Genomic DNA, 57,671 nt, shown 5'->3' on the forward strand with positions numbered 1-57,671 from the left:
GTCTCAGTCCCAGTGTGACCGGTCGCCCTCTCAGGCCGGTTACCCGTCGAAGCCTTGGTAGGCCATCACCCCACCAACAAGCTGATAGGCCGCGAGCCCATCCCCAACCGAAAAACTTTCCACCACCCCACATGCGCGAGGTGGTCGTATCCGGTATTAGACCCGGTTTCCCAGGCTTATCCCGAAGTCGGGGGCAGGTTACTCACGTGTTACTCACCCGTTCGCCGCTCGAGTACCCCCGAAGGGGCCTTTCCGCTCGACTTGCATGTGTTAAGCACGCCGCCAGCGTTCGTCCTGAGCCAGGATCAAACTCTCCATCAAGGCACAACGACCACACGAGGGGCGAACCCCGCGCAGCCAAACCTTAAGGAAACAATCCCAGCAAACACGACCCCACATAAGAGGGCCGTGCATTGCCTCAAAGAAATCCCCGCCACCCCACAACAGGGGTGGCTACGGGGACGACCAAACCAGGAAAACCCGGCCTGGCCGTATAAAGGCACTGGCTTTTAACACGCTGTTGAGTTCTCAAGAAACGGACACCCACCGCGCCGACCACCCGCTCCCGCGGGCCCCGGCTCCGGGGCAACCCTTCTAACTTACCTGACCCGTCCCCGTTGTCAAGAAGATCCAGGAAGATCTTTTCGACGGACGAGGGACCTGCCAGAACCCCAACCTCACGACACCACCACAAGCCAAAGAAGACCCGTGAAGATCGTTTTGTAGGGGGCACCCTGCGGGCCGACCACCTCGCGGCGTCCTGCATCCCGTCCGGGCTTGCCATTCAAGAGTAACCCGGCCCGGAGCAAGCTGCGAACCGTTTTTCCTCTGTCGGCTTCCCCCGGGGCCGTCCGCCTTCCGGCGTCCCGCATCCCCTTGGGGCAGGAAGAACATTAGGCAGCCCCGCACGCCCCGTCAAATCGAGCTCGCCCAACTCTCGTCCAAACAAGGAAAAGTCCTGGTCATCGAGCGTTCACGGGATCGGCGTCAGGCGCGCGTCAGTGTCGCGTCAGCGGACGGCGGCCGATGTCCGCGCCGTGTCAGCGGCCTCGCCCAAGGTGGTGGACGACACAGCGAAGACCCGCGAGAGGCGGACTGATGGACGATGTGATTCGCGCCGAAGGGCTGCGCAAGCGGTTCGGGGACACCAAGGCCCTGGACGGCGTGGACATCTCGGCGCGCCGGGGGACGGTCCTCGGGGTGCTTGGCCCGAACGGGGCGGGCAAGACGACGGCCGTCCGCGTGCTTGCGACCTTGCTCAAGCCGGACGCCGGACGGGCCGAGGTCTGCGGCTACGACGTCGTCAAGGACGCCGTCCGGGTGCGCGCGATGATCGGGCTGACCGGCCAGTACGCCTCGGTGGACGAGGAGCTGACCGGTTTCGAGAACCTCGTGATGATCGCCCGGCTGCTGGACTTCCCGCGCCGGGAGGCGAAGGCCAGGGCGCGCCAGCTGCTGGACAGGTTCCGGCTCACCGACGCGGGGTCCCGCGCCGTCAAGACGTACTCGGGCGGGATGCGGCGGCGGCTCGACCTGGCGGCCAGCCTGATCAACCATCCCGAGGTCATCTTCCTGGACGAGCCCACGACGGGGCTGGACCCGCGGGCCCGCAACGAGGTCTGGGACACGGTCCGCGGCGTCGTCGCGGAGGGCGCGACCGTCCTGCTGACCACGCAGTACCTGGAGGAGGCCGACGCGCTCGCCGACCGGATCGCGGTGTTCGACCACGGGCGGGTTATCGCGGAGGGCACGTCCGACGACCTGAAGGGGCGGATCGGCCGGCAGACGCTGGTAGTGCGCGCCTCCGAGCCGTTCCGGACGGCTCAGCTCACCTCGATCGTCGCCGAGCTGAGCGGCGAGCGTCCCGACGTGCAGCAGCCGACCGGGCTGGTCAGCGTCCCGGTGCACGATCCCGGCGTGCTGTCGGCGCTGGTCAGGCGGCTGGACGAGGCGTCCATCACGGCGGCCGAGCTGGCCCTGCGGATGCCGAGCCTGGACGAGGTGTTCCTCACGCTCACAGGCCATCTCGCCGAAGACGAAGGCGAAGAAGGAACAGAAGCCGAGAAGTCCGATCTCATCACCGAGGGGAGCGTGGCATGACCGCCATCGCCGTCGAAACGCGCCGGCCCGCCGGCGAGCCGCCCGCGCGCATCAGCCCGCAGCGGACACTGCGCCACGGCCTCACGCTGGCTTGGCGCAACATCTCCCAGTTGAAGCACTCCCCGGAGAAACTGCTCGACACGACTCTCATGCCGATCGTGTTCCTGCTGCTCTTCCTTTACGTTTTCGGCGGGGCGGTCGCGGGCGACACGCACTCGTATTTGCAGCAGTTGTTGCCGGGTTTGATCGCGCAAATGGCGATGTTCGCGACGATGGGTCTGGGGACGGCGCTGAACGAGGACATCCACAAAGGCGTGTTCGACCGGTTCCGGAGCCTGCCGATCGCCCGTTCCGCGCCGCTGATCGGTTCGGTGCTGGGCGACACGGCCCGGTTCGTCACCGTGATGACGGTCCTCGTGGTGTTCGGGTCGATCCTCGGGTTCAGGTTCCACACCGATCCGCTGTCGGTGCTGGCCGCGTTCGCGCTCGCGTACGTGTTCTACCTGGCGGTCTGCTGGATCTCCGTCCTGGTGGGCCTGGTCGCGCCGACGCCGGACACCGTCCAGGGGCTGGCGTTCATCTGGGTGATGCCGCTGACGTTCGGGAGCAGCATCCTGGTGCCGGACACGTCCACGATGCCGGGGTGGCTCGAGGCGTGGACGAAGGTCAACCCGGTCACGCACCTCGCTGAGTCGATGCGGGCGCTGATGGTCGGCGGCCCGGTCGGGAACCACGTCTGGTACACGCTCGCGTGGGCGGCCGGAATCGTCGCGGTCACGTTCCCGCTGGCCATGCGGATGTACTCGCGGAGGGCCTGACGTCCGCCCTGGGAAACGCGAGGACAGGCGAGGAAGGCGAGGCATGAACCCGAACGGGGGCGCCTCGCCTTCTCGTGTTCCGGCCCTAAGGACGGCCGGGTCAGACGGGTTCGGGCGCGGTCGACCGGACGAGGTCGACGCCCGCGGCGAACACGTCGTCGCGGGTGACCTGGCGGCCGCGCTCGTAGGCGACGGCGAACGCGTCCGGTCCGAGGACGGACGTGACGTAGGCGTGCGTCCGCTCCGCGTCGTAGGACGTCACGTCGCGGAAGCCGTGCAAGGTGTGGGCGGTGCCGAGCAGTTCGGCGGCGCGGACGCAGGCGCCGCGCGCGGCGGCGCACGCCGCGAGGCCCTCGACCATGGTGGCCAGGGCCGGGTTGCCCATCAGCGCGTCGTTCCGGAGGTCGGTGAAGGCCTTCGTGTGCCAGTCGAGGGCGGCGTCGAGGTCGCCGTCCTCCTCGGCGAGGGAGCCGAGGCGGCTGAGGGTGCGGCGGACGGCCTGCGCGAAGTCGGGACGGTGCCCGCGCGGCTCGGTCCAGCGGCGGGCGCGGGCGGCGTGCGCGCGGGCGGCGGCGCGGTCGCCGCCCTTCAGGTCCATCTCGCAGAGCTGGAGGGACGCCCCGGCGGCGTCGGCCAGCTCGCCGATCCGCTCCGTCTGCGCCATGGCCCGCTCCACGTCGTCGCGGGCCTGCGCGAGGTCGCCCAGCTCGGCCCGCGCCCGGCCGAGCTGGGCGAGGATCGACGCGCCCTGCTCGGGGCTGACGCCCATGGTCGCGTAGCCGTACGCCTCCTCGCCGAGCGCGACGGCCTCGGCGAGCTCGCCGCGCGCCATGGCGACCTGCATCATTCCGCTGAGGACGAGGATCATCCCGAAGCGGTCGCCGAGGTCGCGGAACCGGGCGTAGCCGTCGGCGGCCTCCGCGGCGGCCTCGTCGATGTGCCCGGTGTTGATGGCCATGTGCGCGAGCAGCGTGTGGGACACGGCGCGGACCCAGGGGTCGGGGTGGTCCTCGATCCGCCGCAGCCGCCGCGTGATCTCGCCCAGGTCCCCGCTGAGCAGCGCGGACGCCGACTCCATCAGGGCGAGGACGGGGTGCAGCGGCCGCTCGGGCAGGGCGTCGGCGACGGTGTCGAAGACCGCGTGGAGCGACTCGCGGGTCGGGCCGACGTCCTTGGTCATCTCCTTGATGACCTTGGCCGAGATGACGCAGAGGGCGTGCTGCTCCTCCAGCCCGGGCGGCGGGTCGTCGCCGACCATGTCGCGGACCGCGACCGCCCAGTGCCCGGCCTCGACCTCCATGTCGCGCAGCACCCAGAACCAGACGAGCGCCGCGACGAGGCGGAGCCCGGTGTCGCGGTCGCCGGTGTCGATGACGTGCCGGAACGCGACGGTGACGTTGCCGCGCTCGGCGGCGAGCCGCTCGGTCCAGCGGAGCTGGTCGCGGCGGCGCAGCTCCGGCTCGGCGCGTTCGGCGAGCGCGACCAGGTGCGCGGCGTGCGCGGACCGGACGCGCAGCGCCTCCCCGGCCTCCTCGAGCCGCTCCCCCGCGTACACGCGGACGGTCTCCAGCAGCCGGTAGCGGACCTCGGCGTCGCCGTCCGCCATGACGAGCGACTTCTCCACCAGGGCGGCGATCACGTCGATGACGTCCTGCGGCTCGGGCGCGTCGGGGGCGGGGAGGCCGCACACGTCGACGGCGGCGTCCGGGGTCGCGCCGCCCGCGAACACCGACAGGCGGCGCAGGACGGTGCGCTCCACGTCGTCGAGGAGGTCCCAGCTCCAGTCGACGACGGCGCGGAGCGTGCGGTGCCGGGGCAGCGCGGTGCGGCTGCCGCCGGTGAGCAGCCGGAACCGGTCGCCGAGCCGCGCGGCGACCTGGCCGGGGGTGAGCGAGCGCAGCCGGGCGGCGGCGAGCTCGATGGCGAGCGGGATGCCGTCCAGCGCGCGGCAGATCTCGACGACGTCGGCGACGGTCTCGGCGTCCACGGCGAAGCCGGGCCGGACGGCCGCCGCCCGGTCGCCGAACAGCCGGACGGACGCGAACCCGAGCGCCTCGGCGGGGTCGGCGACGTCCGCGTCCGGCAGCGGCAGGGACGGCACCGGGCACAGCGACTCGCCCGTGATGCCGAGCGGCTCCCGGCTGGTGGCGAGCATCCGCACGCCGGGGGCCTGCGCGAGGACGTGGTCGGCGAGCCGCGCCGTCGCGTCGAGGACGTGCTCGCAGTTGTCGAGGACGACGACCATCCGCTTGGCGGCGAGGAAGTCGGTGAGCCGTTCGAGGGGCCTCGGCACGACCCGCGTCTCGACGGGCCGGACGGTCTCCGGGACGGCGAGCGCGGCGAGCACGGCCTGCACGACGTCGGCCGGGGTGCTCACCGGGGCCAGCGGGACGAACCACACGCCGTCCGGCATCTCCTCGACGAGCGCGGCGGCGCTCTCCCCGGCGAGGCGCGTCTTGCCCGCGCCGCCGGGGCCGGTGAGGGTGACGAGCCGCGTCTCGCGGAGCAGCTTGCCGACGCGGCGGGACTCCTCCTCGCGTCCGACGAAGCTGGTGAGCTGGGCGGGGAGGTTCGTGCGGGCGGGGCGCGGGACGTCCGGCGGGACCTCCGGGGCCGGCGCGGCGGGCTGCTCGGCGGCGCTGCGGACGACGGGGTCGCGGCGGAGGATGGCCAGGTGCACGGCCGACAGCCCGGGCGACGGGTCGACGCCGAGCCGGTCGGCGAGGGCGCGGCGGGTCTCCTCGAACACCTCCAGGGCGTCGGCCTGCCGTCCGGCCGCGTAGAGGGCGCGCATGAGCTGGCCGCGCAGGCGTTCGCGGAGCGGGTTCGCGGCGGCGAGCGGTTCGAGGTCGGCGACCGGCGGGACGGGCAGCCCGGCGGCGAGTTCGGCGTCCACCCGGTCCTCGACGGCGGCGAGCCGCAGCTCCTCCAGCCGGGCGATCGGCGCGGCGGCGAACGCGGCGTCGGCGGCGTCGGCGAGGGCGGGGCCGCGCCAGAGCCGGAGCGCGGCGCGCAGCAGGTGGGCGCGGCGGGCGGGGTCGTCCTCGGCGCGGGCGGCGACGACGTCCCGCTCGAACGCGACGGCGTCGACCTCCGCCGGGTCGATGCCGAGCCGGTACCCGGCGGGGCCGTGCTCGACGAGGTCGCGCCCGGCGACGCCGCGCAGCCGGGAGACGAGCGCCTGGAGCGCGTTGCCGCCGCCGCTCGGCGGCGCGCCGTCCCAGAGATCGTCGAGCAGCCGGCCGACCGACACCGGCCGGCCCGCCTCCACCGCCAGCCGGACCAGCAGGACGCGCAGCCGGGGGCCGCTGACCTCGACGGGCCGGGCGGTTTCGTCCCGCACGTCGAGCGGGCCCAGGATGCCGATGCGCACGAGTCCCCCTTCCGGGTGTCATTGTCGCCGATGCGCCGGCCGCACGCGCGCACGGAGGGCGGCGCGCGGCCGGTAACCGGAGCGGCGAGGAACGCCCCAGAAGCCCCAATCTTGACGTTTGCACCAGAAAAAGCGGGTACGGCCATTCTATGGATCTGTCATTCCTCAAGACGCTGTACGAGCGTCCGGGCCCCTTCGCGTCGGTCTACGCCGACCTCACCCGGACGACGGAGGACGCGTCCAAGGCCGCCGAGCTGCGGTGGCGGGCGCTGCGCGCGGATCTGGAGGACCGCGCCGCCCCGGCGGCCACGCTGCGCGCGATCGAGCAGACCATCGACGAGGAGATGCTGGCGCGCCGCTCGGAGGGCCTGGTGGTCTTCGCGGCGGACGGCGAGGTGGTGCACAGCGCCCGCCTGCCCGGCCCGCCCGCGGCGTCCCGCGCGACGGTGGGGCCGCTCCCGGACGTCCTGCCCTACCTGGCCGAGCGCGGCGAGCGCTTCCCGCACCTGCTCGCCGTGGTGGACCGCCGCGGCGGCGAGATCGACTGCGTCGGCCCGGACGGGCGGCGCCACCGCTACGAGGTCCGCGGCGACGAGGACTACCCCATCCGCAAGACGAAGGCGGGCGACTGGAACCAGTCCCGGTTCCAGCGCTCGTCGGAGAACGTCTGGAAGGCCAACGCCAAGAAGGTCGCGCAGGAGATCGACCGCGCCGCCGACCGCTGCCGCGCCGAGGCCGTGCTGATCGCCGGTGACGTGCGGGCGCGGACGGCCGTCCTGGAGGAGGTGTCGGAGAGCGTCCTCGAACACACCGTGGAGACCGACAAGAACACGACCGTCGACGACCCCGCGCTGGGCGCCGAGCTGCGCCGCCTGCTGCGGCTCAAGACCACCGAGCGGATCATGGCCGTCGCCGAGCGCTTCGACCGCGAGCTGGCGAACGGGCAGCGCGCCGTCGAGGGACTGCCCGCCACCACGGAGGCCGTCCGGCAGGGGCGCGTGGAGACGCTCCTGCTCGACGGCGACCCGGACTCGGCCGACCGGCTGTGGATCGGCCCCGACCCGAGCCAGGTCGCCACGTCGCGGGAGGAGCTGCGCGACGAGTTCGGCGTGCCCTCGCCCGAGCCGGTGAGGGCCGACGCGGCGCTGGTCAGGGCCGCGGCCGCGACCGACGGCGAGCTGGTCCTGCTGCCGTCGGACGGGCCCGGCCCCGGCCTGCACGTCGGAGCCGTCCTCCGCTACACCGCCTGACCGGGCCGCACGGGACCGGGCCGGGCGGTCACTCGCACTTCGGGGTGGCGCGCACCCCGAAGTGCAGGTAGCGCTCGCCGGTCGGCAGCGCGTAGAACGCGACGGGCTGCCAGGTCCGCTCGGCGGGCTCGCGGACGGCGAACAGGTTCCCGCCCGCGTCGACCGGGTGCAGGTCGTACTCGGTGACCGGCTCCGCGACGATCTCGGCGAGCGGGCCGGTCGCCGTCATGCGCAGGACGGCCCGCCCGGCCCGCTCGAACACCTCCAGGTCGGCGCCCGTCCGGCTGTAGCGGCCGGTGTGGCGGCGGATGTCGACCGGCGGGGACGGCGCCGCGGGCTCCACCGGGTGCGGCATCGCGACCCCGGCCAGTTCGGCGAAGACCTCGCGGAACAGGTCCTCGTACAGGTCGACGTGCTGCCCGCCGTTCGTGAGCAGCACGACCGCGAGGCCCTCGTCCGGGAGGACGCGCAGGTACGCCGACTGGCCGATCGTGTTGCCGTCGTGGCCGACCAGGCGGCGGCCGTCCCAGCCCATCCGCGCCCAGCCGAGCCCCCACGAGTCGCCGGGGCCGTACCGGTCCGGCAGGACGGCGTGCTCGGCGGCCATCTCGGCGACGCTCCGCTCGCTCAGCAGCCGTGCGCCGTCCGGGGCGAGCCCGCCGGTGAGGTGCAGGCGGGCGAAGGCGAGCGCGTCCGCCGCGGACGCGGTGATCAGCCCCGCCGGGCCGAGCGAGCGGGGCAGCGCCCACGTCCCGGCGCGCACCGGGGCGGCGTCGCCGTCCGCGACGTGCCCGGCGGCGGCGCGGTGCAGCAGCGCCTCCTCCGGCAGCGTCACGGTGTGCTCCAGGCCGAGGGGCTCGATCAGCCGCTCGCGGAGCGCCCGGTCCCAGGTGCGGCCGGTGAGCTTCTCGACCACCCGCCCGGCGAGGGTGAACCCGGAGTTGCAGTACGACCAGGTCGCGCCCAGCGGATGGTTCCGCGCCACCTCGGCCAGCTCCGCCGTGTACTTCTCGACGCAGTCGTCGCCGCGCCCGGTGTCGGTGAACACGTCGCCGTCGATGCCGCTCGTGTGGTTGAGCAGGTGCCGCATCGTGACGCGCTTCGTGCCCTCCAGGTCGCTGAGCCGCAGCTCGGGCAGGACGTCGACGACCGGGGCGTCCAGGTCGAGCAGGCCCTCGTCGACGAGCTGCATGACGAGCGTCGCCGTCCACACCTTCGTCATCGACCCGATCTGGAACAGCGAGTCGGGCGTGACGGTCACGCCGGTCGCCGTGTTGAGGACGCCGTGCGCCGCCTCCACCAGCTCGTCCTCGCGTCCGGGGACGACCCGCAGGATGCCGAGGACCGCGCCGGGCACGCGGTGCCGTTCCGCCAGCTCCGCAAGCCTGCGCCGCCAGTGCGCCGCGTCGATGGAGGCGCGGCCCGCGCCGCCCGCGTAGCGCTCGACCCAGTCCACGATGCGCCGGTTGAAGTCGGCGCGCTGCGAGGGCGGCCCGTCCAGGAAGAAGAAATGCGAGGCGTCCGGATAGTAGACGAGCCGGGACGGGACGCCCCGCGCCCGCAGCGCGGCGAGCCACTGCTCGGCCTGCCCGTCCGGGCAGCGCAGGTCGGCGGTGCCGTGCAGGAGCAGCGTCGGCGTCCGGACGTCCTCGACCCGGCTGTACGGGGACATCTCCGTGTACCGGTCGGGGCTGGCCCAGGGCGTCCCGCCCAGCTCGTACTCGGCCAGGTGGTGCCCGCAGTCGGACGTCCCGGTGAGGCTCACCAGGTCGGCCACGACGCCGCCCGCCACCGCCGCCGCGAACCGGTCGGTCCTGCTCGTCAGGTAGCAGGTCATGTAGCCGCCGTAGCTGTAGCCGGAGACGGCGAGCCGGGACGGGTCCGCGACGCCCTCCGCGACCAGGGCGTCCAGCGGTTCGAGGAAGTCCGCGGTGTCGGCGACGCCCCAGCCGCCGAGCGCGGCGGTGAAGAACCCCTCGCCGTAGCCGTCGCTGCCCCGCGGGTTCAGCAACAGGACGGTCCAGCCGCGCGCGACCAACTCCTGGTGGTACATGTGCGCGTGGTCGGCGGCGGCGTTCCACGCGTTGTGCGGACCGCCGTGGATGTCGAGCAGCAGCGGACCGGGCATGTCCGCGTCGGGGTCGCGCATCACCCAGCCCTGCACGACGGCGCCGTCCGAGATGGGGAACATCCGCTCCTCGCGCCGGTACGACTCGGCCTCGGCGAACGGCGCGCCGTGCGCGGTGCGGACGGTGTCGACCCCCGTCGCGAGGTCCACGGTGACGACCTCGCCGAACGACTCCTCGGTGGTCAGGACGAGCGCCGCCGTCCCGTTCCGCGCGTCCACGCCCGAGACGACCCACCCAGGGCCGCCGACCACTCGCCTCGGCGTGCCGTCGCCACCCGTGGACGTCACGTACAGATGCGTGCACCCCTGGTCGCGGGCGCAGAACAGCACCTTCTCGCCGCCCTCGACGAGGCGCGGCACCGACCCCGGGTACCCGGGCATGCCCGGCATGACGTTGCGGTCGAGCATGCCGGACAGGTCGGTCGCCGGTCCGCCGTCGAGCGGCACGCGCAGCAGCCGGTTGTGCCCCAGCACCGTGCCGTACGTGCCGATGACCAGCAGCGCGTCGCCGCCGGACGTCCACACCACCGGGCCCACCGCCGCCTCGGCCGGGCCCACCCGCCGCGGGACGGCCTTCCGGTCGGACACGTCCAGCACGTACGCGGCGATGTGCGCGGTCAGGTCGGTGTCGGGCAGGGTGGCGCCGAAGGCGAGGCGCGTCCCGTCCGGCGACCAGGCGGGGTCCCCGGCGTGCCAGTCCCCCGACGTCACCCGCCTGGCCTGCCGCGTCTCCAGTTCCAGGACGAAGACATGCGCCCGGACCCGCCCGAGAAGACCGGCGCCGTCCGCCCGGTGGTCGATCCGGTCGGTGACGATCGGCCTGCGGGCCCGAGCCGCGCCGTCCTCACCAGGGGACGCGTCAAGGTCGACGGGAGCGGTGAACGCGAGCGCCGTGCCGTCGGGTTTCCAGCACGGCGGCCCGGCGCCGAGCGGCAGATCGGTGACCTTCTCGGGTTCGCCGCCGTCGGCCGGAAGGAGCCACACCTGCGGGGGCCCGTCCTCGCTGCGCAGAAAGGCGACCTGGGACCCGTCCGGCGACCAGGCGGGCGACACGTCGGCGGCGCCGCGGGTGAGCCGCCGGGGCTGGCCCCCGGCGGTGTCCACGGTCCACAGCCTGCGGACGCAGCGGTCCGCGGCGGTGTCGTCCGTGCGCAGCACGTACACCAGCCGCGTGCCGTCGGGGGACAGCGCGGGCTGCTCGGGCAGCGCCAGGTCGGTCAGGTCGTCGATGCGCAGGCGTCGGGTCACCGGAGCCCCTCTGGTCGGGTCGGGCTTTCTCTGATGCCAACGATCCGGTCAGGAAGCGGGTTCGGGTGACGGCACCGACATGAATGGGCGAAACATGACAAAGGAGTGGCGACCGGCGCTTTCGCGCCGAACTCGCCACTCCCGGACTCCGTGTGGAGCTATGGGGATTCGAACCCCAGACCTCCTCCATGCCATGGAGGCGCGCTACCAACTGCGCCATAGCCCCTCGGTCGGGAAAAGCTTAGTGCAAGTCGGGAGCGCTCTGGACGCGGGCCGCGGCGGGACGCCCCGCCGCGGGCCGCGTCCGACGTCAGCCCTGCTTCGCGCTGTAGGTGTACCAGCGGTCGTTGACCGTGGGCACATGCACCGTGACGTTCCTCGGCCACTCGACCGGGACGCCGAGAACCTCGTTCTCCCGGACGGTCCGGCCGTTGCTCGCGGTGTGCTCGCTGGTGATCTGGCCGGTGGTGCCGCCCTTCGCGGGACGCGCGGGCCGCGCCTCCTTCTCCGCCCGCGACGTGCAGATGACCCGGCCGAGGTCGGGACGTTTCGGAAGCAGTCCGAGGGACGTGATCACCTGCAGCGCCTTCGCGCAGTCGCTCGTGCTCGGGGTCTGCGGCGCGGCGCTCCCCCCGGGCGCGCTCGCGGCGGTGTCCGGCGCGGGCGGCGGCGCGGCCAGCGCGACCGCGGGCACGGCCGGGACGGCGGCGGCGGCCAGCACGAGCAGCAGCGTCCGTCCGGTGGTCCGGCTTCTCATGGGGCAGTCCTCATCTCGATCACGCATCGCCACCCCGTGGCGTTCCCGCATGATCAACACGATGAAGCGCGCCCGGACGAAAGCCGACCGCCGTCATGGCGAACCTTTTGCGGTCAGACCCAGCCGAGGCGCTCGCGGACCTCGTCGGGCGCGTAGCCGCGCTGCCCGCCGTCCCCGATCCACACGATCCCGTCGGCCTCGGCCACCGGCCCGACCGCGTGCTCCTGCGGAAGCCGCGGCTGGATCGCGAGCCGAACCCGCGTCCCCGGCTCGTACTTGCGCAACTCGTCGATGAGGTCGGCCACCGTGACCTCCCGCGTCGCCCCCCTGCGATGTCTTCCCATACCAGGCATGAAACCACCCCCCGCAACCATCCGCTCCACCCCCAAGGCCGGACCCCCGAACACCCACCCACCAGCCCAGCCCCAAGGCCCGCAGGGAACCGGCGCCCCAAACCACCAGGACAGCACAAAACCCGACGCCCCAGCCACAAGGCCGCACGGAACCCGACGCCCCAGCCACAAGGGGGGCGTGGGGGGCGGAGCCCCCCACATCGGGGGTCCGGGGGTTGCCCCCGGGCAAACACGACGAAGGAGTGGCGGGAAAGAGGCAAAGCCTCGACCACACCACTCCCAACTCCGAGTGGAGCTATGGGGATTCGAACCCCAGACCTCCTCCATGCCATGGAGGCGCGCTACCAACTGCGCCATAGCCCCGCCGCCGCGTGGACGTTCATCCCGCGGCGCCCCGCCAGTGTATAGGACGGAGTGAGCACGGCTCGAATCGTTTGCGGTTCAGGTTCCGGCGTCGGGGCGGTCGTCGCTGAGCACGGGTTCGGGGAGGGTCCCGGCGTTGTGCTCGGCGAGGCGCCAGCCGCCGTCGCGCATCTCGGTGATCACGGACCAGCAGCAGTTGGACAGCCCGCCGAGCCGCTCCCACGTCTCCTCGGGCAGGCCGAGGAGGTGGGACATGCCGAGGCGGAGCGCGGCGCCGTGGGACGCGACGACGAGCTGCCCGTCCGGTTCCAGGCCGTCGAGGGCGCGTTCGAGGGCCGCGCCGACGCGCTTGGCGACCTGGGCGCTGGTCTCGCCGCCGGGCGGATCCCAGGCGGCGTGCTCGGCCGGGTACCGCTCGCGGATCTCGCGGTTGGTGAGGCCCTCCCAGGCGCCGCCGCCGCGTTCGACGAGGTCCTTGTCGTACCGGACGGGGAGCCCGGTGATGTCGGCGAGGGCCTGGGCGGTGTCGGCGGCGCGCCGCAGCGGGGACGCGAGCAGCGCGGTCGGGCGGAGCCCGGCGAGCAGCCGCGCCGCCCGCCGGGCCTGCTGGACGCCGGTCTCGTCGAGCGGGATGTCGGCCTGGCCCTGGAAGCGGCGTTCGACGTTCCACGCGGTCTGCCCGTGCCGCCACAGCACCAGCCGCCGCTTCCCCGGTTCCCGCTGGGGGGCCGCTCCCCCGGTCGGCTGGGGTTCGCTCACTCGGGGCTCCCGACGGCGCGGGCGCGCTGGGCCTGGTGGGCGGTGACCCGTTCGGGGAGTTCGATGAGGGGGCAGTCTTTCCAGAGCCGTTCGAGGGCGTAGAACATGCGGTCCTCCTCGTGCTGGATGTGCACGATGATGTCCGCGTAGTCCAGCAGCACCCAGCGGCCTTCGCGCTCGCCCTCGCGGCGGACGGGCTTGGCCCCGGCGTCCTCCCGGAGGCGCCGTTCGACCTCGTCCACGATGGCGCGGACCTGGCGGTCGCTGGGGGCGGAGCAGAGCACGAACGCGTCGGTGATGACGAGCTGCTCGCTCACGTCGTAGGCAAGAATGTCGTCGGCCAGCTTGTCGCCCGCCGCCTCGGCGGCGATCCGGACGAGCTGCGCCGCCCTCTCGGATGCGGTCACGATGCGCTCGCGATCCTCCCTGTAGGGGTCGTATCCGCTAACACCATCTCACGGGTGGCGGCCTGCGGTCCCCTTTGTTGATGTTCGACCGCCGTGCCCGGGCGGCCGCTTCCGCCTCCAGCGTATGTCCCGGGCCGGACGGCCTGCTCAGGCCGCTGTTTCCCGGTAGAGGTCGCGCTTGTTGATGTACTGGACGATCCCGTCCGGCACGAGGTACCAGATCGGCTCCCCGGCGTGGACGCGCTCGCGGCACTCGGTGGACGAGATCGACAGCGCCGGCACCTCCATCAGCGACACCCGCCCGTTCGGCAGGCCGGGGTCGGCGAGCCGGTGCCCGGGGCGCGTGACCCCGACGAAGTGCGCCAGCTCGAACAGTTCGTCGGTGTCGTGCCAGGTCAGCATCTTCTCCAGGGCGTCGGCGCCGGTGATGAAGAACAGGTCGGCGGCGGGCCCCTGGATCTGCCGCATGTCACGGAGCGTGTCGACCGTGTATGTGGGCCCGGGACGGTCGATGTCGACGCGGCTGACCGAGAACCGGGGGTTGGACGCGGTGGCGATGACGGCCATGAGGTAGCGGTCCTCGGCGGCGGCGACCTTGCGTCCCTCCTTGTGGGACGACAGGCCGGTGGGCACGAACACGACCTCGTCCAGCGAGAAGAAGTGCGCGACCTCGCTCGCGGCAACGAGGTGCCCGTGGTGGATCGGGTCGAACGTGCCGCCCATGATCCCCAGCCGCCGCTTTTGCGTCATGGCGACGAGAATAGTCAGCCCGGCCGGGGCCCGGCACGTCCGGGGCGGCGGCTCAGGAGAGGCCGGGCAGCGGCGGGCCGCCGTCCTCCCACGACACGACGCGGACGGCCTTGCCGACCTCGGTCCTCGGCACGGTGCCCGCGGGCAGCACGACCACCTCGGCGGTCAGCCCGAGCGACTCGTGGAGCCGGTGCGCCAGCTCGGCGCGCGGGTCGCCGGACAGCGCCTCGCACGCCACCAGCAGCCGGGCGGCGGGGGTCCGCCGGTCCACGACGAGCTGGTAGTGCGGCCGGACGAGCCCCGACCCGAGCAGCACCCGCTCGACCTCGCTCGGGTACACGTTGACGCCCTTGACGACGAGCATGTCGTCGGCGCGTCCGAGCACCTTGCTCATCCGGACGAGCGTCCGCCCGCAGTCGCACTCGCCCCGGTTCAGGGACGCGATGTCGCCGGTCCGGTAGCGCAGCAGCGGCAGCGCCTGCTTCGTCGGGGTCGTGAACACGAGTTCGCCGGGCGTGCCGTCCTCGACCGGGACCCCGCTGGACGGGTCGACGGCCTCGACGATGAAGTGGTCCTCGTTGACGTGCAGGCCGTCCTGCTCCAGGCACTCGGTGGCGACGCCGGGCCCGATGACCTCGGACAGGCCGTAGATGTCCATGGCCTTGACCGGCAGGACGTCCTCGATCGCGGCGCGCAACTCCTCCGACCATGGCTCGGCGCCGAACAGACCGGCCTTCAGCGCGGGCAGCTCGACACCGGCCTCGGCGACGGCCTCGCCGAGCCGCAGCGCGTACGCGGGCGTGCAGGTCAGGACATCCGCGCGCAGGTCGGCGAGCATTCGCACCTGCCGGTCGGTCATCCCGCCCGACATCGGCACGACGGTCGCGCCGAGCGCCACCGCGCCCTGGTGGATCCCGATCCCGCCGGTGAACAGCCCGTACCCGTACGCGTTGTGGACGACGCTCCCCGGCGACGCCCCCGCGCACGACAGCGACCGCGCGCACATCGCCGCCCACAGGTCGAGGTCGGCCCTGGTGTAGGCGACGAGCGTGGGGCGTCCGCGCGTCCCGCTCGACCCGTGCACGGCCGCGACCTGGTCGCGCGGGACGGCGAGCATCCCGAACGGGTAGTTGTCCCAGAGGTCCTGCTTGGTGGTGAACGGCAGCCCGCGCAGCCCGGCGAGCGTCACGTCCGAGCCGCCGCCGACGCCGGCCTCCTTGAGCCGCCGCCCCTGGACGCCGTCCGCGGCGAGCAGCCGGTCGACCAGCCCCCACAGCCGGTGCCGCTGCAGCGCGGCGCGCTCGTCCGGCGACATGGCCTCGGCTTTGGGGTCGAACATGAGGCGCCTCCCAGACGGCGACCGGAGCCGGACGAGGCTCCCACGCCGGGGAACCCTGCGGCAAGGTGGTTCGTCGGAACTACCATGCCAGACTTGACATCTCTACCTGTTGAAAGGAGATTCCTGCTTCGGCACCGATCGCCCGCACGGAAAGAAGTCTTCCGCTGAGGTCTGACATCGGCTCCACAGGCGTTTCACCTCTCCGCCAGCCCGACGGCGAGGATATTGCGCGCTGCGTTGACGTCCCGGTCGTGGACTGCGCCGCAGAGGCAGGTCCAGACCCGCAGCCCGAGCGGCATGCTCTCGCTGAGAGCACCGCATTCGGAGCAACGCCTCGACGATGGGAACCAGCGGTCGATCACCATCAGTTCCCGTCTATACCAGGCGCACTTGTATTCCAGCATCGATCGCATCTCACGCCAGGCCGCGTCCGTAATCGCTCGCGCGAGCCGATGATTGCGCACCATGCCGCTGACGTTGAGATCCTCGATCACGACCGTTTGGTTCTCACGGACGAGATCGGTGGTGAGCTTGTGCAGGAAGTCGCGTCCGACCGCGCGCCCCACCCGCGGCGGGGCGGGGACCGCGACCTAGCATCTCATGCTGAGAAACCAGCGGTCAGCCGCATCGCGTGTCACCGTCACGACGGACGGCACCGCGTCCTCGGGCAACGGACGCGACCACACGATATGCAGGGGCTCCTTCAACTTGGCCAGGGTCAGTCGGCCATCGAGAAACCTGAACGCCGACCGTGTGAATTCCGCGGACGCACGCGCCCCCTTCCGCGTCTTGAATCGGGGATGTCCGGCTCTCTTCGCAAGGAAGTTGTCGAACGCGCCCTGCAGGTGACGCAGCGTCTGTTGCAGGGGAACACACGACACCTCGTTCAGGAACGCAAGTTCCTCCTCGCGCTTCCAGCGGGTCAGCGCCGCCGAGGAGTCTTTGTAAGTCATCCGGCGGCCGTTCCGATGTGCTTCGACTCGTTTTTCCAAGGCGAGGTTGTAAACGAAACGGACACAGCCGAAGGTACGACTCAAGTACTCCGCCTGTTCCGCAGTCGGGTAGAAGCGGTACTTGAACGATCGGAACACACGCTGCGTCACGGCGACAACACTGTTCGAACAGGCGATCGGGGGGTGGGTATTTGTGGATCGTCGCCCGCCAGGGCCGTCATGGCCGGTCCCGCTCGTCTCCTGAGGTACCAGTGCGGGACTGCGCACACCGAAGAAGGAGAGTCATGACGGAGAACACACCGGATCGAGTACGTGCGCGGTTCCCGGGGATCAGTTCCCGGGCCTATGAACACCCGGCGGACCGTTCGGCGCTTGTGGCGCTGCGCTCGCTGTCCGGGTTCGACGTCGTCCTGCGCAAGCTGTCGGGGCTGGTCAACGAGCGGTCGCTGCGGCTGATGTTCCTCGGCGGGACGGTGCGCGTCGGCGAGGACCAGTTCCGCAACCTGTACGACATGGTGCGCGACGCCTCCTACGTCCTCGACATGCCGGAGGTGCCGGAGCTGTACGTCCGGCAGGATCCGACGCCCAACGCGATGGCGCTCGGCTCCGACCACCCGTTCATCGTGGTGAACACCGGTCTGATCGACCTGCTCGACGAGGAGGAGCTGCGCTTCGTCATCGGCCACGAGGTCGGGCACATCCTGTCCGGGCACGCGGTGTACCAGACGATGATGCAGATCCTGCTGCAGCTCGGGTCGCGGCTCGCGTGGCTGCCGCTCGGCAACATCGGCATCGCGGCGATCATCATCGGGCTGCGGGAGTGGTTCCGGAAGGCGGAGCTGTCGTCCGACCGGGCGGGGCTGCTCGTCGGGCAGGACCTCGACGCCGCCAAGCGGGTGAACATGAAGCTCGCGGGCGGGACGCGGCTCGGCGAGATGAGCAGCGAGGCGTTCCTGCAGCAGGCCCGCGAGTACGACGCGGCGGGCGACGTCCGGGACGGGCTGCTGAAGTTCCTGAACCTGCTCGGGCAGTCGCACCCGTACGCGGTGATCCGGTTCGCCGAGATCGACCGGTGGGGGAAGAGCGCCGACTACGAGCGGATCCTCGCGGGCGACTACCCGCGCCGCGACGGCGACGGCGACGCGTCCGTCTCGGAGGAGATCAAGAACGCGGCGCGCTCCTACCGGGAGTCGTGGGAGCGGACGGCCGACCCGTTCGTGGGCAAGGTCCGCGACATGGCGGACGCGGCGGCGGGCGCGGCCGGCGGGCTGTTCGACCGGTTCACCCGCCGCGACAACGGGCCGACCGACAGCAACTAGGGAGCAGGGGAACCAGGGAGCAGGGGCCAGGGCCGCCGCGCGTCGCGGCGGCCCTTTCGCGTGCCCTTCGCCGACCCTTCACTTAGAAGGGGGCCGGGACGAGGAGTTCGACGTTGCGGTCGGCGGCCTCGCCGCGGCGGTGCTCGTCGCGCTCCTGCCAGTCGTTGCCCGCCAGCTCGCGCGACAGCGACGCCAGCCGGACCGGGTCGGTGAGGCGCCCGCCGTAGGACGCGGGCCCCGCCGAGTCGATCACCGTCGCGAAGATCGACAGGGTGCCGTCGCCGTTGTCGGCCAGCTCGACGATGCGGCTCTGCTGCGGGAAGTCGATGTGCGCGGCCGTGTTCACCTCCCAGAACCCTCCCCCGCCCGGTCGCGTGTGCGGGATGACGTGGTTCCGGTGCGTGTGGCCGTTCACCCACAGGACGACGTTCGGGAAGCGGAGCAGGAGCGCCAGCACCTCGTCGCCGAGGACGCGGTCGCCGCCGAGCCCGTTCTTCAGCGACCCGATCGGGTGGTGGCTGAACAGGACGACCAGCCGGTCCTTCGCCGCGTGCTTCACGGCGGACCCGTCGGCGGCGCGGTAGCGGCTGCTCGCGGCCTTGAGCTGGGACTCCAGCCAGGCGAACTGCTTCCGGTCGAGCGAGCCGTCCGAGTAGCCGTTCGGGTTGACGGTGTCGAGGACGAGCCCGCGCACGACGCCGCGGTCGAAGGCGTAGTAGGCCGTCCCGTCCCGGAGGTTGGCGAGGGTGTAGCCGTGCCCGGAGAGGGCGGCGGTGGTCTTGAAGTGCTCGGCGACGACCTCGCGGCGGCCGAGCATCCGCCGGTTCAGGTCGGGCGTCACGGGACGGAACAGCCCGCCCGCGCCGCCCTGCTCCCGGCTGAGCCGGATCAGCTCGGCGGCGTCGGCCTCGGCCAGCATCCGGGCGAGGCGCTGGGCCTGGGCGTCGTCCGCCGGGGCGCCGATCTTGACGCCGCCGGTCGCGAGCCCGGAGGCGAGCGGGCTGACGGGCAGGTTGCCCTGGACGAGCCCGTCGTGGTTGCCGAAGACCGCCAGCCAGGGCGAGTCGAGCCCGGTCGCCTGGAACGGGCGGCGGGCCGCGTCGATCAGGCCCTTGACGCGCGGGAATCCGTACCTGGTGATGGGGAGGTCGGCGTCCGCGCCGGGCGGCGGGCCCTCCGGATGCCAGAACGCGCGGTCGTAGGACGTCCAGTCCATGACGCCCTCGTACCGGTTCGGGTCGCCGGAGTCGGGGTTGACGCGGCCGCCGTCCAGCAGGTCGATGATCCAGCGGACCTCGTTGTACTGGACGTTGTCCGCCGCGTCGCCCGTGTTGATGGTGAACGCGAGCGGCAGCCCGGTCGCCGGGCCGCGGCCGACGGCGTTGACCGCCCGGACCATCGCCTCGGCGACCTGCGTGGTGAGGAGTTCCTGCGGCCGGTAGGCGCCTTCGACCGGCAGGACGTCGAGGACGTCCTTGAACCGGTCGACGAACTCGACGCGGGCCGGGGACTGCGCGTCCACGATGTGCACGTCGGTGAGCTGGCCGAAGGCGAGGAGGCCGCGGCGGGCGGCGGCCCGCCGGGCGGACGCGGCGCCGCCGAGGTCGCGGCGGAGCAGGTGCGGCTCGCCGGGCCCCGCGGTCACGAGGCGGTACCCGCCCGCGCCGGGGGCGCCGAGCAGGTACGTCCGGTCGAGGGTGGTGCCGGCGGCGGGTCCGCGCAGCGCCGGGGCGCCGGCGCGGGCGGGCCGCGACGGGAACGCGACGAGTCCTGCGGAGGCGAGCCCGGCGCCGAGGGCGGCGCCCTTCAGGACGCGGCGGCGGGTGTACTCACGGGTCACAATCGTGAATCACACCATGACCGTCAACGTGACATCAATGGCAAGAAAGGAGCAAGTCTGGCGCGTCCCGCCTTAGCGGACGCTACCCGCGGAGGTGGCCGTCCCCGGTGACCACGTACTTCGTGGACGTCAGCTCCGGCAGCCCCATCGGCCCGCGGGCGTGCAGCTTCTGCGTCGAGATGCCGATCTCCGCGCCGAAGCCGAACTCCTCGCCGTCGGTGAAGCGCGTCGAGGCGTTCACCATCACGGCCGCCGAGTCGACCAGCGCGACGAACCGGCGCGCGGCGGGCTGCGACGCCGTGACGATCGCCTCGGTGTGGCCCGAGCCGTACTCGCGGATGTGCGCGACGGCGTCGTCCAGGGAGTCGACGACGCGGGCGGCGATGTCGAGGGACAGGTACTCGGCGTGCCAGTCGTCCTCGGTCGCGGCGACGACGTCATCGCCGTATGACCGGATGCGGTCATCGCCGTGGACCGTGACGCCCGCGTTCCGCAGCGCCTCGAGCGCGCGCGGGACGAACGCGTCCGCGACGTCCGCGTGCACGAGAACCGTCTCGGCCGCGTTGCACACGGACGGACGCTGCGTCTTCGCGTTCAGCAGGATGTCGACGGCCATGCCGACGTCGGCGGCGGCGTCCACGTACACGGCGCAGTTCCCGACGCCCGTCTCGATCACCGGGACGGTCGACTCCTCAACCACCGAGTTGATCAGCGACGCGCCGCCGCGCGGGATCAGCACGTCCACCAGGCCGCGCGCCCGCATCAGGTGCTTCACCGACTCGCGGGACGTACCGGGGACGAGCTGCACCGCGTCCGCTGGGACGTCCGACCCGGCGAGCGCCTCCTGCATCACCCCGACGAGCGCCGTGTTCGACTCGTGCGCCGACGACGAGCCGCGCAGCAGCGCCGCGTTGCCGCTCTTCAGGCACAGCGCGGCGGCGTCCACGGTCACGTTCGGGCGGCCCTCGTAGACGATGCCGACGACGCCGAGCGGGACCCGCACCTGCCGCAGGTCGAGCCCGTTCGGCAGGACGTTCCCGCGCACCGACTCGCCGACCGGGTCGGGCAGCGCGGCGACCTTCCGGACGGCGTCCGCGACCGCCGCGATCCGCGCCTCCGACAGGCTCAGCCGGTCGATCATGGACTCGGACGTGCCGCCCTCCCGGGCCCGCTCGACGTCCGCCCCGTTCGCCTTGACGAGCTCCGGCGCGGCGGCGACCAGGGCGTCCGCGATCCGGTGCAGCGCCGCGTCCTTCGCCGCGCGGGGCAGCGGCGCCAGCCCGGCCGCGGCCGCCTTGGCGCGCCGCGCCACCCGCAGGAACTCCTCGGCCTCGCTGTCGCTCATCGCGTGTCCCCTCCCGTAAGGACGACCAGGTGGTCGCGGTGGATTATCTCGCGCTCGTACTCGGCGCCCAGCTCCCGGGCCAGCCAGCGCGTCGAACGCCCCATCAGCTCGGGCAGCTCGGACGCGTCGTAGTTCACCAGCCCGCGCGCGACGACGCGCCCGGCGGTGTCGCACAGGTCGACCGGGTCGCCCGCGGCGAAGTCGCCGTCCACGCCCGTCACCCCGGCCGGGAGCAGCGACTTGCGGCGGCGCACGACCGCGTCGACGGCGCCCGGGTCGAGCGTGACGCGCCCCTGTCCGGTGGTGGCGTGGGCGAGCCACAGGTTCCGGGACGACATCCGCCGCCCCTCCGCCGGGTGGAACAGCGTGCCGACGCCCTCGCCCGCCAGCGCGCGGGCCGCGGACGCCGCGTTCGTCAGCACGACCGGGATGCCCGCGATCCGAGCCGCCTCCACCTTGGTGATCATGCCGCCCGTGCCGACCCGGCCGGACCCGCCGAGCTCGACGCCCTTCAGGTCGTCCGGGCCGCGGACGTCGGCCACGCGCCTCGAGTCCGGGCGCCTCGGGTCGCCGGTGTAGAGGGCGTCCACGTCGGACAGCAGGACCAGCGCGTCCGCGCGGGTCAGGTGCGCGACCAGCGCTGCGAGCCGGTCGTTGTCGCCGAACCGGATCTCGTCCGTGGCGACGGTGTCGTTCTCGTTCACGATCGGCAGGACGCCGAGGGCGAGGAGCTGGCCGAGGGTGCGCTGCGCGTTGCGGTGGTGCGAGCGGCGCATCATGTCGTCGGCGGTGAGCAGCACCTGCCCGACCGTCAGCCCGTACCGGGCGAACGACGACGTGTACCGGGCGAACAGCAGGCCCTGGCCGACGCTCGCCGCCGCCTGCTGCGTCGCCAGCTCGCGCGGCCGCCTCGTCAGGCCGAGCGGCCCGAGACCGGCGGCGATCGCGCCGGACGACACGAACACGATCTCCGTGCCGTCGGTGCGGCGGGCGGCGAGCACGTCCACCAGCGCGTCGATGCGGTTCACGTCGATGGTCCCGTCCGGAGTGGTCAGCGAGGACGACCCCGCCTTCACCACGAGCCGCCGAGCCTTGGCGACCGCCTCGCGCTCAGTCATCCTGCAGTCTCCTCCGCGAGAGGGCTAGCGGTATCCGTCGAGGCGGCGGTCGGTGCCGCGGGGGCCGGGGGCGACGTCGCCCGCCGGGACCTCCGGCTCCCAGTCGAAGACGACCGAGTCGTCCGGGGTGCCGATCAGGACCGTCGCGCCCGCGCTCGCGCCCGCCTCGCCGAGCGCGTCCTCCACGCCGAGCCGGGCCAGCCGGTCGGCGAGGTAGCCGACGGCCTCCTCGTTGGCGAAGTCGGTCTGCCACAGCCACCGGACCGGCTTCGCGCCCGTGATCAGGTACGTGTTGTCGCCCAGGTCGCGGACCTCGAAGTCGGCGCCGTTGCCGACCGGCTCCGGGCGGATGACCAGCCGCGTCGGCTCCGCCGGGGGCAGCGACGCGCGGTACTCGCCCACCATCGCCGCCATCGCGAACGACAGCTCGCGGAGGCCCTCGTGCGTCGCCGCCGACACCTCGAACACCCGCAGACCGCGCGCCTCGAACTCCGGTCGCACCATCTCCGCGAGGTCGCGCCCGTCGGGGACGTCCACCTTGTTCAGCACGACGATACGCGGGCGGTCCGACAGCGGACGGTCGCCGAGCACTCGGTCGTAGGCCTGGAGCTCCCGCTCGATGACGTCGAAGTCGCTGACCGGGTCACGTCCCGGCTCCATCGTCGCGCAGTCGAGGACGTGCGCCAGGGTGGACGACCGCTCGATGTGCCGGAGGAAGTCGAGGCCGAGGCCGCGTCCCTCGCTCGCGCCCTCGATGAGGCCGGGCACGTCCGCGACCGTGAACGTCGTGTCGCCCGCGCCGACCACCCCGAGGTTCGGGATCAGCGTCGTGAACGGGTAGTCGGCGATCTTCGGCTTGGCCGCGGACAGCGCCGCGATCAGCGACGACTTGCCCGCGCTCGGGAACCCGACGAGCGCGACGTCCGCGACGCTCTTCAACTCCAGGACGACGTCGCGCTCCTCGCCCGGCTCGCCGAGCAGCGCGAACCCGGGCGCCTTCCGCTTCGCGGTCGCGAGCGCCGCGTTGCCGAGCCCGCCGTGCCCGCCGCGCGCGACCACGAACCGGGTGCCCTCCCCGACCAGGTCGGCGAGGACGCGGTCGCCCTCCTTGACGACCGTGCCGTCCGGGACGGCGAGGACGACGTCGGCGCCGTCCGCGCCCGTCCGGTGGCCGCCCTGGCCCGGCCTCCCGTTGCCCGCCTTGCGGTGCGGGCGGCGGTGGTATTCGAGCAGGCTCGCCGCGCCCGAGTCGACGACGAGGACGACGTCGCCGCCGCGCCCGCCGTTCGCGCCGTCCGGGCCGCCGAGCGGCTTGAACTTCTCCCGGTGGATGGACGCGCAGCCGTTGCCGCCTTTCCCGGCGGCGGCGTGCAGGACCACCCGGTCGACGAACTGCGCGCCCGATCCCGCTCCAGCGGCCACGGTGACACTCCTCGGTGAGAACAGCGAAAGGGCGGACCGATCGAACGGTCCGCCCTTTCGAAAGTCAGAAACCCAGGCGGACTATTCCGCCGGGGGGACGACGCTGACCGCGTTGCGACCGCGGTAGCGGCGGAACTGGACCGCGCCCGCGACCAGCGCGAACAGCGTGTCGTCGCCGCCGCGGCCGACGCCGGGACCGGGGTGGAAGTGGGTGCCGCGCTGCCGGACGATGATCTCGCCCGCGTTCACGACCTGGCCGCCGAACCGCTTCACGCCGAGGCGCTGGGCGTTGGAGTCTCGACCGTTACGGCTGGACGACGCGCCCTTCTTGTGTGCCATGAGATCGCTCCCTTACTTCCCGGCCTTGATACCGGTGATCTTGACCTCGGTGTACGGCTGGCGGTGACCCATGCGCCGCTTGTACCCGGTCTTGTTCCGGTAGTGCATGATGTTGATCTTCGGCCCCTTGACCGCGCCGAGGATCTCGCCGGTCACCTCGTAGCGCGCGAGGTCGGCCGAGCCGCTGATCACGTCGTCGCCGTCCACGACCAGCACGGCCGGGAACGTGACGGTGGAGCCGACATCGCCGGCCAGCTTGTCGACGGTCAGCACGTCATCGACGGCGACCTTCTCCTGCCTGCCGCCTGCGCGGACAATCGCGTACACCGCGGAAACCCTTCGTCTTCGCGCGCTTCCGGACTGAACCGGTCCCGCACGTGGCTGTACCAGCCCCCGGCCGGGGGCCTACCCCCGGCACCGGGCCGAGGGCGGCACACCAGAGGGGGCCCTCTGATGCTCTCTGCTTGACCCCGCCGGACCGGCCGGGGACGCACCGTACGCCCCAACGGGGTTCGCGATGCGGATTTCGGAGCGACGCGCCTGCGGCCCGTCGTCGCCGGACACGTCAAGACGTGCCCAACCCGAAGAATGATACCTGACTCGGGAGGCCGCGAATCCGCCGACCGGCCGTGGAGCCAGGGATCGCGGCCCGCCGGCGATCCTGGCTCCGGGCGGACGGCGGGTGCCGTTCCGCCCGGTTCCGGATCTCGCGGGTCAGTCGGAGGACGTGTCGGCGGTGACGTCCGACTCGGCGGAGGCCGGTGCGGCGGCGCGGCTCCGGCGGACGCGGCGGCGGCGACCCGGCGCCTCCTCCTCGTCGGACTCGGCCGCGGCCTCGGCGGGCGCGGTGCCGTTCAGCTCGGTGCCGTTCGACTCGGTGCCGTTCGACTCGGTGCCGTTCGACTCGGCGGCCGTCAGGTCGGCGTGCACCGGCCCGGCCTCGGAAGCCGTGTCGGCGGACGTGTCGGCGGGCGGCTCGGCGCCGTTCGCGGGCGGCTCTGGCTCCGGCGCCGCGTCCGCCGCCTCCGCGGCGGGCTCGGCGACCGGCTCGGCGGCGGGCTCGGGCCGGACGTCCGGGGCGGGCTCGGGCTCGGCGGAGTCGAGCGCGCCGGGCGCGGTGTCCGCCGTCTCGTCCGCGGCCTGCGCCGCCTCGACCGCCGCCTGCGCGGGCGGCTCGTCGGCGTCGATCTCCGGCGGCGGGCCCGCCGGGCGCTTCGCCGGACGCGACCGGCGCGGCCGCGTCACCACGGGCTCGACCGGCTCCGGCTCGACCACCTCGACGACCTCGACCGGTTCCGGCTCGGGCGTCCGGGCCGACTCGTGCTCGGCGAGCTTCTCCTCGACCGCGCGCTCGACCTCGCCCTTGCGGCGCCGGCGGCGGCCGCTCTCCTTGCCCGCCGCCTTCTCCGCCTTGGGCTCGACCGGGGTCAGGTGGACGTGGATGCCGCGCCCGTTGCAGGACTCGCAGGTCTCCGAGAACGCCTCGACCAGGCCCTGGCCGACCCGCTTGCGGGTCATCTGCACGAGGCCGAGCGAGGTCACCTCGGCGACCTGGTGCTTCGTCCGGTCCCTGGACAGGCACTCCACCAGGCGGCGGAGCACCAGGTCGCGGTTGCTCTCCAGCACCATGTCGATGAAGTCGATCACGACGATGCCGCCGATGTCGCGGAGCCGGAGCTGCCGGACGATCTCCTCGGCCGCCTCCAGGTTGTTCCGGGTGACGGTCTCCTCCAGGTTTCCGCCCTGCCCGGTGAACTTGCCGGTGTTGACGTCGATGACCGTCATCGCCTCGGTGCGGTCGATCACCAGGGAGCCGCCGGACGGCAGCCACACCTTACGGTCGAGCGCCTTCGCGATCTGCTCGTCGATGCGGAACGCGGACAGGGCGTCCTGGCGGCCCGTCCAGCGCTCGACGCGGTCGGCGAGGTGCGGGGCGACGTACTGGACGTAGTCGGAGACCGTGTCCCACGCCTCGTCACCGGAGACGACGAGCTTGGAGAAGTCCTCGTTGAAGATGTCGCGGACGACCCGGATCGTCAGGTCGGGCTCGCCGTACAGCAGCGACGGCGCGGAGGCCGTCTTCACCTTCTTCTGGATGTTGTCCCACTGCGCGGCGAGCCGCGACACGTCGCGGGACAGCTCCTCCTCCGTCGCGCCCTCGGCCGCCGTCCGGACGATCACGCCCGCGTTCTCCGGCATGACCTTCTTCAGGATCGACTTGAGGCGGCTGCGCTCCTTGTCGGGGAGCTTGCGGCTGATGCCGGTCATCGAGCCGTCCGGGACGTACACGAGGTAGCGGCCGGGCAGCGAGACCTGGCTGGTGAGGCGGGCGCCCTTGTGGCCGAGCGGGTCCTTCGTGACCTGGACGAGCACCGACTGGCCGGACTTCAGCGCCGACTCGATCCGGCGCGGCTGGCCCTCCAGGCCGGAGGCGTCCCAGTTGACCTCGCCCGCGTACAGGACGGCGTTGCGCCCCTTGCCGATGTCGACGAACGCCGCCTCCATCGACGGCAGCACGTTCTGGACCTTGCCCAGGTAGACGTTGCCGACGTACGACTGGTGCGTCGCGCGGTTCACGTAGTGCTCGACGAGGACGTCGTCCTCCAGGACGGCGATCTGCGTGCGCTCGCCCTCCTGCCGCACCACCATGACCCGCTCGACCGACTCGCGGCGCGCGAGGAACTCGGCCTCGGTGATCACCGGCGGGCGGCGGCGGCCCTGCTCGCGGCCCTCCCGGCGGCGCTGCTTCTTCGCCTCCAGGCGGGTCGAGCCGCGCACCGACTGGACCTCGTCCTCGGCGGCGGCGCGGGCCTCCCGCGCGGTGCGGACGTGCACGACGGTGTTCGGCGGATCGTCGGTGCCGCCCGTGCCGTCGCCGTCGACCCCGGAGCGGCGCCTGCGGCGGCGCCGGCGGCGGCTCGTCCCGGATCCGCCCTCGTCGTCATCGCCGTCGGCGTCGTGCTCGGCCTCTTCGGCCTTCGACTCCTTGGCCTTGGCGGGCTTGTCCTTCTTCGCGTCCTTCTTGGCGGCCTCCTTCTTGGCCGCCTCCTTCTTGGCCCTGGTCGTCTTGGCGGGCTCGTCCTTGGGCTGCTCGTCCTTCGGCTCCTCGGCGGGGGCCTCGTCCTCGCCGCCCTCCTTGCCGCCCCGGCCCCGGCCGCGTCCGCCGCGGCGGCGGCGCCGGCGGGACGGGCGGTCGTCGGAGTCGTCCTCGTCGGACGGCCCGTGGTCGTCCTCGTCGTCGCCGGTGTCGCGGTCGGCGGACTCGTCCCGCTCGTCGCGCGCGGGCCGCTCGTCCTTCGCCGGGCGGGCGGCGGGCTCGGCGGTCGGCTGCGGCGGCTGGAAGACGACCATCGGCGGCTGGAACGTGACGCCCGGGATCCCGACGCCGCTCGCGGGCTCGGTCTCCGACACCTGGCCGGTGGACGGCTCCGCGCCCGCGACCGGGACGGCGGGCACCTCCGGAACCGGCGGGACGGCGGGCGTGGACGGCGCCGCGGACGCGGCCGCGGTCGTCGAGCGCCGCCGGGTGCGGGTGCGCCGCGTGGACGTCTCCCCCGCGCCCTCCGCCGGCTCGGCGGCCGCGGCCTTGGGCTCGCTCTCGGGCTCGTTCTTCGGCTCGTTCTCGGGTTCGGTATCGGCGTCGGGGGAGGTCTCGGCGCCGGTCATCGGGACGGCCTCGGCCGTCTCGGCCGCCTTCCCGCTCCGCGTGCGGACGCGGCTGCGCGTCCGGGTGGTCCGCTTCGGCGGCTCGTCGGCCGCCTCGCCGTCGCCGGGGGCGGGCGCCTCGGACTCCGCCGCCGGGGGCTCGGCGCGGCTCTCCTCGACGTCCGGCGGCGGGCCGGCGGGACGGCTCGCGCGCCGGGGCCGACCGGCCCCGGCGTCGCCCGCCGTGTCGCCCGCGGCGTCGTCCGCCCCGGGCGTGTTGTCCGCCGCGCTCTGGGGCTGGGCGCTCGCGGCGCTCTCCGTGGCGTCCGCGCCGCCGGTGTTCTCGTTCTCCGTGCCGTCGGCCGTGGCCGAATCCGCTTCGTTCTCAAGCATCCGGGCAATCTCCCGTCAGGCTCCCGGGCGCGTCCGCCCGTCCCGCCGAGGGGCGGAACGAGACGGTGCGCCGCGCGGGAGCACTCCGTCAGTCAGTCATCGGTGCCGTCGTCACCGGACCGTGGTCCGGCCACGACGACGAAGTCGTCGGGGGTGCGCCCGCCCGTACCCTGCGGGACCGGTTCCGTGTCGCCACGGCTTCGGTCCCACGGTCAGGCGCTGACGGCATCCGCGCTCGCGGCGTCCCCGGGCTGCGGCCGCTCCTGGCCGCCGGCCGTCGTGGCGTCGTCGCCGGACGGCAGGCCGATCTCCCGGTCGGGATCCAGAGGATCCGCGAGGCCACCGGTGTCCGCGTCGAGGGGCCCCTGCGCCAGCCTGGTCACCAGCGGGGGTGACGGCGGCGCGAGGTCGGCGACCTGGCGCAGTCCGGTGAGGATGTCGTCGGGTCGTACGGCCGGGTTGGAATGCCGAACAACCATTCGAAGTATCGCACAAGGGGCATCCGCCGCCTCCGCGGCGCGCCGGTCCAGCTCGAACGCGGACACGGCGGCGCGCACGTCGAAACGGCGCCGTCCCTTCTTGGTGAGGCGCTCGACCTCGATGTTCTCGGCGGCCGTGAAGGCGGCCACGGCGGCGGCCGCGTCGTCGTGCGACACGCCGTCCAGCCGGATCCGCCACTCGGACGCCTCGAGCCGATCGGCGAACGCGCCCGGCTTGTGCCGTGCGTCGCCGTCGCGTCCCGCCCTTACCGGCACGACGTCCACGACGTCGATCCCGGGAGGCAGGGCCGCGTCGAGATCGGCTCGAACCCGCGCAGGGTCGCGGGTCTCGGTGAGTCCGATCTCCAGGTACTCGGCCTCACTGGCCACCCCTGTCGCCGCCGCACCCGCGTACGAGATCTTCGGGTGGGGGGTGAATCCGGCGCTGAACGCCACAGGGATCCCGGCGCGCCGGACGGCGCGTTCCACGGCCCGGGATATGTCGCGGTGGCTCGTGAACCGCAGCCTGCCCCGCTTGGTGTAGCGGACGCGCAGACGCTGGATCACGGGGGCCGGCGCCGGACCCTCCGGCATGGGTGGCAGGGTTCTGGTCCTTCCTACTCGCGTCGAGTCGAAAAACAAGGTCTCCCTATAGAGTACGGGTCAGCCGGCGTCGTTCCGCCGCGGCCCGTCCTCTGAGCGGCCGAAGGCCCGCAGGCCAAGGGGTTCCGGAGGCCCGTTCCGGCCATCGAATCCCCGGCACGGGGCCCCGGAGACCTTCGAAGCGCTCGCTTACACAACGTTGAGCGGGAGCAGTTTCCTCCCGGTGGGGCCTATCTGGATCTCCGTGCCCATGGTCGGGCAGACGCCGCAGTCGTAGCAGGGCGTCCAGCGGCAGTCCTCGACCTCGGTCTCGTCGACGGCGTCCCGCCAGTCCTGCCAGAGCCACTCGCGGTCGAGCCCGGCGTCGAGGTGGTCCCACGGCAGGACCTCCACCTCGTCGCGCTCCCGGACGGTGTACCAGTCGAGGTCGACGGGCTCGTCCGCGAAGACCTTGTCGGCGCAGGCCGTCCAGCGCTCGTAGGAGAAGTGCTCGCTCCAGCCGTCGAAGCGGCCGCCGTCCTCCCACACGGCGCGGATGACCTTGCCGACCCGGCGGTCGCCGCGCGACAGCAGGCCCTCGACGATCGACGGCTGCCCGTCGTGGTAGCGCAGCCCGATGGCGCGGCCGTACTCCCGGTCGCCGCGCAGGGCGTCCTTCAGGGCCTGGAGGCGGCGGTCGACGGTCTCGTGGTCGCACTGCGCGGCCCACTGGAACGGGGTGTGCGGCTTCGGCACGAACCCGCCGACGGACACCGTGCAGCGGATGTCGCGGCGCCCGGTGGCCTCCCGGCCCGCCTTGATCACGCGCTTGGCCATGTCGGCGATGGCGAGGACGTCCGCGTCCTCCTCGGTGGGCAGGCCGCACATGAAGTACAGCTTGACCTGCCGCCAGCCGTTCTCGTACGCGGTGGTGACGGTGCGGATCAGGTCGTCCTCGGTGACCATCTTGTTGATCACCTTGCGCATCCGCTCGGAGCCGCCCTCCGGCGCGAACGTCAGGCCGGAGCGGCGCCCGCCGCGGGAGAACTCGTTCGCGAGCGTGATGTTGAAGGCGTCCACGCGGGTGGACGGCAGCGACAGCGACGTGTTGGTGCCCTCGTACCGGTCGGCGAGGCCCTTCGCGACGTCCGCGATCTCGCTGTGGTCGGCGCTGGACAGGCTGAGCAGCCCGACCTCCTGGAACCCGGACTCCTTGAGCCCCTGGTCGACCATCTCGCCGATCGTGGTGATCGACCGCTCCCGCACCGGACGGGTGATCATCCCGGCCTGGCAGAACCGGCAGCCGCGGGTGCAGCCGCGGAAGATCTCCACGCTGAACCGCTCGTGGACGGTCTCGGCCAGCGGGACCAGCGGCTTCTTCGGGTACGGCCACTGGTCGAGGTCCATGACGGTGTGCTTCTCGATCCGCCACGGGACGCCCGGACGGTTCGGCGCGACCCGCTGGATGCGGCCGTCCGGCAGGTACGTCACGTCGTAGAAGCGGGGCACGTACACGCCGCCGGACGCGGCGAGGCGCAGCAGCAGCTCGTCGCGGCCGCCGGGCGCGCCCTCGTCCTTCCACTCGCGGATCACCTCGGTGATGGCGAGCGCGATCTCCTCGCCGTCGCCGAGGACGGCGGCGTCGATGAAGTCGGCGATCGGCTCCGGGTTGAACGCGGCGTGCCCGCCCGCGATCACGATCGGGTGGTCGTCGGCGCGGTCGGCGGCCTCCAGCGGGATCCCGGCGAGGTCGAGGGCCGTGAGCATGTTCGTGTAGCCGAGCTCGGTGGAGAACGACACGCCGAACACGTCGAACGCGGCGACCGGGCGGTGCGCGTCGACGGTGAACTGCGGGATGCCGTGCTCGCGCATGACGGCCTCCATGTCGGGCCACACCGAGTAGGTGCGCTCCGCGAGCACGCCGTCGCGCTCGTTCAGGATCTCGTAGAGGATCTGGACGCCCTGGTTCGGCAGCCCGACCTCGTAGGCGTCCGGGTACATGAGGGCCCACCGGACGACGGTGTCGTCCCAGTCCTTGAGCTGGGAGTTCAGCTCGCCGCCAACGTACTGAATCGGCTTCTGCACGCCCGGGAGCAGCGGCTCCAGACGCGGGAAGAGCGACTCGACCGGCATGACGGAACCCTCCGTGCAGGGGACGTGGGATGAACGGTCAGTCTACCGGCGCCCGGCCCCGCCTCCGCTCAGTCGAACGGACGCCGCCGCACATGGACCGCCTGGAGCAGCCCGAACGCGATCATGTTGGCGAAGGTCGCGGAGCCGCCGTAGGACACGAACGGCAGCGGCAGCCCGGTGATCGGCATGATCCCGATGGTCATCCCGACGTTCTCGAACGTCTGGAACCCGAGCCAGCACACCACGCCGGTGGCGACCAGCGTCCCGAACAGGTCGGCGGCCTGCGTCGCGATCCGCAGCCCCCGCCACAGCACGACGCCGAGCAGGGCGATGATCACGGCGGCGCCGACGAAGCCGAGTTCCTCCCCCGCGACCGTGAACACGAAGTCGGTCTGCTGCTCGGGGACGAAGTGCCCGCCCGTCTGCTGGCCGTGGAACAGGCCCTTGCCGAGCGCGCCGCCGGAGCCGATCGCGATGCGGGCCTGCTGGGCGTTGTAGCCCGCGCCGCGCGGGTCGGCGTCCGGGTCGAGGAACGCGGTGAACCGGTCGATCTGGTAGTCCTTCAGCAGGCCGAAGAACCAGACGGCGAAGGCCGCGGCGGCGCCGCCGCCGACCAGGCCGACGAGCCAGCGCTTCTGCGCGCCGGAGATCGCCAGCATGCCGAGCACGACCGCGATGAACACGAGCGTGGTGCCGAGGTCCGGCTGGAGCATGATCAGCACGCCGGGCACCCCGGCCAGCACGAGCGCGAGCAGCACGTCGCGGCGGCCCGGGCCGATCTCCCCGTCCCGCGGCTCGCCGAGGATCATGGCGAGCAGCACGACGAGGCCGACCTTCGCGAACTCCGACGGCTGCACCTGGAAGCCGCCGCCGATCACGATCCAGGAGTGCGAGCCGTTGATCGTCTGGCCGAGCGGCGTCAGGACGGCGAGCAGCCCCACGCACGCCGCCCCGTACAGGATCGGGACGTACGCGCGCAGCAGCCGGTAGTCGAGGACGGTCACGACCCCGCCGAGCAGGAACCCGATGACGAGGTTCAGGATGTGCCGCTTGAGGAAGCCCTCGGGATCCTTGCCCTGGTCGGTGAGGAGCTGGTACGTCGCCGACCTGACCAGCAGGGCGCCGATCACCGACAGCGTGAGGACGACGAGGAACAGCGCCCAGTCGAGCCGCCGCAGCCCGGCGACGCGGCTGCGCCAGCCGCGCCGGACGGCGTAGCCCTCGACCGTCCCGACGCCGGAGCCGGTGATCATTCGGCGGCTCCCTCACCGGTGATCTTCGGCAGTTCGGCGGGAAGGCGGCCGTCCTTGAGGATGGGCTTCTTGTGGCCGTTCAACCCGTACATGGCCTCCCAGATCTCCCGGACGGCCGGCGCCGCCGTGGACGCGCCCGTCCCGCCCTGCGAGACCATCGCGACCACCGCGAAGCGCGGCTTCTTCAGCGGTCCGAACGAGGCGAACCAGGAGGTGTCGTCCTTGCCGTAGACCTCCGCGGTGCCGGTCTTGCCGCCGACGTCCACGGTCTTGAAGTCGAACCCGCCGAACGTCCCGGCCGCGGTGCCGTCCTTGGTGACGTCGCCGAGCGAGTCGCGGATGTACTTGAGCACCTTGGCGTCGACCGGGAGCCGCCCGGCGGGCGGCGCGCCGAGGCGGCGCTCGACCGTGCCGTCCGGGCGCATCACGGCGACGCCGAGCCGCGGCGTCACCATCCGGCCGCCGTTGGCGACCGCCGAGTACGCGCGGACGAGCTGCAGCGGCGTCACCAGCACGTCGCCCTGCCCGACGGAGAAGTTGGCCGCGTCACCGGGCCGCCACACGAACCCCTCGGTGCAGTTCTCCGTCGCGACGGCCTTGAGGTAGGCGGCGCGCGCCGGGTCGGTCTTCGCGAGCTGCGGGTAGCCCTGCTTGGCGCCCTTGCAGTTCGCCTCCTTGGTGTCCTCCCAGAAGCTCTTCTTCCAGCTCCGGTCGGGGATGCGGCCCATGCTCTCGCTCGGCAGGTCGATCCCGGTGCGGGACCCGAAGCCGAAGTTGCGGGCCATCTTCACCATCGGGTCGGACGGGTTCTTGCGCGGCTTCATCCCGCCGTCGCGCTGCCACTCCTGGTAGGCGAACCGGTAGAAGATCGTGTCGCAGGACTTGACCAGCGCGGTGTGCAGGTTCATCGGGCCGTAGCCCTGGCCCTCGAAGTTGCGGAACGCGCGGTTGCCGACGTTGTAGGAGCCCGGGCAGTCGTAGGTGCCGTGCAGGCTGTTCCCGTCCTTCACGGCGGCGGACACCGAGGAGATCTTGAACGTGGAGCCGGGCGCGAACTGCCCCTGGGTGACCCGGGAGATCAGCGGCTCGCCCTTCTTCTTGCCGAGCAGCGCGTCGTACTCGTCCTGGGAGATGCCGCCCGTCCAGATGCTCGGGTCGTAGGTGGGGTAGCTGGCCATCGCGACCATGTTGCCGGTCTGCACGTCCATGACGACGGCGGCGCCCGCGTCGGCCGGGTGGCCCGCCTTGCGCGCGCCCTCGATGGCGTGCTGGAGGGCCTTCTCCGCGGCGCCCTGCACGCCCGCGTCGATGCTGGTGACGATGTGGGAGCCCGCGACGGGCGGCTGCTCCGCCGCCGTGCCGGTGACACGTCCCTGGCTGTCGACGAGCACCTTGCGGAACCCGGGCTCGCCGCGCAGCGCCGTGTCGTACTGCGCTTCGAGGCCGGCGCGTCCGACCAGGTCGACGCCGCTGTACCCGGTGACCTTGAGGCCGGTGCGCTTGTCGAGCTCCTCCTGCGTGACGGGCTGCAGGTAGCCGAGCACCTGCGCGGCGCTCGCGCCCTCCGGGTTCGGGTAGTCGCGGACGGCCTGGACCTGCGCGGTGACGCCGGGGAAGTCCTCCTGGCGCTCCATGATCTGCAACGCGCGCTTCGGGTCGACGTGGTCCTCGACGGGGATCGGCTGGTACGGCGAGCCGGGCCAGCACGGGCGCTTGATGCCCGGGCCGCACAGCCGGATCCGCTTGGTGATCTCGTCCTGGCTCACGCCGAGGACGCCCGCGAGCCGCTTGACGATCGACTTGCCGCCGTCCTTCCGCCGGGACAGGGTCGTCCGGTCGACGGACACGACGAGCGCGCTCGTGTTGCGGACGAGGGGCCGGCCCCGGTCGTCCAGGATCATGCCGCGGACGGCGGGCACGACGATGTCGCGGGTGCGGTTCTGCGCGGCGATCCCCTGGTAGTGCTCCCCTTCGAGGACCTGCAGCGACCACAGCCGCCCGACGAGGACGAGCAGCAGCGCACCGACCAGCACGTACAGGACGACGAGTCGGAAATGGGTACGCGGGTTCACAGCGTCCCGCCCCGCCCCGACATCGCGCGGTAGCGGGCGGCGGGCACCGCGAGGCCGTCCCCGCGGGTTCGCTCGCCGCGTTCGTACCGGCGGGTGGCGCGCAGCACCGCCCACACGACGAACGGGCTCGCGATGACGTCGTACAGCACCTGCGGCGGGACCATCCGCGACACCGACGCCCACTCGGCGCGCGGGTCGCCGAGGATCATGCCGGTCACCGCGTAGAGGACGGTGCCCGCGAGGGCCCCGGCGGCGACGGCGAAGAACGGCACGACGGACTGCCGGTCCATCTCGGCGGTCGCGACCCCGCACAGGTAGCCGATCAGGCAGTAGACGAGGGCGTACCGGCCGATGGTGTGGTCGGCGGGCGGGACGATGTCGGCGGCGAGCCCGGCGAAGAACCCGGCGACCATCCCCGTCATCGACCCGGCGACGAGCGCCAGCGCGACGACGGCGAGCAGCACCAGGTCGGGTTGGACGCCGCCGGGCAGCGGCAGCCGGTTCGCGACCGACACCTGCAAGATCAACGAAACGGCGATCACCACGGCGGCCACCGCGGCGCGCCCGGCGGGCGACGCCTCGGGCGGGTTCAGCACGTCAGTCTCCCCGGCTCGGTCTCGTGAACGGGCTCTTCGTTCCGCTCGGCCGCGCCTCCGGCCGCTTGCCCCGGGTCGGGGTGGCGGACGGGTGCGCGGACGGGCTCGTGGACGGCGTGGGGGGTGGCGGCGGCTTCGGCGGGAGCAGCGCGTCCCGCGGGTCCTGCTTCGGCGGCGCGACGACGACGGCGACGACGTCCAGGCTGGTGAACCGGACGAACGGGCGGACGTAGGCGGTGCGGGTGAGGCCCCCGGCGGAGCGGTCGATCCGCTCCACGACGCCGATCGGGACGCCCGGCACGTACGGCCGCTGGCCCTGCGATCCGAGCGTCACGATGCGCTGGCCGACGGCGATCGGCGCGGTCGCGTCGAGGAGCTGGAAGCGCAGCGGGGTGCCGCCGCCCCCGCCGAAGCCGCGGCGGCCGCGGCCCTGCACGATCCCGATCTCCTTGGACGCTTCGAGCCGCGACCCGATCGAGGACGTCTGGTCGGTGGCGAGCAGCACGGTCGCCGTCGCGGGCCCGACGCGGGTGACGCGGCCGACGAGCCCGTCGGCGCTCATCACGGTCATGTCGCGGGTGACGCCGCTGCGGCTGCCGACGTCGATGGTGACGGTGTCCTCGAAGCCCTGCCCGGCGGAGATGACCTGCGCGGCGAGCACCTTGTAGCCGCCCGTCCCGGCGGTGCCGAGCATCCGCTGCAGCTGGGCGGACCTGTCCTTGTCGAGGCTCAGCGCGCGTAGCTGCTCGCGGAGCCGCTGGTTCTGCCGTTCGAGCCGGTCCGCGCGGCGCCGCTCGCCGGGCGCGTCGGTGATCGAGTCGAACGTGTCGCCGACCGGCCGGACGACCGCCGCCGACACGCGCTCGACCGGGCCGAACACGGTGGCGCCGACGTCGCGCAGGCCGCGCAGCGGCGAGTCGTCGCCGCCGCGGTAGTCAATGGTGATCATCGCGAGGGCCACGACGAGCAGCGCGCCGAGGACGACGCGGGTGCGCCGGGTGTCCTTCACCCACCGACCTCCCGTTTCTCAGTCAGTCCGGGGGTATCAGTGACGCGGCTCCGGCACGAGCACCTGCCGGAGGGACTCGAAGTCCTCGACGCACTTGCCGGTGCCGAGCACCACCGAGTCGAGCGGGTTGTCCACCAGGTGGATGGGCATCCCGGTCTCCTCGCGGAGGCGCTCGTCGAGGTTCTTCAGCAGCGCGCCGCCGCCGGTGAGGGCGATCCCGCGGTCCATGATGTCTCCGGACAGCTCGGGCGGGCACTTGTCGAGCGTGGTCTTCACCGCGTCCACCACGGCGTTGACCGGCTCCTCGATGGCCCGCCGGACCTCCTCGGCGGAGATCACCACGGTCTTCGGCAGCCCGCTGACGAGGTCGCGCCCGCGGATCTCCGCGTGCGGCTCCTCGTCCCCGCCCGGATAGGCGGAGCCGATCGCCATCTTGATCTCCTCGGCGGTCCGTTCCCCGAGCATCAGGGAGTACTCCTTCTTCGAGAAGGAGATGACCGCCTGGTCGAGCTCGTCGCCGCCGACGCGGACGGACTGGCTCGTGACGATCCCGCCGAGCGAGATGATCGCGACCTCGGTGGTGCCGCCGCCGATGTCGACCACCATGTTGCCGGTCGGCTCGTAGACGGGCAGCCCGGCGCCGATCGCGGCGGCCATGGGCTCCTCGATGATGTACACGCGGCGCGCGCCGGCCTGGTACCCGGCCTCCTTCACCGCGCGCTGCTCGACGCCGGTGATCCCGCTCGGCACGGCCACCACGATGCGCGGCTTGGCGAAGTGCCGCCGCTTGTGCACCTTCTGGATGAAGTACCGCAGCATCCGCTCGGTGACGTCGAAGTCGGCGATGACGCCGTCCTTCAGCGGGCGGACCGCGACGATGTTGCCCGGCGTGCGGCCGATCATCCGCTTCGCCTCGATGCCGACGGCGACGATCTTCCCGGTGTTGGTGTTGATCGCCACGACGGACGGCTCGTTGAGGACGATCCCGCGCCCGCGCACGTAAACCAGAGTGTTGGCGGTTCCGAGATCGACCGCCATGTCACGGCCAAGAAACGACAGCTTGTTACCCATGAAGAAAGGGAGCCCTTCATGATTGATGGGCGTGTATAGCGGCGCGTCCATCGTAACGTGCGGCCACGTCCGCGGGCAGTCACCCCGCCGTCGCGCGTCCCCCAAAAAACGAGTGTTGACCAGCGCCTGTTCCCCAAACCTAGGTCACGGATCTTGCCCGTGCCAAGCCCACGCACCAGATTGTGACCCCAATCAGCCCGAGAAATTGGACCGCCCTAACCCCCCGGCCGAACCGCCCCCACACGCCACCAGAACCCCAAGCCCCGCAACACCAGAACCGCAACCACCTCACGGTCGAACCCGAGCCGAAGCCGAGCCAGAGCCACGCTCGAACCGAGGCCGACATCACGGTTGCCCCTCAACCGGCGCGACGCTCGAACCTGAGCCGGGCCACGGTTCGTGCGGCCGGAGGCGCCCCAGCGCCGGAGGCCGCACGAACCGCCGCACGGCGGGCCGTTTCCCGAGGAGCGAACGCGATCTCGGAAAACGGCCCGCCGTGCGCAACGGGGGTTCCAGGGGGTCGCCCCCCTGGGCAACTAGAGCTCCGGGAAGAAGAGCTTGATCTCTCGGTCCGCCGAGTAGGTCGAGTCGGAGCCGTGGACGATGTTCTCGCCGATCTCCAGGGCGAAGTCGCCGCGGATGGTGCCGGGGGTGGCGCTGACCGGGTCGGTGGCGCCGGCGAGCGCGCGGAACGCCTCGATGGCGCGGGGGCCCTCGACGACCATGGCGACGAGCGGGCCGCCGGTGATGAACTCGACCAGCTCGCCGAAGAACGGCTTGCTCGCGTGCTCCTCGTAGTGGGCCTCGGCGGTGTCGCGAGAAAGGGTGCGGAGCTCCAGCGCGACGAGCTTCAGGCCCTTGCGCTCGATGCGGGAGATGACCTCGCCGATGACGCCGCGGCGGACGCCGTCGGGCTTGACAAGGACCAGGGTGCGCTCGGACACGGGTGGCTCTCCTCGAAGACTTTCGGATTGGTGCGGCGCGCGAATCCTACCGGGCGCGGGACGCTGCGGCGGACCTGCCGGGCGGTGCGGCGGCGACGGCGGCGAGCAGGACGGCGGCGGCCGCGGCGACGACGAGCCAGCCGTGGTAGCCGTCGAGCAGCGCGCGCGTCCGCTCCGCATCGGACGCGGGCCGCAGCCGTTCCAGCCGCGCCGCTTGCAGGGACAGCACGATCAGCTGCCCGGCGAGCACGGCGGGGAAGCAGAGCGAGAGGCCGAAGAGGGCGGCGCCGACGCCGGCGTCCCGCAGCGACGCGGCGAGGGCGGCTCCCGCGCCCGCGCCGAGCAGGACGAGCGGCCCGAGCATCGTCCACCGGTCGTGGACGTCGGCGGTGAGGCCGAGCGGGACGGCCACGGCGACTAGGAAGCATCCGGCGCGGACGGCGCGGCGCGCCGGGACGCGGGTGGAGCCGAGGGCCGCGAGCACGGCGGCGGCAGCGGCGGCGGCGAACGGGAGGAGCGGGACGGCGGCGTCCCGCCCGTGGGCGCCGGCGGCGGCGAGTCCGGCGAGCGGGCCTGCGACGGGGTGGCAGAGCGCCCCGGCGGCGATCATGACGACGGCGCAGCCGAACGGGCTGCCCGCGGTGGCGTCGCGGCGGGCGGTGAGGGCGAGGCCGAGCAGGGCGGTCAGGGCGAGCCCGGCGACGACGAGCCGCGCGCCGGGCGACCACGCGTGCGCGGCGACGACGGCGAGGAACGCGAAGCCCGCCGCCGGGGCGAGCGGGAGCAGCAGTTGCCCGCGCTCGGCGAGCCGGGCGGCGGGCAGCGCGGACGGCCCGCGCCCGCGCAACAGCAGGTGGGCGGCGGCGGCGACGGCGGCCGCGAGGGCGGGCCACGGGTAGGGGGCGAGCGCGTCCCGCCAGTCGCGGGCCGCGTCCCCCGGCGGGACGGCCCGCAGCGCTAGCGGCATCGCGATGATCAGCATGCCCGCGAGGACGCCCGCCCAGAGCGCGGCGAGGGCCCGGCTGCGGCGCTCCCACACGAGGACGAGCGAGGCGGGCAGGACGATCCCCGCGCCCGCGCCCTGCGCGGCGCGGACCGTCCCGGCGAGCGCGACGGAGTCGGCGAGCCGGGCCGTCCCGAGCCCGGCGAGCAGGACGGCGAGCCCGGCGGCGAGCACGCCCAGGGCGGGGAACCGGCGCGCGGCGCCGGCGCCGAGCGGGACGGCGACGAGCAGCGCGGGCAGGGACAGGCCGGTGGCGCGCAGCAGCGCGGGGACGCCGCCGGCGCCGAGGTCGAGGGCCTGCGCGGCGGCGGGGACGACGTCGCACACCGCGTCCGGCACGACGAGGACGGCGGCGGGCGGCGCGGTCAGGGTCAGCAGCAGCGCGCCGAGCGCGGCGAGCCGGCGCCGGGCCCGCCGCTCCGGCCGCGCCCCCGGAGACCACGGGACGGGACGGGCGCGGCCGGAGACGGACCCGCCGGTGTGCGATGACAGCGCGTGCAGTGACACGGCCCGCTCCTTCGCAGGGTGGTCATCCGCCGGACGCGCATTCCGGAAAGAGAAGTATGTCGGAATTGCGAAATAGATCGGAAATACCCACACATGGCGGACGAGATCGTATTTTCATCCGGCATTGACCGGCGGCCCGCATCGCGCGCGCGTATCGGCGGCGAATAAGGACCGGCGTACCGTCCCGGCGAATTTAGCGCGGCCGGACGCTCTCCGCCTTGCGTCCCATCCAAATGGCCGTCCCCCAGAGCGCCCCGAACAGGACGCCGAGGAAGAACATGGCCGGGACCATGAACCCGGTCGCGACGATCAGCACCTGCAGGACGGTCCCCACCGCGACCGCCCACCGGAACCGCAGCAGCCCCGCGAGCAGCAGGCACGCGACGGCCAGCCCGCCGCAGACGCCCCCGGCGGTCGCGCCGTCGACGTCCAGCACGGACACCGCCACCGGGATCGCCAGCGCGATCACGATGGCCTCGCAGCCCAGCACCGTGGCGAGCAGCCGCCGAACCGGATTCGGCGCCGCCGTCCGCCGTCCCGTGGCCGTCATCGGACCCTGCCTTCCTGGGGGACGACCCCCAGACCCCCGAGCCGGAGGCCCGACGATCCTCGCTTCGCTGCGGTCATCGGCCCTCCTCCACCCGGAGCAGGGTGCGGGCGTCTCCGGCGGTGACCACCGAGCCGGTGATCAGGACGCCGGCGCCGCGGTACTCGCCGGTCTCCTCGGCGAGGCCGATGGCCTGGTCGATCGCGTCGTCCAGCCGCTCCGCGACGTGCACCCGCTCGGGGCCGAAGATGCTCTCGGCGATCTCGGCCAGCTCCTCCGGCGGCATCGAGCGCGGCGAGGAGTTGCGGGTGACGACCAGCTCCTCCACCACGGGTTCGAGCTGGTCGAGGACGCCCGCGACGTCCTTGTCGGACGCGATCGCGAGGACCCCGGCGAGCCGGGTGAAGCCGAACGACTCGGTGACCGTGTTGACGGTCGCGGCCATCCCGGCGGGGTTGTGCGCGGCGTCCAGCAGGACGGTCGGGCCGGTCCGCGCGACCTCAAGGCGGCCCGGCGACGCCGACTTCGCGAAGCCGCTGCGCACCAGCGCCGGGTCGAGCTGCCCCTCGCCGCCGCCGAGGTAGGACTCGCCGGGCGCGATCCGGGTCGCGGCCTCCAGGTTGGGCTCGCCCCTGGTCGGCGCGCCGCTCGCGAACGCCTCGACGGCGGCGAGGGCCGTCGCGGCGTTGCTCGCCTGGTGGTCGCCGAACAGCGGCAGGAAGACCTCGTCGTACACGCCGTGCAGGCCCTGGAGCCGGAGTTGCTGCCCGCCGACCGCGACGTCGCGGCTGAGCACGCCGTACTCGATGCCCTCTCGGGCGACGGCCGCGCCGGTCTCGGCGACCCGCCGGAGCAGCACCTCGGCCGCCTCGACGGGCTGCTGGGCCAGCACCGCGACCGATCCGGGCTTGATGATCCCGGCCTTCTCCCCCGCGATCTCCTCCAGCGTGTCGCCGAGGTAGCGGGTGTGGTCGAGGCCGATCGGGGTGATCACGGCGACGGCGCCGTCCGCGACGTTGGTCGCGTCCCAGACGCCGCCCATCCCCGCCTCGACGACCGCGACGTCGACCGGGGCGTCCGCGAACGCCGCGTACGCCATCGCCGTCAGCACCTCGAAGAACGACAGCTCCACCGGGTGCTTGCCGTCGACGAGCTGGACGTAGGGCAGGACGTCCTCGAACGCGGCGGCGAAGCCGTCCTCGCTGATCGGCTCCCCGTCGATCGCGATGCGCTCGCGCAGGGTGGTCAGCTCCGGGCTGGTGTAAAGGCCCGTGCGCAGCCCGCGCTCGCGCAGCAGCGCCTCGACGAGCCGGGCCGTGCTGGACTTGCCGTTCGTCCCGGCGATGTGGATCACCGGGTAGGCGCGCTGCGGCTCGCCGAGGACGTCGAGCAGGTCGCGGACGCGGTCGAGGGTCGGATCGATCTCCCACTCGACCCCGCGGGCCATGATCGCGCCGACGGCGCGCCGGTAGCCGGACGGCTCGCTCATCTGACTCACGGCCACGAGCCTACTCGGGGATCGACCGCGTCCCGGACGCCCCCACACTGGAGGCATGGACGTCTTCTACCGGGAATGGGAGCGGCGCGCCCCCGGCGAGACCCGCGACCTCGCGCGCGCCCGCGCCCTCGCGGACGCGCTCGGCCTGCTGGACCCCGATGTCCCGGTCCTGGTGGTCGTCGGCTCCAAGGGGAAGGGGACGGCGGCCACCTACGCCTCCGCCTTCCTCGCGGCGGCCGGGCTGCGCGTGTGCACGGTCACGAGCCCGGGTCTGCGCAGCGACCGCGACCGGATCAGGGTGGACGGGCGCGCCCTGTCCGCCGCCGAACTGACCGCGCTGCGGGACGTCCTCGACGAGGCGATCGCCGCGCTGCCGCCGCCCTCGCACGGCTACCTGGCGCCGACCGGGCTCTTCACCCTCTCCGGCGTCCTCCACGCGCGGGAGGTGGACGCGGACGCGATCGTCCTGGAGGCCGGGATGGGCGGACGGTCCGACGAGGTGTCCCTGTTCAGTCCCGACGTCGCCGCGATCACGCCGATCTTCCTGGAGCACGCCCACATCCTCGGCGACACCCCGGCGGAGATCGCCAAGGAGAAGCGCGGCGTGGCGGGACCCGGCACGGTCGTGGTGTCCGCGCCGCAGTCCGCCGAGGTCGCGAAGGCGCTCGGGGACGTCCACCACATGCGGCCGGGCGACTCCGGCCTCCCGCTCGGCCTGCTCCCGGCCGGGCTCGGCCGGACGAACGCCGAACTCGGCGTCGTCGCCGCCCGCCGGCTCCCCGGGATCGCCGAGCCCCCGCCCGAGACGCTGCGGGACGTGCTGGCGTCGATCGTCCTGCCGGGACGGCTGTCCTGGCACGACGTCCCCGGAACCGCGACGCGGCTGCTCGTCGACTCCGCCGTCGACCGGACCGGGGTGGCCGCCGCGCTCGCCGCCGCGCGCCGCGCCTGGGACGAGATCGACCACGTCGTCGTCTGCCTCCCCGACCACAAGGACCTGGACGGCGCCATCGCCGAGCTCGAAGGGCTGCCCGTGACGTTCGCCCGGCTGCCGTGGCCGCGGCTGAGCTTCACCCGCCCGCTGCCGCCCTCCTGGGACGTCGTCGACGCGGAGGCCGTCACGCGCGAGTCGCTCGCGGCGCTCGGCCGCCGCGTCGTCGTCCTCGGCACCGTCTACTTCACCGGGCACGTCCTCGGCGCGGTGGACGCCTCCACCGAGCGGCTGTTCGTCACCGCCGCCGTTCGACGTCCGTTCTGATCCGCCGCATCACGTCGGCCATCAGCGTGAACTCCGGGTTCGCCGACGGGACGTTCGACGCGACGATGCCGTAGGAGTCGACGGTCGCCCACGCGCAGTACGTGTGCGTCTGCGCCAGGACGGCGAACGTGCCGCACACGGCCCGGCCGCCCATCGGGCCGGGGTCGGCGTCCTGCCCGGCGATGAACGTCGTCGGCTGCGCCTTCTGCAGGAAGTCCGCGGGGTTGCCGACCCGGCCCGTCCCGCCGACGAACAGGACGTTGACCGGCCGCACCGGCTCCTCGCTGTAGACGGCCTGGCCGCGCTTGGCCGCCGGTACCCCGCCCTCCTCGACCGCGCCCGCGACGAACGGGTACGCGGCGCTCGCCGGGGGCCCGACGAGGCCGTCGCGGTGCAGGCCGCCCGCCGTCCCGCCCGCGTCGATCACCCTCTTGGACGCGGGAAGGCCCGCGATGCGGGCGTTCGGCCCGCCGCCGCCGTCGGACCGGACGGCCAGCACGCCCGCCGCGACAACCACGCCCGCGACCAGCAGGCCGCCCAGCGCCAGCAGCAGGCGCGGCCCGCGCCGCGGCCCCGCGACCGGGCCCGGCGTCGGCGGGGCCGTGCCGTTCGGCGGCGCGGGGTACGCGCCCGACCCGTCCGCGACGATCGGGTGGCCGCCCGTCGCGTCGCTGACGATCGGGTGGCCGCCCGTCCCGCCGGTGATCACGATCTGCGGGCCGGTGCCGTCCGGGACGACCTGGAACGGGCCCGAACCGTCCGGGAGGACCTGCGGGCCGGTGCCGGGCTCGACCGTCCACCAGGGGCGCGAACCGCCCCAGGGACCCTGCTCGCCGTCCGGGCCGCCCGCCTCCCCGTCCTCGGCCCGCCGGGGGTCGTCACCGGACACCGGGTCCGGCCTGTCGGACCGAGGTGGTGATTCGGCCATTGCACTCCCGATGGTTCATGTGCCGCAAAGCCCAGCAAGCCCACCCGGATCGTAGACCGCACCGGGCCGCCGCGCCGACGGTTCCGACCGCTCGCCCGGCTCAGCCCGCGGGCAGCGCGGCCAACTGCGACTCAAGGCGCTTGATGTCCGCCTCGGCCTGGGCGAGCCGGTCCCGGTTCTTGGCGACGACCGCCTCCGGGGCCTTGGCCATGAACGCCTCGTTGCCGAGCTTGCGGCTCGTCTGGTCGACCTCCTTGCGGGCGGCGGCGAGGTCCTTCTCCAGCCGCTTCCGCTCGGCCGCGACGTCGATCGCGCCGGCCGTGTCGAGCCGCACCGCGACGCCCTCCACCGGCAGCGACGCGGTCGCCGCGAACCCCTCGCCCGGGACGGTCAGCCGCAGCAGCGACCGGACGCCCTCCTCGTGCGCGGCGAGCGGCGAGCCGCCCCACTCCAGCGCCGCCGCGACCTTCTGGCCCGCCTTGAGGCCCTGGTCGGCGCGGAACCGGCGGACCTCGGTGACGAGCCGCTGCAGCGACTCGACCACGGCCTCCGCCGCTCGGTCGGCGCGGCCCGGCTCGGCGGTCGGCCACGGCGCGGTGACGATCGTCGCGCCGCCGGTCAGGGACGTCCACAGCTCCTCGGTGACGAACGGGATCACCGGGTGCAGCAGCCGCAGCAGCTTGTCGAGCACCTCGCCGAGGACGCGCCGCGTCGCCTCCGCCCGCTCGTCGGCGAGCTGCACCTTGGCCAGCTCGACGTACCAGTCGCAGACCTCGTCCCACGCGAAGTGGTAGAGCGCCTCGCACGCCTTCGCGAAGTCGTAGCCCTCAAGGTGCTCGTCGACCTCCGCGACGACCGACTGGAGCCGCGACAGGATCCAGGCGTCCACGGTCGACACCTCGTCCGGCATCTCGCCGCGGACGTGCGCGCCGTTGATGAGCGCGAACCGCGTCGCGTTCCACAGCTTGTTGCAGAAGTTCCGCGAGCCCTGCGCCCACTGCTCGGCGACCGGGACGTCCCCGCCCGGGTTCGCGCCGCGCAGCAGCGTGAACCGGGTCGCGTCGGCGCCGTACTCGTCGATCCAGTCGAGCGGGTCGATGACGTTCCCGAACGACTTGGACATCTTCTTGCCGAACTGGTCGCGGACCATCCCGTGCAGGGCGATCGTGCCGAACGGCTGGACGCCGTCCATCGCGTACAGCCCGAACATCATCATCCTGGCGACCCAGAAGAACAGGATGTCGTAGCCAGTGACCAGCACGGACGTCGGGTAGAAGCGCTTCAGGTCGGGCGTCTCGTCCGGCCAGCCGAGCGTCGAGAACGGCCACAGCGCGGACGAGAACCACGTGTCGAGGACGTCGGTGTCCTGCGTCCACCCGGCGGGCGGCTCCTCGTCCGGGCCGGGACAGGCGACCTCGCCGCCGGGCCCGTACCAGACCGGGATGCGGTGCCCCCACCAGAGCTGCCGGCTGATGCACCAGTCGTGCATGTTGTCGACCCACTCGAAGTAGCGGGACGCCATCTCCGGCGGGTGGATCTTCACGCGGCCGTCGCGGACGGCGTCGCCCGCGGCCCGCGCCAGCGACTCGACCTTCACGAACCACTGCAGCGACACGCGCGGCTCGACGACCGTCGCGCAGCGCTGGCAGTGCCCGACCGAGTGCTTGTACGGGCGGACCTCCGCGACGATCCGGCCCTGCTCGCGCAGCGCGGCGACGACCGCCGGGCGCGCCTCGAACCGGTCGAGGCCCTCGAACGGGCCGGACGCGGTGACGACGCCGCGCTCGTCCATGACCGACAGGGACGGCAGCGAGTGGCGGCGCCCGATCTCGAAGTCGTTGGGGTCGTGCGCGGGGGTCACCTTGACGGCGCCCGTCCCGAACTCGGGGTCGACGTGCTCGTCCGCGACGACCGGGATGCGGCGGCCGGTCAGCGGCAGCTCGATCTCGCGTCCGACCAGCTGCGCGTAGCGGGCGTCCTCCGGGTGGACGGCGACGGCGGTGTCGCCGAGCATCGTCTCCGCCCGCGTGGTCGCGACGACGATCTCGTCGTCGCCCGACCCGTACCGGATCGAGACCAGCTCGCCGTCGACGTCCTCGTGCTCGACCTCGATGTCGGACAGCGCGGTCAGGCAGCGCGGGCACCAGTTGATGATGCGCTCGGCGCGGTAGATGAGGCCGTCGTCGAACAGCCGCTTGAAGTTGGTGCGGACGGCGCGGGCGCGGGCGTCGTCCATCGTGAACGCCTCGCGCGTCCAGTCGACGCTGTCGCCAAGCCGCCGCATCTGGCCGAGGATCCGGCCGCCGGACTCCGCCTTCCACTGCCAGACCCGCTCGACGAACGCCTCGCGGCCGAGGTCGTGCCGCGAGACGCCGGCCTTGGCGAGCTCGCGCTCGACGACGTTCTGGGTGGCGATGCCCGCGTGGTCCATGCCGGGGACCCATACGGCCTCGTGGCCCTGCATCCGCCGCCGCCGGATCAACGTGTCCTGGATGGAGTGGTCGAGGGCATGCCCCATGTGCAGCGAGCCCGTGACGTTGGGCGGCGGGATCACGATGGAGAAGGCGGGACGCTCCGGCGCGCCCTGCGGGTCGGCGGTGAACAGCCCCTCCGATACCCACCGCTCGTAGAGCCGGCCCTCGACGTCGGCCGGTCGGTACTGGGTGGGCAGGTCGACGTCCGCTGCGGCCCCCTGGCCGCGCTCAGTGCTGGGCTGTGTCACGGCTGACGATTCTACGGGGGCCGGGGAGGTGGCGGCGCCCTCGCCGCCCCGGCCCGGGGACGCGGGTTCCCGCCGCGGTCGGGACACAGGTCACCTGACACCGGGTCGCCCCGCCGGAAAGGGTTGCGGGGAACACCCGAAACGGCGGCGCGGGAGGAGGGGGATGGGATGCGAGCGGCACTGGCACGCGCTGCCGTGCTGGCCGGCGCGTTCACCGCGGGGGCCGTGGCGGCACGTGCCGCGACCATCCCCCACCTCCGCCGCCTCACGTCCGACCTGCAGCGTTCCCGGGAGCGGATCCTCGCGAGCCGGGAGGAGGAGCGCCGCCGGCTGCGGCACGACCTGCACGACGGGCTCGGCCCGACGCTCGCCAGCCTCGCCATGTCGCTGGACGCCGCGCGCATCACCCTCGCCTGCGAGCCGGACCGGACGGACCCGCTGCTCGCCGACGTCCGCAACCGGCTCGCGTCGGCGGTCGGCGAGATCCGCGACCTGGCGCACGGGCTCCGCCCGCCCGCGCTGGACGACCTCGGCCTCGTCGCGGCGATCGAGTCGTTCGCCGACGGCTGCTGCGAGCGGGTGGACGTCCGGTTCGACGGCGCGCACCTGGAACTTCCCGCCGCCGTCGAGGTCGCGGCGTACCGCATCGCGCAGGAGGCGCTGACGAACGTCCGGCTGCACGCCCGGGACAGCACGGCGACCGTCCGGCTGCACCGGGACGTCGAGTTGCACCTGATGGTCGCCGACACCGGGCCCGGCCTCCCGGACGCCGCCCGCAACGGCGGCCAGCCCCGGCCGCGGCGCGGCATGGCGGCGATGAAGGAGTGGGCGGCGGAGGTCGGCGGGAGCTGCGCCATCACGTCCAGGACGGGCGGCGGAACGGTCGTCACCGCGCACCTTCCACTCACCCCGGCGGAGGTCGCAGCCGGGTACGATCGTCCCTTCACGGGGAAGGGACGGGTGTAGATGACGGAGATCATCCGTGTCCTCATCGCCGACGACCACCCGGTGTTCCGGCAGGGCCTGAAGGGGCTGCTGCAGGCGCTGGGCGTGGAGGTCGCGGGCGAGGCGGAGAACGGTCCGGAGGCGGTGAAGCTCGCCGCCGACCTGCAGCCGGACGTCGTCGTCATGGACCTGCACATGCCGGGCGGCAACGGCATCGAGGCCACCCGGACGATCACCCGGACCAGCCCGCGGATCGGCGTCCTCGTCCTCACGATGTTCCGCGACGACGACTCGGTGTTCGCGGCGATGCGCGCGGGCGCCCGCGGCTACCTGCTGAAGGAGTCCGGCGCCGAGGAGATCGCCCGCGCGGTGAAGGCGGTCGCCGCGGGCGAGGCGATCTACGGACCGGAGATCGCCCGCCGCGTCCTCACCTACTTCACCGACATGCCCGACCCGAGGCGGGCCGCGTTCCCCGAGCTGACCGACCGGGAGCGGGAGGTCCTCGAACTGATCGCGCAGGGCCGCAGCAACTCCGAGATCGCCGGGACGCTGTTCCTCAGCCAGAAGACCGTCCGCAACCACGTGTCGAACATCTTCATGAAGCTGCACGTCGCGGACCGCGCCCAGGCCATCGTCGTGGCACGCGAGGCGGGCCTCGGCGAATCCCGCGGCTGACCCCGGCCTCCGCCGGACGGCTCAGCCCGACGGCGCGGGCAGCCGAGGCTCCCGGTAGGCGGACGGCGTCCCGTCCGGCCCGAACTCAAGCCCCGCGAACCCCCGCGGGTACGTGTCGGGCTCGTAGAGGAACCGGAGCACGGTGCCGTCGGGGTCGGGAACGTCCAACGCGGCCCCGTAGGGCCCCCGGTGCTGGACGTCGCCGTGGGAGAAGCCGAGGCTCTGGCACCGCCCGATGATGGTGTTGAGCGCGTCGGCCGACTCGACCTTCAACGCCACGACCTCGGGCCCGGACAGATCCCCGGCGCAGTACCGCCGATCCCGCAACGAGACGTGCAGGTCGGCCTCGGGCTCCCATAACACGACCCCGCGCACGGCCCCGTCCTCGAAGAACTCGAACACGGGCACGAGATCGAGCAACCGCCGGTACCACTCCGTACTGGCCACCAGATCCGACACCGGAACCTTCACCTGTCGAATCTTCGCAATACCAACACCCATCCCCCCACGATCCCACGCCCCCCACCCCGCCGATCGGGATTCAGGACAAGAAATGATCATGGGACCGCTCCACCCCCGAACCGCGCCGACCAAATCACCGACCGTAACCGGCAGGGGGCGTGGGGGGCGTGGGGGGCGTGGGGGGCGGAGCCCCCCACATCGGGGGTTCCAGGAGGTCGTCCCCCTGGGCTGGCACAAGGTCGGCGCACCGCCTGCGCTTTCCGCAGGCACACCTCTCCCGCGCCGCCCTCGCACACCTCGCCTACGCGGACTTCTCCCGCGGCTCGCGCTTCGGGCGGTCGCGTGGGACGAGGGTCGGGTTGACGTGCTCCAGGACGGCCTCGCGGGTGATCACGACGCGGGCGACGTCCTGGCGGCTCGGGACCTCGTACATCACGGAGAGGAGGACCTCCTCCATGATGGCGCGCAGGCCGCGGGCGCCGGTGCCGCGCAGGATCGCCTGGTCGGCGATGGCCTCCAGGGCGTCGTCGGTGAACTCCAGGTCGACGCCGTCGAGCTCGAACAGCCGGTGGTACTGGCGGACGAGCGCGTTCTTCGGCTCGGTGAGGATGTTGATCAGGGCGTCGCGGTCCAGGTTGTGGACGGACGTGATCGACGGGAGCCGGCCGATGAACTCCGGGATCATGCCGAACTTCAGCAGGTCCTCGGGCATGACGTCGCCGAGCACGGCGGAGCCGTCCTCGAAGTCGGACTTGGAGCGGATCTGCGCGCCGAAGCCCATGCCCTGCTTGCCGACCCGGGACTCGACGATCTTCTCGAGGCCGGCGAACGCGCCGCCGCAGATGAACAGCACGTTCGTGGTGTCGATCTGGATGAACTCCTGGTGCGGGTGCTTGCGGCCGCCCTGCGGCGGGACGCTCGCGGTGGTCCCCTCCAGGATCTTCAGCAGCGCCTGCTGGACGCCCTCGCCGGACACGTCCCGGGTGATCGACGGGTTCTCGCTCTTGCGGGCGATCTTGTCGACCTCGTCGATGTAGATGATCCCGGTCTCGGCCTTCTTGACGTCGTAGTCGGCGGCCTGGATCAGCTTGAGGAGGATGTTCTCGACATCCTCGCCGACGTAGCCCGCCTCCGTCAGGGCCGTGGCGTCCGCGATGGCGAACGGCACGTTGAGGAGCTTGGCGAGCGTCTGCGCGAGCAGCGTCTTCCCGGATCCGGTGGGGCCGAGCAGCAGGATGTTCGACTTGCCCAGCTCGACCGCGTCGTCGCGGCCGCTGTCACCGGACTGGATGCGCTTGTAGTGGTTGTAGACGGCGACGGACAGCGCCTTCTTCGCCGTCTCCTGCCCGATCACGTAGGAGTCGAGGAACTCGTAGATCTCCCGCGGCTTGGGCAGGTTGTCCCACTTGAGGTCGGAGGTCTCGGAGAGCTCCTCCTCGATGATCTCGTTACAGAGATCGATGCACTCGTCGCAGATGTACACGCCCGGACCCGCGATGAGCTTCTTGACCTGCTTCTGGCTCTTCCCGCAGAACGAGCACTTGAGCAGGTCACCACCGTCGCCGATGCGTGCCACCCAACTGTCTCCTTTTCGTGGGGCCGTCCGCTGTGGAGAATGCGGCGCAGCTCGGTTGCGTCCCGAAGGCTCTCGACGTTGGATTCGACGTTACCGCCTCCAACGGTGTTGGAAAGCCCCTCGCCCGGAAGTGTGACGCCCGGGCTGGGGGTCTCCCACGTCCTCAGTGTCGTCTCAGGACGACACTACCTCGGCCTTGCGCTTCCTGCTGGCGAAGACGTCGTCGATGAGACCGTAGTCCTTCGCCTCGTCCGCCGTGAGGATCTTGTCGCGCTCGATGTCCTTGCGGACCTGGTCGATGCTCTTGCCGCTGTGCTCGGCCAGGATGCTCTCCAGCAGCTCCCGGATGCGCAGGATCTCGCGCGCCTGGATCTCGATGTCGCTGGACTGGCCGTAGGTGCCCTCGGTCGCGGGCTGGTGGATCAGGATCCGCGAGTTGGGCAGCGCGGCCCGCTTGCCGGGCGTCCCGGCGGCGAGCAGCACCGCGGCGGCGGACGCGGCCTGGCCGATGCAGACCGTCTGGATGTCGGGCTTGACGAACTGCATCGTGTCGTAGATGGCCGTCATCGCCGTGAACGAGCCGCCGGGCGAGTTGATGTAGATGCTGATGTCGCGGTCGGGGTCGATCGACTCCAGCGTGATCAGCTGCGCCATCACGTCGTTGGCGGACGCGTCGTCGATCTGCACGCCGAGGAAGATGATGCGCTCCTCGAACAGCTTGTTGTACGGGTTCATCTCCTTGACGCCGTACGTGGTGCGCTCGACGAACGACGGGATGATGTACCGGTTGTCGACCGGCATCGGGGAGCCGCCCGCGTGGACGCCGGGACGGACCAGATCACTGAAGCCGGGGCGGTAGAGGTCGCTCACTGTGTGCCTCCGAAATGTAGTGAGGTCGTCAGGAGACGGGGCCCTCGGAGGGCACCTGGGTTGCGCTGAGCACGACGTGGTCGACGAACCCGTAGTCCTTGGCCTCGTCGGCGGTGAACCAGCGGTCGCGGTCGGAGTCGCGCTCGATCTGGTCGAGCGCCTGTCCGGTGTGCTCGGCGATCTTCTCGGCGAGCGTGCGCTTGACGTACAGCATCTGCTCCGCCTGGATCTTGATGTCGGAGGCGGTGCCGCCGATGCCGCCGGACGGCTGGTGCATCATGATGCGCGCGTGCGGCAGGGCGTAGCGCTTGCCGTGCGTCCCCGCGCACAGCAGGAACTGCCCCATCGACGCGGCGAGGCCCATGCCGACCGTGACGATGTCGTTCGGGACGTACTGCATGATGTCGTAGATCGCCATGCCGGCGGTGACGGAGCCACCTGGCGAGTTGATGTAGAGCGTGATGTCGCGGCGCCCGTCCTCGGCCGACAGCAGCAGCAGCTCGGCGCAGATGCGGTTGGCGATGTCGTCGTCGACCTGCTGGCCGAGGAAGACGATCCGCTCGCGCAGGAGCCGCTGGAAGAGCTGGTCGCCGAGCGGCAACAGGGGCGCCTCGGCGACCCGCGCCTGGATCCGCGACGAGTCGTCGAAAGTCGGAGGCATGCTCACCGGGTGTTCCTCCGGTCCTTTTAATCGGTTCGGATGATTGGACATTAACGCGCGCACGGGCCCGCTTAAGCCCGTGAGGCCGCCTTTTCGCCAGGGGCGTACCCGGGCGCCACCGGGCGTGTCACGGAATACGCGAGACCCTCGCGAACGCGGCATACCCGGAGAGGGCGCGTCCCACCCGGACGGGACCCGCATACGGAGGACGCCCCGCACCCTGGCGGGGGGTGCGGGGCGTCCAGCCGGCGCCCGATGCCGCGGAAGACCGCGGGGGGCGGCTCAGGACTCCTTGGTCTCGGCGTCCTTCTCGTCCTTCTCGTCGGCGGCGGCGTCGGCGTCGGCCTTGGCCTCGGGGGCGGCCTCCGCCGTCTCCTCCGCCGTCTCCTCCGCCGTCTCCGGGGCGTCCTCGGCCTCGGCGCCCTCAGCCTGCTCAGCCGACTCGGCCTGCTCCGTCTCGCCGTTCAGCTCGCGCTGGACGGCCTCGACGTCGATGACGTTGCCCGACTCGTCCTTCACGGTGACGTGCTCGACGACGAGGTTCAGCGCCTTGCTGCGCAGCACCTCCGACACGATCGCCGGGATCTGGTTGTTCTGCGTGAGGTACTCGGCGAGCTGCTGCGGCTGCACGCCCATCTGCATGGCCTGCGTGAAGACGTACTCGGACAGCTCCTCGTTCTCGACGCCCAGCTCCTCCTGGACGGCGAGCTGGTCGAGGACGAAGCCGCCCTTCACCGCGAGCCGGGCCGCCTCGGCGACGTCGTTGTCGAACTCCTCCTCGGACTTCTCCTCGTCCTTGAGGTACTCCTCCTTGGTCATGCCCGACATCTGGAGCTGCTGTTCGAGCTGCTGGTTGCGGCGGCTGATCTCCTCGTCCACGACCTTCTCGGGCAGCGGGACGTCGATCTTCTCGAGCAGCGCCTCGAGGGCCTTGTCGCGCGCCTCGGAGAGCTGCTGCAGCTTCACCTGCCGGCCGAGCCGCGTGCGGACGTCCTCGCGCAGCTCCTCGATCGTGTCGAACTCGCTCGCGAGCTGGGCGAACTCGTCGTCCAGGTCGGGCAGGTTCTTGATCTTGACGCTCTGCACGGTGACGGTGATCTCCGCCTCCTCGCCGGCGCGCTCGCCGCCGACCAGGGTGCCGGTGAAGGTCTTGTCCTCGCCCGCGGCGAGGCCGGTCAGCGCCTCGTCCAGGCCCTCGACGGCGGAGCCGCTGCCGACCTCGTAGGAGAAGCCGGAGGTGGAGGCGTCCTCGACCTCCTCTCCGTCGATGCGCGCGACGAGGTCGATGGTGGCGAAGTCGCCCTCCTCGGCGGCGCGCTCGGCGGTGGTCAGCGACGCGAACCGCTCCCGCAGGTTGTCGATGGTCTCCTGGACCTGCTCGTCGGTCACCTCGGCGTCGTCGACGACGACCTCAAGGTCGTCGTAGTCGGGGACCTCGAACTTCGGACGGATGTCGACCTCGGCGGTGAAGGCGAACTGGGTGCCGTCCTCCAGCGCGGTCACCTCGACGTCGGGCTGCCCGAGCACGAAGATCTCGGTCTCCTCGACAGCGCGGCCGTACAGGTCGGGAAGCGCGTCGTTGACGGCCTCCTGCAGGACCGCCCCCCGGCCGACGTACTTGTCGATCAGCGGGGCGGGGACCTTGCCGGGCCGGAAGCCCTTGATCCGCACCTGCTGAGAGATCTCCTTGTACGCCTTGTCGAGGTTCGGCTTGAGCTCGTCGAACGGAACCTCGACGGTGAGCTTGACCCGCGTGGGGGTCAGCTCCTCGACATCGGTCTTCACTGGGGTCGGTCTCCTTGATCGGGCGCTGCTTCGGCCGCGGCGTCGACACGTGCTGTTCATGCTGCCTGCGAGGCCCTCGGCCTGCACGCGGACGGCCCTCGTCGGTCGGCCCGCCCGTGTCGTCCAACGGCCGGTCAGTCTCTCAGCGGCGCGGGCACGCCGAATACGGCTCCGCGCCTTCGCGCGGCCAAGTCTATGGGGTAGCGGCGCGGTGTGCGGACATCGGACGCCCGCGAAACCGGCGAATCCGCGTCAGCGATCCCGTACGGGCAGTGACATCACGCATGGGAAGGCCCATACTCGTCCGGGATGAACGGGATAGCCGCGGCCTTCAGTGCGACCGGTCTCTACTACCTCGGGTTCGCCGTCTTCAAGCTCGCGGCGGACCGGATGCCCCCGCTCCGGGGCAACCGGATCCCGCACATGGCCTGGACGATCCTCACCAACTGGATCTTCCTGATCGCGCTGGCGTTCGTGCTCGGCGGGCTCGGCCTGCAGATCCTCGCGCTCGGCGGGCTGCCGCTGTCGTCCGCCGTCCCGATCTTCATGTCCGGCGCGGTCCCGCTGCTGCTGATCGCGCTCGTGTTCTTCGGCGAGCGGCTGACGGCGCGCGAGTGGCTGAGCGTGGTGCTGATCGGCGGGGCGATCCTGCTGCTCACCGCCTCGCTGAGCGGGGACGACCCGATCCGCTCGGCGGACGCGCCGCTGTGGAAGATCGCGGTCGTGGTCGCCCCGGCGGTGCTGGTGCCGGTGCTGATCCTCGTCCTCGGCGACCACCGGCCGGACGGCCGGCACGCGCGCCCGGTGACGGGCATCGCCTACGGGCTGGGCTCGGGCTTCCCGGTCGGCACCGCGGAGCTGGTGATCAAGGGGTGGAGCGACGACCCGCACGCCACGAGCGTCCGGATCGCGGCGACGCCGTGGCCCTACCTGACGGTGGTCGCGGCGGCGATCGGGTTCGGGATCATGGTCATGGCGTTCCAGCGCTGCCGGGTGTCGGTCGTGGCGACCGTGATGACGGTGGCCGCGAAGACGTACCTGCTGACGATGGGGACGTTCATGTACGCCGAGCCGTGGCCCCAGGACGTGGCGCACTCCGCGATGCGGCTGGGCGCGCTCGTGCTGGGCGCGGTCGCGGTCGCGCAGTTCCCCCGGCACCGTCCGATCGCTGACGAGCCGCGCGAGGCGTCCGGTGACACGCTGCCCGAAAGGGACCCGTTCGGCGGCGATCTCGCCACGGCGCCGTCGCCCCGCACGCCGGCCCGCAACGACGGGCGGCCTCGGCTGCCGCAGCCGCGCCAACCGCTCGGGCAGGGGCCGTACGACCGGGCGGAGCCGCCGCGGCGTCCCGTCCAGCCGCGGACCCCGACCGAGACCGGGTCGGACGGCCGCTGGCGCGGCTTCGGCGGCTGACGAACACCCCGGTCGGAACGTCGGCCGGGTGTCCGTCAGCCGCTTCGCGAACCGGTCGGGTCAGCGACCCTTGCGGCCGTCGCCGGGGAGGCCCTTGTCGAGGCCCGCCCGGCGCAGCGCGTCGGCCATGGCGCCGCCGCCGGAGGAGCCGCCGCTCCCCTGGCCGTCGCGCCCGCGCCGCTGCCCGCCGCCCTGCCCGCCGCCCTGCCCGCCGCGCCCGCCCTGGCCACCTTGGCCACCGCGCGCACCGCCCTGGCCACCGCGTGCGCCGCCGCCTTGGCCGCCGCGTCCGCCGCCCTGGCCGCCGCGCTGGTTCTGGCCGCCGCGGTTCTGACGCGCGCCGCCACCCTGCTGACCACCCTGCTGCCCCTGCTGGCCACCCTGGCGCCCGCCGCCCCGGCGGTTGTCCTGGCGGTCGCGGCCGGGCTCGTCGTCCAGGCGGAGCGTGAGCGAGATGCGCTTGCGCTGCAGGTCGACGTCCAGCACCTTCACCCGGACGATGTCGCCCGGTTTCACGACCTCACGGGGATCGGACACGAACTTGTCGGACATCGCGGAGATGTGGACGAGCCCGTCCTGGTGGACGCCGACGTCCACGAACGCGCCGAACGCGGCGACGTTGGTGACGACCCCCTCCAGGATCATGCCGGGCTCCAGGTCGCCGAGCTTGTCGACGCCCTCCTTGAACGTGGCCGTCTTGAACGCCGGACGCGGGTCGCGCCCCGGCTTCTCCAGCTCGGCGAGGATGTCGGTGACGGTCGGCAGCCCGAACGTGTCGTCCACGAAGTCGGACGGCCTGAGCGAGCGCAGCGCGGCGGAGTTGCCGATGAGCGCCTTGATGTCGGCGCCGGCCGCGTCCAGGATCCGCCGGACGACCGGGTACGCCTCCGGGTGCACGCTGGACGCGTCGAGCGGGTCGTCCCCGCCGGGGATGCGCAGGAACCCGGCGCACTGCTCGAACGCCTTCGGGCCGAGCCGCGGGACGTCCTTCAGCCCGCCCCGGCTGCGGAACGGCCCGTTCGCGTCGCGGTGCGCGACGATGTTCTCCGCGAGCCCCTCCCCGATCCCGGACACGCGGGTGAGCAGCGGCGCGGACGCGGTGTTGACGTCCACCCCGACGGCGTTCACGCAGTCCTCGACGACGGCGTCGAGCGAGCGCGACAGCTTCACCTCGGAGATGTCGTGCTGGTACTGCCCGACCCCGATCGACTTCGGGTCGATCTTGACGAGCTCGGCGAGCGGGTCCTGGAGGCGGCGGGCGATGGAGACGGCACCGCGCAGCGACACGTCCATGCCGGGCAGCTCGCGGCCCGCGTACTCCGACGCCGAGTACACCGACGCGCCCGCCTCCGACACCATGATCTTGGTGAGCTTGAGGTCGGGGTGCCGGGCGATCAGGTCGGCGGCGAGCTTGTCGGTCTCCCTGGACGCGGTGCCGTTGCCGATGGAGACCAGGTCGACGTTGTGCTCGCGGGACAGGCGGGCGAGCGTCTCGATCGACTCGTCCCACTTCTTGCGCGGCTCGTGCGGGTAGATGGTGTCGGTGGCGACGACCTTGCCGGTGGCGTCCACGACGGCGACCTTCACGCCGGTGCGCAGGCCCGGGTCGAGGCCCATGGTGGAGCGGGTCCCGGCGGGCGCGGCGAGCAGCAGGTCGCGCAGGTTGGCGGCGAACACGCGGACGGCCTCGTCCTCGGCCTCCTGGCGCAGCCGGGCGCGCAGGTCGATGCCGAGGTGGACGAGGATCCGGGTGCGCCACGCCCAGCGGACGGCGTCGTTCAGCCACCTGTCGGCCGGCCGCCCCTGGTCGGTGATCTCGAACCGGCGCGCGATCTCGGCCTCGTAGGAGCTGCGGGCGGCCGGGGCGTCGTCCGGCTCGTCCTCCGGCTCCAGGTCGAGGTCGAGCACCTCCTCCTTCTCGCCGCGGAACAGCGCGAGGACGCGGTGCGACGGCAGCTTCGCGAACGGCTCGGCGAACTCGAAGTAGTCGGCGAACTTCGCGCCCGCCTCCTCCTTGCCCTCGCGGACGCGGGAGACCATCCGGCCCCGGTTCCACATGCGCTCGCGCAGCGCGCCGATGAGGTCGGCGTCCTCGGCGAAGCGCTCGACGAGGACGGCGCGGGCGCCCTCCAGCGCGGCGGCCGCGTCGGCGACGCCCTTGTCGGCGTCCACGTAGCCCGCGGCGGCGGCCTCCGGGTCGTTGGACGGGTCGTCCAGCAGCAGGTCGGCGAGCGGTTCGAGCCCGGCCTCGCGGGCGATCTGCGCCTTGGTGCGGCGCTTCGGCTTGTACGGGAGGTAGATGTCCTCCAGCCGGGCCTTGGAGTCGGCCGCCATGATCTGGGCCTTGAGCTCGTCGGTGAGCTTGCCCTGCGACTCGATCGACTCCAGGATCGCGCCGCGCCGCTCGTCCAGCTCGCGCAGGTAGCGCAGCCGCTCCTCCAGCGCGCGGAGCTGCGCGTCGTCGAGCGCGCCCGTCGCCTCCTTGCGGTAGCGGGCGATGAACGGGACGGTCGCCCCGCCGTCGAGCAGGTCCACCGCGACCCGCACCTGGCCCTCGCGGACGCCGATCTCCTCGGCGATCCGCTGGGTGACGGGCCGCGGGCCCTCGTGTCCGGTGGACGTCTGGCTGATGGTCGCTGTCACAGCTTGGTTCGCTTTCTCCC

The 57,671-nt window shown here is 72.7% G+C and carries 42 protein-coding genes, 2 tRNA genes, 1 rRNA gene and 1 pseudogene; 8 read left to right on the forward strand and 38 right to left on the reverse strand.

Features of this window, described 5'->3' with window-relative positions; genetic code table 11:
• Nucleotides 1-321 (reverse strand): 16S ribosomal RNA (locus tag FXF68_RS00005); the annotation flags it as partial.
• A 777-nt stretch (nt 322-1,098) separates the two neighbouring features.
• Here FXF68_RS00005 and FXF68_RS00010 point away from each other — a divergent pair.
• Entirely contained in the window at nt 1,099-2,100 is a 1,002-nt protein-coding gene (locus FXF68_RS00010) for an ATP-binding cassette domain-containing protein (protein ID WP_148756775.1), read from the forward strand.
• Entirely contained in the window at nt 2,097-2,918 is an 822-nt protein-coding gene (locus FXF68_RS00015; protein ID WP_148756776.1) for an ABC transporter permease, read from the forward strand. The genes FXF68_RS00010 and FXF68_RS00015 overlap by 4 nt, the downstream gene beginning before the upstream one ends.
• 100 nt (nt 2,919-3,018) lie before the next feature.
• On the opposite strand, the gene FXF68_RS00020 is transcribed toward FXF68_RS00015, so the two are convergent.
• Nucleotides 3,019-6,291 carry an ATP-binding protein gene (locus FXF68_RS00020; protein WP_148756777.1) on the reverse strand — a complete coding sequence of 1,091 codons (3,273 nt, stop codon included), beginning with the start codon at nt 6,289-6,291 and terminating at the stop codon, nt 3,019-3,021.
• 149 nt (nt 6,292-6,440) lie between these two features.
• On the opposite strand from FXF68_RS00020, the gene FXF68_RS00025 reads away from it, so the two are divergent.
• A complete protein-coding gene (locus tag FXF68_RS00025; RefSeq protein ID WP_148756778.1) occupies nt 6,441-7,541 on the forward strand; it encodes a baeRF2 domain-containing protein in 1,101 nt (366 codons plus the stop codon).
• 28 nt (nt 7,542-7,569) lie between these two features.
• Here the strand turns inward: FXF68_RS00025 and FXF68_RS00030 are convergent, their stop codons facing one another.
• The 10 genes and pseudogenes from FXF68_RS00030 to FXF68_RS00075 form a co-directional block, all read right to left on the reverse strand.
• A complete protein-coding gene (locus FXF68_RS00030; RefSeq protein WP_148756779.1) occupies nt 7,570-10,917 on the reverse strand; it encodes a serine hydrolase in 3,348 nt (1,115 codons plus the stop codon).
• Between the two features lie 153 nt (nt 10,918-11,070).
• Nucleotides 11,071-11,143 (reverse strand) — tRNA-Ala (locus tag FXF68_RS00035).
• A gap of 84 nt (nt 11,144-11,227) precedes the next feature.
• Nucleotides 11,228-11,674, reverse strand: coding sequence for a hypothetical protein (locus FXF68_RS00040; protein WP_148756780.1), 447 nt, complete (start codon nt 11,672-11,674; stop codon nt 11,228-11,230).
• A 113-nt stretch (nt 11,675-11,787) separates the two neighbouring features.
• On the reverse strand, nt 11,788-11,979 hold the full coding sequence (locus FXF68_RS00045; RefSeq protein WP_222869733.1) for a hypothetical protein: 192 nt from the start codon (nt 11,977-11,979) through the stop codon (nt 11,788-11,790).
• A gap of 338 nt (nt 11,980-12,317) precedes the next feature.
• A tRNA-Ala gene (locus FXF68_RS00050) sits at nt 12,318-12,390 on the reverse strand.
• Between the two features lie 78 nt (nt 12,391-12,468).
• The gene (locus FXF68_RS00055; RefSeq protein ID WP_148756781.1) at nt 12,469-13,149 is read right to left on the reverse strand and encodes a histidine phosphatase family protein; all 681 of its coding nucleotides are present in this window, start codon (nt 13,147-13,149) and stop codon (nt 12,469-12,471) included.
• Nucleotides 13,146-13,556 (reverse strand): ribosome silencing factor, encoded by a 411-nt coding sequence (rsfS, locus tag FXF68_RS00060; RefSeq protein WP_067905559.1) that lies wholly within the window; start codon nt 13,554-13,556, stop codon nt 13,146-13,148. Before rsfS ends, FXF68_RS00055 begins: the two co-directional genes overlap by 4 nt.
• Nucleotides 13,557-13,703: 147 nt before the next feature.
• Nucleotides 13,704-14,306 carry a nicotinate-nucleotide adenylyltransferase gene (nadD, locus tag FXF68_RS00065; protein WP_148756782.1) on the reverse strand — a complete coding sequence of 201 codons (603 nt, stop codon included), beginning with the start codon at nt 14,304-14,306 and terminating at the stop codon, nt 13,704-13,706.
• A gap of 52 nt (nt 14,307-14,358) precedes the next feature.
• A complete protein-coding gene (locus FXF68_RS00070) occupies nt 14,359-15,645 on the reverse strand; it encodes a phenylacetate--CoA ligase family protein (RefSeq protein ID WP_222869734.1) in 1,287 nt (428 codons plus the stop codon).
• A 194-nt stretch (nt 15,646-15,839) separates the two neighbouring features.
• A pseudogene (locus FXF68_RS00075) lies at nt 15,840-16,748 on the reverse strand (RNA-guided endonuclease InsQ/TnpB family protein).
• A gap of 134 nt (nt 16,749-16,882) precedes the next feature.
• Here FXF68_RS00075 and FXF68_RS00080 point away from each other — a divergent pair.
• Complete coding sequence (locus FXF68_RS00080; protein ID WP_148756783.1) at nt 16,883-17,917, forward strand: M48 family metallopeptidase; 1,035 nt, start codon at nt 16,883-16,885, stop codon at nt 17,915-17,917.
• Between the two features lie 82 nt (nt 17,918-17,999).
• Here the strand turns inward: FXF68_RS00080 and FXF68_RS00085 are convergent, their stop codons facing one another.
• From FXF68_RS00085 to FXF68_RS00170, 18 genes are all read right to left on the reverse strand, one after another.
• Entirely contained in the window at nt 18,000-19,757 is a 1,758-nt protein-coding gene (locus FXF68_RS00085) for a TIGR03767 family metallophosphoesterase (RefSeq protein ID WP_148756784.1), read from the reverse strand.
• 82 nt (nt 19,758-19,839) lie between these two features.
• Nucleotides 19,840-21,102 carry a glutamate-5-semialdehyde dehydrogenase gene (locus tag FXF68_RS00090; RefSeq protein WP_148756785.1) on the reverse strand — a complete coding sequence of 421 codons (1,263 nt, stop codon included), beginning with the start codon at nt 21,100-21,102 and terminating at the stop codon, nt 19,840-19,842.
• Entirely contained in the window at nt 21,099-22,220 is a 1,122-nt protein-coding gene (proB, locus tag FXF68_RS00095; protein WP_148756786.1) for a glutamate 5-kinase, read from the reverse strand. The genes FXF68_RS00090 and proB overlap by 4 nt, the downstream gene beginning before the upstream one ends.
• 24 nt (nt 22,221-22,244) lie before the next feature.
• On the reverse strand, nt 22,245-23,642 hold the full coding sequence (gene obgE / locus FXF68_RS00100; protein WP_148756787.1) for a GTPase ObgE: 1,398 nt from the start codon (nt 23,640-23,642) through the stop codon (nt 22,245-22,247).
• Between the two features lie 81 nt (nt 23,643-23,723).
• Nucleotides 23,724-23,981 (reverse strand): 50S ribosomal protein L27, encoded by a 258-nt coding sequence (rpmA, locus tag FXF68_RS00105; protein ID WP_067640985.1) that lies wholly within the window; start codon nt 23,979-23,981, stop codon nt 23,724-23,726.
• Nucleotides 23,982-23,993: 12 nt separating this feature from the next.
• Nucleotides 23,994-24,308, reverse strand: coding sequence for a 50S ribosomal protein L21 (gene rplU, locus FXF68_RS00110; protein WP_148353737.1), 315 nt, complete (start codon nt 24,306-24,308; stop codon nt 23,994-23,996).
• 387 nt (nt 24,309-24,695) lie between these two features.
• Complete coding sequence (locus tag FXF68_RS00115; protein ID WP_148756788.1) at nt 24,696-28,019, reverse strand: Rne/Rng family ribonuclease; 3,324 nt, start codon at nt 28,017-28,019, stop codon at nt 24,696-24,698.
• 212 nt (nt 28,020-28,231) lie between these two features.
• Nucleotides 28,232-29,092, reverse strand: coding sequence for a TIGR03936 family radical SAM-associated protein (locus FXF68_RS00120; protein ID WP_148756789.1), 861 nt, complete (start codon nt 29,090-29,092; stop codon nt 28,232-28,234).
• Nucleotides 29,093-29,290: 198 nt separating this feature from the next.
• Nucleotides 29,291-31,213, reverse strand: coding sequence for a TIGR03960 family B12-binding radical SAM protein (locus FXF68_RS00125; RefSeq protein WP_148756790.1), 1,923 nt, complete (start codon nt 31,211-31,213; stop codon nt 29,291-29,293).
• A gap of 68 nt (nt 31,214-31,281) precedes the next feature.
• Nucleotides 31,282-32,466: a rod shape-determining protein RodA gene (gene rodA, locus FXF68_RS00130; protein WP_148756791.1), complete on the reverse strand. Its 1,185-nt coding sequence runs from the start codon at nt 32,464-32,466 to the stop codon at nt 31,282-31,284.
• Nucleotides 32,463-34,538 carry a penicillin-binding protein 2 gene (gene mrdA, locus FXF68_RS00135; protein ID WP_148756792.1) on the reverse strand — a complete coding sequence of 692 codons (2,076 nt, stop codon included), beginning with the start codon at nt 34,536-34,538 and terminating at the stop codon, nt 32,463-32,465. Before mrdA ends, rodA begins: the two co-directional genes overlap by 4 nt.
• A complete protein-coding gene (gene mreD / locus FXF68_RS00140) occupies nt 34,535-35,134 on the reverse strand; it encodes a rod shape-determining protein MreD (protein WP_148756793.1) in 600 nt (199 codons plus the stop codon). Before mreD ends, mrdA begins: the two co-directional genes overlap by 4 nt.
• Before the next feature lies 1 nt (nt 35,135).
• Nucleotides 35,136-36,143 (reverse strand): rod shape-determining protein MreC, encoded by a 1,008-nt coding sequence (gene mreC, locus FXF68_RS00145; protein ID WP_148756794.1) that lies wholly within the window; start codon nt 36,141-36,143, stop codon nt 35,136-35,138.
• A 36-nt stretch (nt 36,144-36,179) separates the two neighbouring features.
• The gene (locus tag FXF68_RS00150; protein ID WP_067794123.1) at nt 36,180-37,214 is read right to left on the reverse strand and encodes a rod shape-determining protein; all 1,035 of its coding nucleotides are present in this window, start codon (nt 37,212-37,214) and stop codon (nt 36,180-36,182) included.
• Nucleotides 37,215-37,750: 536 nt separating this feature from the next.
• Nucleotides 37,751-38,158, reverse strand: a complete 408-nt coding sequence (ndk, locus tag FXF68_RS00155) for a nucleoside-diphosphate kinase (RefSeq protein ID WP_067903927.1) — start codon at nt 38,156-38,158, stop codon at nt 37,751-37,753.
• Between the two features lie 46 nt (nt 38,159-38,204).
• Nucleotides 38,205-39,668 (reverse strand): hypothetical protein, encoded by a 1,464-nt coding sequence (locus tag FXF68_RS00160; RefSeq protein ID WP_148756795.1) that lies wholly within the window; start codon nt 39,666-39,668, stop codon nt 38,205-38,207.
• 193 nt (nt 39,669-39,861) lie between these two features.
• Nucleotides 39,862-40,218 (reverse strand): DUF4233 domain-containing protein, encoded by a 357-nt coding sequence (locus FXF68_RS00165; RefSeq protein WP_148756796.1) that lies wholly within the window; start codon nt 40,216-40,218, stop codon nt 39,862-39,864.
• A gap of 73 nt (nt 40,219-40,291) precedes the next feature.
• Nucleotides 40,292-41,704, reverse strand: a complete 1,413-nt coding sequence (locus FXF68_RS00170) for a bifunctional folylpolyglutamate synthase/dihydrofolate synthase (protein WP_148758103.1) — start codon at nt 41,702-41,704, stop codon at nt 40,292-40,294.
• 64 nt (nt 41,705-41,768) lie between these two features.
• Between FXF68_RS00170 and FXF68_RS00175 the strand changes: the two genes are divergently transcribed.
• The gene (locus FXF68_RS00175) at nt 41,769-42,971 is read left to right on the forward strand and encodes a folylpolyglutamate synthase/dihydrofolate synthase family protein (protein WP_148756797.1); all 1,203 of its coding nucleotides are present in this window, start codon (nt 41,769-41,771) and stop codon (nt 42,969-42,971) included.
• On the opposite strand, the gene FXF68_RS00180 is transcribed toward FXF68_RS00175, so the two are convergent.
• Nucleotides 42,943-43,860, reverse strand: a complete 918-nt coding sequence (locus FXF68_RS00180; protein WP_148756798.1) for a hypothetical protein — start codon at nt 43,858-43,860, stop codon at nt 42,943-42,945. The genes FXF68_RS00175 and FXF68_RS00180 overlap by 29 nt on opposite strands.
• Nucleotides 43,861-43,999: 139 nt before the next feature.
• Nucleotides 44,000-46,621: a valine--tRNA ligase gene (locus FXF68_RS00185; RefSeq protein ID WP_148756799.1), complete on the reverse strand. Its 2,622-nt coding sequence runs from the start codon at nt 46,619-46,621 to the stop codon at nt 44,000-44,002.
• Between the two features lie 168 nt (nt 46,622-46,789).
• Between FXF68_RS00185 and FXF68_RS00190 the strand changes: the two genes are divergently transcribed.
• Together FXF68_RS00190 and FXF68_RS00195 are read left to right on the forward strand one after the other, a co-directional pair.
• Nucleotides 46,790-47,587: a sensor histidine kinase gene (locus FXF68_RS00190; protein WP_148756800.1), complete on the forward strand. Its 798-nt coding sequence runs from the start codon at nt 46,790-46,792 to the stop codon at nt 47,585-47,587.
• The gene (locus FXF68_RS00195) at nt 47,588-48,241 is read left to right on the forward strand and encodes a response regulator transcription factor (RefSeq protein ID WP_067903948.1); all 654 of its coding nucleotides are present in this window, start codon (nt 47,588-47,590) and stop codon (nt 48,239-48,241) included. It abuts the gene before it with no gap.
• 21 nt (nt 48,242-48,262) lie between these two features.
• Here FXF68_RS00195 and FXF68_RS00200 read toward each other — a convergent pair whose 3' ends face one another.
• The 5 genes from FXF68_RS00200 to tig form a co-directional block, all read right to left on the reverse strand.
• On the reverse strand, nt 48,263-48,802 hold the full coding sequence (locus tag FXF68_RS00200; RefSeq protein ID WP_342787085.1) for a VOC family protein: 540 nt from the start codon (nt 48,800-48,802) through the stop codon (nt 48,263-48,265).
• Nucleotides 48,803-49,004: 202 nt separating this feature from the next.
• Nucleotides 49,005-50,279, reverse strand: a complete 1,275-nt coding sequence (gene clpX / locus FXF68_RS00205) for an ATP-dependent Clp protease ATP-binding subunit ClpX (RefSeq protein ID WP_148756802.1) — start codon at nt 50,277-50,279, stop codon at nt 49,005-49,007.
• Nucleotides 50,280-50,453: 174 nt separating this feature from the next.
• A complete protein-coding gene (locus FXF68_RS00210; RefSeq protein ID WP_148758104.1) occupies nt 50,454-51,080 on the reverse strand; it encodes an ATP-dependent Clp protease proteolytic subunit in 627 nt (208 codons plus the stop codon).
• A gap of 97 nt (nt 51,081-51,177) precedes the next feature.
• A complete protein-coding gene (locus tag FXF68_RS00215) occupies nt 51,178-51,810 on the reverse strand; it encodes a ClpP family protease (RefSeq protein ID WP_148758105.1) in 633 nt (210 codons plus the stop codon).
• A 282-nt stretch (nt 51,811-52,092) separates the two neighbouring features.
• On the reverse strand, nt 52,093-53,595 hold the full coding sequence (gene tig, locus FXF68_RS00220; protein ID WP_148756803.1) for a trigger factor: 1,503 nt from the start codon (nt 53,593-53,595) through the stop codon (nt 52,093-52,095).
• Nucleotides 53,596-53,904: 309 nt separating this feature from the next.
• Here tig and FXF68_RS00225 point away from each other — a divergent pair, with 309 nt between their 5' ends.
• A complete protein-coding gene (locus FXF68_RS00225; RefSeq protein WP_148756804.1) occupies nt 53,905-55,008 on the forward strand; it encodes a DMT family transporter in 1,104 nt (367 codons plus the stop codon).
• Nucleotides 55,009-55,068: 60 nt separating this feature from the next.
• Here FXF68_RS00225 and FXF68_RS00230 read toward each other — a convergent pair whose 3' ends face one another.
• Complete coding sequence (locus tag FXF68_RS00230; protein ID WP_246178034.1) at nt 55,069-57,651, reverse strand: Tex family protein; 2,583 nt, start codon at nt 57,649-57,651, stop codon at nt 55,069-55,071.
• Nucleotides 57,652-57,671: the final 20 nt, after the last annotated feature.

Origin of the sequence: Actinomadura decatromicini, assembly GCF_008121305.1 — a bacterium.
Taxonomy (GTDB): Bacteria; Actinomycetota; Actinomycetes; order Streptosporangiales; family Streptosporangiaceae; genus Spirillospora; species Spirillospora syzygii.

Bases quoted from the DNA above. Each gene is read 5' to 3' on its own strand.
- FXF68_RS00010 (WP_148756775.1), top strand. From the start codon at position 1,099: ATGGACGATGTGATTCGCGCCGAAGGGCTGCGCAAGCGGTTCGGGGAC.
- FXF68_RS00015 (WP_148756776.1), top strand. From the start codon at position 2,097: ATGACCGCCATCGCCGTCGAAACGCGCCGGCCCGCCGGCGAGCCGCCC.
- FXF68_RS00025 (WP_148756778.1), top strand. From the start codon at position 6,441: ATGGATCTGTCATTCCTCAAGACGCTGTACGAGCGTCCGGGCCCCTTC.
- FXF68_RS00040 (WP_148756780.1), bottom strand. From the start codon at position 11,674: ATGAGAAGCCGGACCACCGGACGGACGCTGCTGCTCGTGCTGGCCGCC.
- nadD (WP_148756782.1), bottom strand. From the start codon at position 14,306: ATGACGCAAAAGCGGCGGCTGGGGATCATGGGCGGCACGTTCGACCCG.
- FXF68_RS00070 (WP_222869734.1), bottom strand. From the start codon at position 15,645: ATGTTCGACCCCAAAGCCGAGGCCATGTCGCCGGACGAGCGCGCCGCG.
- FXF68_RS00080 (WP_148756783.1), top strand. From the start codon at position 16,883: ATGACGGAGAACACACCGGATCGAGTACGTGCGCGGTTCCCGGGGATC.
- FXF68_RS00090 (WP_148756785.1), bottom strand. From the start codon at position 21,102: ATGAGCGACAGCGAGGCCGAGGAGTTCCTGCGGGTGGCGCGGCGCGCC.
- proB (WP_148756786.1), bottom strand. From the start codon at position 22,220: ATGACTGAGCGCGAGGCGGTCGCCAAGGCTCGGCGGCTCGTGGTGAAG.
- rpmA (WP_067640985.1), bottom strand. From the start codon at position 23,981: ATGGCACACAAGAAGGGCGCGTCGTCCAGCCGTAACGGTCGAGACTCC.
- FXF68_RS00115 (WP_148756788.1), bottom strand. From the start codon at position 28,019: ATGCTTGAGAACGAAGCGGATTCGGCCACGGCCGACGGCACGGAGAAC.
- FXF68_RS00120 (WP_148756789.1), bottom strand. From the start codon at position 29,092: ATGCCGGAGGGTCCGGCGCCGGCCCCCGTGATCCAGCGTCTGCGCGTC.
- FXF68_RS00125 (WP_148756790.1), bottom strand. From the start codon at position 31,213: ATGCCGGTCGAGTCGCTCTTCCCGCGTCTGGAGCCGCTGCTCCCGGGC.
- rodA (WP_148756791.1), bottom strand. From the start codon at position 32,466: ATGATCACCGGCTCCGGCGTCGGGACGGTCGAGGGCTACGCCGTCCGG.
- FXF68_RS00150 (WP_067794123.1), bottom strand. From the start codon at position 37,214: ATGGGTAACAAGCTGTCGTTTCTTGGCCGTGACATGGCGGTCGATCTC.
- FXF68_RS00165 (WP_148756796.1), bottom strand. From the start codon at position 40,218: ATGACGGCCACGGGACGGCGGACGGCGGCGCCGAATCCGGTTCGGCGG.
- FXF68_RS00170 (WP_148758103.1), bottom strand. From the start codon at position 41,704: ATGAGCGAGCCGTCCGGCTACCGGCGCGCCGTCGGCGCGATCATGGCC.
- FXF68_RS00175 (WP_148756797.1), top strand. From the start codon at position 41,769: ATGGACGTCTTCTACCGGGAATGGGAGCGGCGCGCCCCCGGCGAGACC.
- FXF68_RS00190 (WP_148756800.1), top strand. From the start codon at position 46,790: ATGCGAGCGGCACTGGCACGCGCTGCCGTGCTGGCCGGCGCGTTCACC.
- FXF68_RS00195 (WP_067903948.1), top strand. From the start codon at position 47,588: ATGACGGAGATCATCCGTGTCCTCATCGCCGACGACCACCCGGTGTTC.
- FXF68_RS00200 (WP_342787085.1), bottom strand. From the start codon at position 48,802: ATGATCATTTCTTGTCCTGAATCCCGATCGGCGGGGTGGGGGGCGTGG.
- FXF68_RS00210 (WP_148758104.1), bottom strand. From the start codon at position 51,080: ATGCCGGTCGACAACCGGTACATCATCCCGTCGTTCGTCGAGCGCACC.
- FXF68_RS00215 (WP_148758105.1), bottom strand. From the start codon at position 51,810: ATGCCTCCGACTTTCGACGACTCGTCGCGGATCCAGGCGCGGGTCGCC.
- FXF68_RS00225 (WP_148756804.1), top strand. From the start codon at position 53,905: ATGAACGGGATAGCCGCGGCCTTCAGTGCGACCGGTCTCTACTACCTC.